At 64.1% G+C, this 54,586-nt stretch carries 57 protein-coding genes and 1 pseudogene; 30 read left to right on the forward strand and 28 right to left on the reverse strand.

The genetic code is table 11. The features are described from left to right. The coding region (locus I6F28_RS33830; protein ID WP_225143221.1) for a TRAP transporter large permease subunit at positions 1–425 on the forward strand (425 nt) is incomplete at its 5' end. Between the two features lie 969 nt (positions 426–1,394). On the opposite strand, the gene ku is transcribed toward I6F28_RS33830, so the two are convergent. After that, the gene (gene ku / locus I6F28_RS33835) at positions 1,395–2,321 is read right to left on the reverse strand and encodes a non-homologous end joining protein Ku (protein ID WP_225143224.1); all 927 of its coding nucleotides are present in this window, start codon (positions 2,319–2,321) and stop codon (positions 1,395–1,397) included. Between the two features lie 250 nt (positions 2,322–2,571). Between ku and I6F28_RS33840 the strand changes: the two are divergent. Beyond that, positions 2,572–3,437 (forward strand): annotated as a pseudogene (locus I6F28_RS33840) (3'-5' exonuclease). 362 nt (positions 3,438–3,799) lie between these two features. Continuing rightward, positions 3,800–4,012 (forward strand): hypothetical protein, encoded by a 213-nt coding sequence (locus tag I6F28_RS33845; protein WP_225143226.1) that lies wholly within the window; start codon positions 3,800–3,802, stop codon positions 4,010–4,012. A 40-nt stretch (positions 4,013–4,052) separates the two neighbouring features. Here the strand turns inward: I6F28_RS33845 and I6F28_RS33850 are convergent, their stop codons facing one another. The 4 genes from I6F28_RS33850 to ligD (I6F28_RS33865) all read right to left on the reverse strand — a co-directional run bounded on the left by I6F28_RS33850 (position 4,053) and on the right by ligD (I6F28_RS33865) (position 5,792). Continuing rightward, complete coding sequence (locus tag I6F28_RS33850) at positions 4,053–4,238, reverse strand: DUF3606 domain-containing protein (RefSeq protein WP_028133503.1); 186 nt, start codon at positions 4,236–4,238, stop codon at positions 4,053–4,055. Between the two features lie 69 nt (positions 4,239–4,307). Next, complete coding sequence (locus I6F28_RS33855) at positions 4,308–4,505, reverse strand: hypothetical protein (RefSeq protein ID WP_225143228.1); 198 nt, start codon at positions 4,503–4,505, stop codon at positions 4,308–4,310. A 58-nt stretch (positions 4,506–4,563) separates the two neighbouring features. After that, positions 4,564–4,866, reverse strand: a complete 303-nt coding sequence (locus tag I6F28_RS33860) for a hypothetical protein (protein ID WP_225143230.1) — start codon at positions 4,864–4,866, stop codon at positions 4,564–4,566. Between the two features lie 35 nt (positions 4,867–4,901). Then, a complete protein-coding gene (gene ligD / locus I6F28_RS33865) occupies positions 4,902–5,792 on the reverse strand; it encodes a non-homologous end-joining DNA ligase (RefSeq protein ID WP_225143231.1) in 891 nt (296 codons plus the stop codon). 254 nt (positions 5,793–6,046) lie between these two features. On the opposite strand from ligD (I6F28_RS33865), the gene I6F28_RS33870 reads away from it, so the two are divergent. Genes I6F28_RS33870 through ligD (I6F28_RS33885) form a run of 4 tightly spaced genes read left to right on the forward strand, consistent with a single transcriptional unit; the run spans position 6,047 to position 9,525 of the window. Further along, the gene (locus tag I6F28_RS33870) at positions 6,047–6,325 is read left to right on the forward strand and encodes a hypothetical protein (RefSeq protein ID WP_225143232.1); all 279 of its coding nucleotides are present in this window, start codon (positions 6,047–6,049) and stop codon (positions 6,323–6,325) included. Continuing rightward, a complete protein-coding gene (locus tag I6F28_RS33875) occupies positions 6,326–8,005 on the forward strand; it encodes a DNA polymerase/3'-5' exonuclease PolX (protein ID WP_225143233.1) in 1,680 nt (559 codons plus the stop codon). It begins immediately after the preceding gene. Next, positions 8,005–8,568 carry an MOSC domain-containing protein gene (locus I6F28_RS33880; RefSeq protein ID WP_225143234.1) on the forward strand — a complete coding sequence of 188 codons (564 nt, stop codon included), beginning with the start codon at positions 8,005–8,007 and terminating at the stop codon, positions 8,566–8,568. The genes I6F28_RS33875 and I6F28_RS33880 overlap by 1 nt, the downstream gene beginning before the upstream one ends. Positions 8,569–8,580: 12 nt before the next feature. Then, on the forward strand, positions 8,581–9,525 hold the full coding sequence (ligD, locus tag I6F28_RS33885; protein ID WP_225143235.1) for a non-homologous end-joining DNA ligase: 945 nt from the start codon (positions 8,581–8,583) through the stop codon (positions 9,523–9,525). 34 nt (positions 9,526–9,559) lie between these two features. Here the strand turns inward: ligD (I6F28_RS33885) and rnhB are convergent, their stop codons facing one another. Continuing rightward, positions 9,560–10,384, reverse strand: a complete 825-nt coding sequence (gene rnhB / locus I6F28_RS33890) for a ribonuclease HII (RefSeq protein ID WP_225143288.1) — start codon at positions 10,382–10,384, stop codon at positions 9,560–9,562. Positions 10,385–10,605: 221 nt separating this feature from the next. Between rnhB and I6F28_RS33895 the strand changes: the two genes are divergently transcribed. Then, positions 10,606–11,709: a DNA topoisomerase IB gene (locus tag I6F28_RS33895; protein ID WP_225143236.1), complete on the forward strand. Its 1,104-nt coding sequence runs from the start codon at positions 10,606–10,608 to the stop codon at positions 11,707–11,709. A 57-nt stretch (positions 11,710–11,766) separates the two neighbouring features. On the opposite strand, the gene I6F28_RS33900 is transcribed toward I6F28_RS33895, so the two are convergent. The 4 genes from I6F28_RS33900 to I6F28_RS33915 all read right to left on the reverse strand — a co-directional run bounded on the left by I6F28_RS33900 (position 11,767) and on the right by I6F28_RS33915 (position 14,083). After that, complete coding sequence (locus tag I6F28_RS33900) at positions 11,767–12,228, reverse strand: hypothetical protein (RefSeq protein ID WP_225143237.1); 462 nt, start codon at positions 12,226–12,228, stop codon at positions 11,767–11,769. An 18-nt stretch (positions 12,229–12,246) separates the two neighbouring features. After that, the gene (locus I6F28_RS33905; RefSeq protein ID WP_225143239.1) at positions 12,247–12,447 is read right to left on the reverse strand and encodes a hypothetical protein; all 201 of its coding nucleotides are present in this window, start codon (positions 12,445–12,447) and stop codon (positions 12,247–12,249) included. A 268-nt stretch (positions 12,448–12,715) separates the two neighbouring features. Continuing rightward, a complete protein-coding gene (locus I6F28_RS33910) occupies positions 12,716–13,057 on the reverse strand; it encodes a response regulator (protein ID WP_346656758.1) in 342 nt (113 codons plus the stop codon). Between the two features lie 138 nt (positions 13,058–13,195). Next, the gene (locus I6F28_RS33915) at positions 13,196–14,083 is read right to left on the reverse strand and encodes an HWE histidine kinase domain-containing protein (RefSeq protein WP_225143249.1); all 888 of its coding nucleotides are present in this window, start codon (positions 14,081–14,083) and stop codon (positions 13,196–13,198) included. Between the two features lie 314 nt (positions 14,084–14,397). Here I6F28_RS33915 and I6F28_RS33920 point away from each other — a divergent pair, with 314 nt between their 5' ends. Continuing rightward, positions 14,398–14,598 (forward strand): hypothetical protein, encoded by a 201-nt coding sequence (locus I6F28_RS33920; protein WP_225143250.1) that lies wholly within the window; start codon positions 14,398–14,400, stop codon positions 14,596–14,598. 46 nt (positions 14,599–14,644) lie between these two features. Further along, entirely contained in the window at positions 14,645–14,884 is a 240-nt protein-coding gene (locus I6F28_RS33925; RefSeq protein WP_225143289.1) for a hypothetical protein, read from the forward strand. A 764-nt stretch (positions 14,885–15,648) separates the two neighbouring features. Here I6F28_RS33925 and I6F28_RS33930 read toward each other — a convergent pair. Further along, on the reverse strand, positions 15,649–16,380 hold the full coding sequence (locus tag I6F28_RS33930) for a hypothetical protein (RefSeq protein WP_225143252.1): 732 nt from the start codon (positions 16,378–16,380) through the stop codon (positions 15,649–15,651). Positions 16,381–16,948: 568 nt separating this feature from the next. On the opposite strand from I6F28_RS33930, the gene I6F28_RS33935 reads away from it, so the two are divergent. The 5 genes from I6F28_RS33935 (at position 16,949) to murA (ending at position 21,028) form a co-directional block, all read left to right on the forward strand. Then, positions 16,949–17,614 carry a DNA-3-methyladenine glycosylase gene (locus I6F28_RS33935; protein WP_225143253.1) on the forward strand — a complete coding sequence of 222 codons (666 nt, stop codon included), beginning with the start codon at positions 16,949–16,951 and terminating at the stop codon, positions 17,612–17,614. After that, positions 17,578–18,348, forward strand: coding sequence for an agmatine deiminase family protein (locus tag I6F28_RS33940; protein WP_225143254.1), 771 nt, complete (start codon positions 17,578–17,580; stop codon positions 18,346–18,348). The genes I6F28_RS33935 and I6F28_RS33940 overlap by 37 nt, the downstream gene beginning before the upstream one ends. 128 nt (positions 18,349–18,476) lie before the next feature. After that, entirely contained in the window at positions 18,477–18,620 is a 144-nt protein-coding gene (locus I6F28_RS33945) for a hypothetical protein (RefSeq protein WP_225143255.1), read from the forward strand. Positions 18,621–19,138: 518 nt separating this feature from the next. Continuing rightward, positions 19,139–19,606: an inner membrane protein YidI gene (yidI, locus tag I6F28_RS33950; RefSeq protein ID WP_225130201.1), complete on the forward strand. Its 468-nt coding sequence runs from the start codon at positions 19,139–19,141 to the stop codon at positions 19,604–19,606. A gap of 129 nt (positions 19,607–19,735) precedes the next feature. Next, the gene (gene murA / locus I6F28_RS33955; protein ID WP_225130203.1) at positions 19,736–21,028 is read left to right on the forward strand and encodes a UDP-N-acetylglucosamine 1-carboxyvinyltransferase; all 1,293 of its coding nucleotides are present in this window, start codon (positions 19,736–19,738) and stop codon (positions 21,026–21,028) included. A 387-nt stretch (positions 21,029–21,415) separates the two neighbouring features. On the opposite strand, the gene I6F28_RS33960 is transcribed toward murA, so the two are convergent. The 4 genes from I6F28_RS33960 to I6F28_RS33975 are packed head-to-tail and all read right to left on the reverse strand — an operon-like array spanning position 21,416 to position 23,655. Further along, entirely contained in the window at positions 21,416–21,859 is a 444-nt protein-coding gene (locus I6F28_RS33960; protein ID WP_225130206.1) for a periplasmic heavy metal sensor, read from the reverse strand. Then, positions 21,856–22,284 (reverse strand): hypothetical protein, encoded by a 429-nt coding sequence (locus I6F28_RS33965; protein ID WP_225143256.1) that lies wholly within the window; start codon positions 22,282–22,284, stop codon positions 21,856–21,858. The genes I6F28_RS33960 and I6F28_RS33965 overlap by 4 nt, the downstream gene beginning before the upstream one ends. Then, complete coding sequence (locus I6F28_RS33970; RefSeq protein ID WP_346277103.1) at positions 22,281–22,883, reverse strand: RNA polymerase sigma factor; 603 nt, start codon at positions 22,881–22,883, stop codon at positions 22,281–22,283. The genes I6F28_RS33965 and I6F28_RS33970 overlap by 4 nt, the downstream gene beginning before the upstream one ends. A gap of 43 nt (positions 22,884–22,926) precedes the next feature. Beyond that, complete coding sequence (locus I6F28_RS33975) at positions 22,927–23,655, reverse strand: outer membrane protein (RefSeq protein WP_225143257.1); 729 nt, start codon at positions 23,653–23,655, stop codon at positions 22,927–22,929. Positions 23,656–23,814: 159 nt separating this feature from the next. On the opposite strand from I6F28_RS33975, the gene I6F28_RS33980 reads away from it, so the two are divergent. Together I6F28_RS33980 and I6F28_RS33985 are read left to right on the forward strand one after the other, a co-directional pair. Further along, positions 23,815–25,215 (forward strand): MATE family efflux transporter, encoded by a 1,401-nt coding sequence (locus I6F28_RS33980; RefSeq protein ID WP_225143258.1) that lies wholly within the window; start codon positions 23,815–23,817, stop codon positions 25,213–25,215. Continuing rightward, entirely contained in the window at positions 25,212–25,697 is a 486-nt protein-coding gene (locus I6F28_RS33985) for a DUF2867 domain-containing protein (protein WP_036024098.1), read from the forward strand. Before I6F28_RS33980 ends, I6F28_RS33985 begins: the two co-directional genes overlap by 4 nt. 38 nt (positions 25,698–25,735) lie before the next feature. Here the strand turns inward: I6F28_RS33985 and I6F28_RS33990 are convergent, their stop codons facing one another. Both I6F28_RS33990 and I6F28_RS33995 read right to left on the reverse strand, forming a co-directional pair. Further along, positions 25,736–26,230, reverse strand: coding sequence for a septal ring lytic transglycosylase RlpA family protein (locus I6F28_RS33990; protein ID WP_193375181.1), 495 nt, complete (start codon positions 26,228–26,230; stop codon positions 25,736–25,738). Between the two features lie 312 nt (positions 26,231–26,542). Then, positions 26,543–27,658 carry an FUSC family protein gene (locus I6F28_RS33995; RefSeq protein ID WP_225143261.1) on the reverse strand — a complete coding sequence of 372 codons (1,116 nt, stop codon included), beginning with the start codon at positions 27,656–27,658 and terminating at the stop codon, positions 26,543–26,545. 117 nt (positions 27,659–27,775) lie between these two features. Between I6F28_RS33995 and I6F28_RS34000 the strand changes: the two genes are divergently transcribed. Further along, complete coding sequence (locus tag I6F28_RS34000) at positions 27,776–29,143, forward strand: MmgE/PrpD family protein (protein ID WP_225143263.1); 1,368 nt, start codon at positions 27,776–27,778, stop codon at positions 29,141–29,143. A gap of 45 nt (positions 29,144–29,188) precedes the next feature. Here I6F28_RS34000 and I6F28_RS34005 read toward each other — a convergent pair whose 3' ends face one another. Both I6F28_RS34005 and I6F28_RS34010 read right to left on the reverse strand, forming a co-directional pair. After that, positions 29,189–30,616 carry a serine hydrolase domain-containing protein gene (locus I6F28_RS34005; protein WP_225143264.1) on the reverse strand — a complete coding sequence of 476 codons (1,428 nt, stop codon included), beginning with the start codon at positions 30,614–30,616 and terminating at the stop codon, positions 29,189–29,191. A gap of 333 nt (positions 30,617–30,949) precedes the next feature. Further along, positions 30,950–32,005 (reverse strand): helix-turn-helix domain-containing protein, encoded by a 1,056-nt coding sequence (locus I6F28_RS34010; RefSeq protein ID WP_225143265.1) that lies wholly within the window; start codon positions 32,003–32,005, stop codon positions 30,950–30,952. 294 nt (positions 32,006–32,299) lie between these two features. On the opposite strand from I6F28_RS34010, the gene I6F28_RS34015 reads away from it, so the two are divergent. Further along, positions 32,300–33,217, forward strand: a complete 918-nt coding sequence (locus I6F28_RS34015; RefSeq protein WP_225143267.1) for a pirin family protein — start codon at positions 32,300–32,302, stop codon at positions 33,215–33,217. Positions 33,218–33,280: 63 nt separating this feature from the next. After that, complete coding sequence (locus tag I6F28_RS34020) at positions 33,281–34,195, forward strand: phosphoribosylaminoimidazolesuccinocarboxamide synthase (protein ID WP_225143268.1); 915 nt, start codon at positions 33,281–33,283, stop codon at positions 34,193–34,195. A 170-nt stretch (positions 34,196–34,365) separates the two neighbouring features. On the opposite strand, the gene I6F28_RS34025 is transcribed toward I6F28_RS34020, so the two are convergent. Both I6F28_RS34025 and I6F28_RS34030 read right to left on the reverse strand, forming a co-directional pair. Beyond that, positions 34,366–35,859, reverse strand: coding sequence for an NAD-dependent succinate-semialdehyde dehydrogenase (locus I6F28_RS34025; RefSeq protein WP_225143270.1), 1,494 nt, complete (start codon positions 35,857–35,859; stop codon positions 34,366–34,368). A 106-nt stretch (positions 35,860–35,965) separates the two neighbouring features. Further along, positions 35,966–36,286: a hypothetical protein gene (locus I6F28_RS34030; RefSeq protein ID WP_036002694.1), complete on the reverse strand. Its 321-nt coding sequence runs from the start codon at positions 36,284–36,286 to the stop codon at positions 35,966–35,968. Between the two features lie 346 nt (positions 36,287–36,632). Between I6F28_RS34030 and I6F28_RS34035 the strand changes: the two genes are divergently transcribed. From I6F28_RS34035 to I6F28_RS34045, 3 genes are all read left to right on the forward strand, one after another. Continuing rightward, entirely contained in the window at positions 36,633–37,829 is a 1,197-nt protein-coding gene (locus tag I6F28_RS34035; RefSeq protein ID WP_225143272.1) for a serine hydrolase domain-containing protein, read from the forward strand. 148 nt (positions 37,830–37,977) lie between these two features. Then, entirely contained in the window at positions 37,978–39,672 is a 1,695-nt protein-coding gene (locus I6F28_RS34040; RefSeq protein WP_225143274.1) for an AMP-binding protein, read from the forward strand. Between the two features lie 292 nt (positions 39,673–39,964). Then, positions 39,965–40,798 (forward strand): outer membrane protein, encoded by an 834-nt coding sequence (locus I6F28_RS34045; protein ID WP_225143276.1) that lies wholly within the window; start codon positions 39,965–39,967, stop codon positions 40,796–40,798. A gap of 150 nt (positions 40,799–40,948) precedes the next feature. On the opposite strand, the gene I6F28_RS34050 is transcribed toward I6F28_RS34045, so the two are convergent. Continuing rightward, positions 40,949–41,950 (reverse strand): adenosine kinase, encoded by a 1,002-nt coding sequence (locus I6F28_RS34050; protein WP_036024127.1) that lies wholly within the window; start codon positions 41,948–41,950, stop codon positions 40,949–40,951. A 124-nt stretch (positions 41,951–42,074) separates the two neighbouring features. Here I6F28_RS34050 and murJ point away from each other — a divergent pair, with 124 nt between their 5' ends. From murJ to I6F28_RS34070, 4 genes are all read left to right on the forward strand, one after another. Next, the gene (gene murJ, locus I6F28_RS34055; RefSeq protein WP_225143277.1) at positions 42,075–43,607 is read left to right on the forward strand and encodes a murein biosynthesis integral membrane protein MurJ; all 1,533 of its coding nucleotides are present in this window, start codon (positions 42,075–42,077) and stop codon (positions 43,605–43,607) included. An 81-nt stretch (positions 43,608–43,688) separates the two neighbouring features. Beyond that, positions 43,689–44,741 (forward strand): tryptophan--tRNA ligase, encoded by a 1,053-nt coding sequence (gene trpS, locus I6F28_RS34060; RefSeq protein ID WP_036002766.1) that lies wholly within the window; start codon positions 43,689–43,691, stop codon positions 44,739–44,741. Positions 44,742–44,847: 106 nt separating this feature from the next. After that, the gene (locus tag I6F28_RS34065) at positions 44,848–45,342 is read left to right on the forward strand and encodes a universal stress protein (protein WP_036002710.1); all 495 of its coding nucleotides are present in this window, start codon (positions 44,848–44,850) and stop codon (positions 45,340–45,342) included. 318 nt (positions 45,343–45,660) lie between these two features. Then, the gene (locus I6F28_RS34070; RefSeq protein ID WP_036038709.1) at positions 45,661–46,230 is read left to right on the forward strand and encodes a NifU family protein; all 570 of its coding nucleotides are present in this window, start codon (positions 45,661–45,663) and stop codon (positions 46,228–46,230) included. 5 nt (positions 46,231–46,235) lie between these two features. Here I6F28_RS34070 and I6F28_RS34075 read toward each other — a convergent pair whose 3' ends face one another. After that, entirely contained in the window at positions 46,236–47,270 is a 1,035-nt protein-coding gene (locus I6F28_RS34075; protein ID WP_036002717.1) for an aspartate-semialdehyde dehydrogenase, read from the reverse strand. 117 nt (positions 47,271–47,387) lie between these two features. Here I6F28_RS34075 and I6F28_RS34080 point away from each other — a divergent pair, with 117 nt between their 5' ends. Both I6F28_RS34080 and I6F28_RS34085 read left to right on the forward strand, forming a co-directional pair. Beyond that, on the forward strand, positions 47,388–48,176 hold the full coding sequence (locus tag I6F28_RS34080) for a hypothetical protein (protein ID WP_225143279.1): 789 nt from the start codon (positions 47,388–47,390) through the stop codon (positions 48,174–48,176). Positions 48,177–48,346: 170 nt separating this feature from the next. After that, positions 48,347–48,733, forward strand: a complete 387-nt coding sequence (locus I6F28_RS34085; RefSeq protein ID WP_036024148.1) for a hypothetical protein — start codon at positions 48,347–48,349, stop codon at positions 48,731–48,733. A 76-nt stretch (positions 48,734–48,809) separates the two neighbouring features. Here I6F28_RS34085 and I6F28_RS34090 read toward each other — a convergent pair whose 3' ends face one another. Both I6F28_RS34090 and leuB read right to left on the reverse strand, forming a co-directional pair. Then, complete coding sequence (locus I6F28_RS34090) at positions 48,810–49,445, reverse strand: DapH/DapD/GlmU-related protein (protein ID WP_036002723.1); 636 nt, start codon at positions 49,443–49,445, stop codon at positions 48,810–48,812. 119 nt (positions 49,446–49,564) lie between these two features. After that, on the reverse strand, positions 49,565–50,677 hold the full coding sequence (leuB, locus tag I6F28_RS34095) for a 3-isopropylmalate dehydrogenase (RefSeq protein WP_036002726.1): 1,113 nt from the start codon (positions 50,675–50,677) through the stop codon (positions 49,565–49,567). Between the two features lie 232 nt (positions 50,678–50,909). On the opposite strand from leuB, the gene I6F28_RS34100 reads away from it, so the two are divergent. After that, positions 50,910–52,112 carry a YbfB/YjiJ family MFS transporter gene (locus tag I6F28_RS34100; protein WP_225143281.1) on the forward strand — a complete coding sequence of 401 codons (1,203 nt, stop codon included), beginning with the start codon at positions 50,910–50,912 and terminating at the stop codon, positions 52,110–52,112. Positions 52,113–52,231: 119 nt separating this feature from the next. Here the strand turns inward: I6F28_RS34100 and I6F28_RS34105 are convergent, their stop codons facing one another. From I6F28_RS34105 to I6F28_RS34115, 3 genes are all read right to left on the reverse strand, one after another. Further along, complete coding sequence (locus tag I6F28_RS34105) at positions 52,232–53,014, reverse strand: molybdopterin-binding protein (RefSeq protein WP_036024153.1); 783 nt, start codon at positions 53,012–53,014, stop codon at positions 52,232–52,234. Positions 53,015–53,024: 10 nt separating this feature from the next. Continuing rightward, a complete protein-coding gene (locus I6F28_RS34110) occupies positions 53,025–53,654 on the reverse strand; it encodes a cytochrome b/b6 domain-containing protein (RefSeq protein ID WP_036002769.1) in 630 nt (209 codons plus the stop codon). Positions 53,655–53,836: 182 nt separating this feature from the next. Continuing rightward, positions 53,837–54,391 carry a fasciclin domain-containing protein gene (locus I6F28_RS34115; protein WP_225143283.1) on the reverse strand — a complete coding sequence of 185 codons (555 nt, stop codon included), beginning with the start codon at positions 54,389–54,391 and terminating at the stop codon, positions 53,837–53,839. Positions 54,392–54,586 lie beyond the last annotated feature (195 nt).

Consider the following 54,586-nt stretch of genomic DNA (forward strand, 5'->3'; position numbering starts at 1 on the left):
TCATCTTCTTTGTCGCCTTCTTCCTCGACTTCTTCGAGATTGCCTTCATTATCGTCCCCATGATCGCGCCGACCGCCCTCAAGCTCCTCACGCCTGTCGTCGGCGCGGATGCCGCCTTGATCTGGTTCGGAATCATGCTGTGCGTGAACATGCAGACCTCCTTCCTGCATCCCCCCTTCGGCTTCGCGCTGTTCTATTTGCGCGGCGTGGCGCCAAAGGAAGTCAAGAGTTCAGACATCTATTGGGGCGCGGTGCCGTGGATCGGTCTGCAGGCGATCATGGTTGCGGTCGTGATCGCATTCCCGATCACTGTCACCGGGCTGCTGGACGCTCCGACCAAGGTGGACCTGGACAAGATCAAGATCGAAATTCCGGAGATTGAGCTGCCGCCGCCGGTGCTCGACTTCGGTCAGCCCAAGAACTGAGGGGCGTCAAAGAGGCACTTCCGGTTTTGGCCCTTCAGTGACCTCGGGAGGTGTCCGCTTTTTCGCCGCTGTTGGAGGTAGAGCGGACATCGGGCGGCCAACTCCTTAATGAGTACACGGCCTAGTCGTCCCACACCCGTTCGCCGCATTCGCAGCGAAACAGCCGAAGGATACGACCGGTGCGTGGGTCGAAAATCGCATGCGATGCGGCCAAGCGGCGACCGCAGCGGGTGCATTGTTTTTCTTTGTCGGGCGGCGGTGGCTGGGTCATCGTCACCCGGTAAGCGAAAGCTGCTTTGTACGACCGACCCCTTTTTTGCTGCTTGAGAGGCAGCCGAGGATTTCAGTCATCTCCGAGCAAACTGCCTGCGCTTTGGGCCGTATCGCACTGGTTGCCGTTCGCAGTTGCCGGTGGGTTGTTTCGGTGTCGCTGTGACCCCGCAAACGTGCTCGGGTCACTCTTGCTGAGGAGCGCCTTTGATTGAGCTACCAAATCCCGAGACCGTGCAACGGCCTCCGCTTGGTAAGCCGCCAATCGTCTGCGAATTCCGATGTGGTTCGTGATTTCCGACGAGTCTGACATTAGACGCACCCTTGCCATGCAGGCGGGAGCGCAATCGGTCTCTCAGCCACCGACGCCTACGGGCAGAGCCGAAGCCGGTGATGCGGGTAAACTAACTCAAGTCGCTTTGGTTCAGAAGTGAACTTATGTCGCGTGCGGCGAATCGTGATCTCCGATGCCGGTGCCTCGGCGCCCGCATCTCGAAACACCTTTCTCCGGTCCGGTATGCGATGGCTCATTGCACCCTCCTCCGGGCGCAAACGGTCCTTGCGCCATAACTGCGCATTCGGACCGCCAACCTGGTGGTAGGTTTTCCCCCGGCGGGGTTTTGGGGGAAGTGCCGGGGGCGGAGACTCGACGCCTCGCGAATCCCTTAGCTCCAATCCGTTCACGTGGTCGCACGCGTCTCAGGCCGACTTCCGCTGCGGCTTGGCGGCCGGCTTCTTGGCTGCCGCCTCCTTCGCCGGCTTCTTGCCCTCGATCGGCATCAGCATCTCCTTCTGGCCCGCAGATGCCTTCTTCGCCTTCTTGGCGGGCTTTGCCGCCTTCTCCGGCGCAGCCTCCCTGCCGACGGATCGGCGCAGCGCCTCCATCAGATCGACGACGTTGGTCGCCGCCGGCTGGGACTTCGGCGTGATCGGCTTGCCGGCGCGCTTCTTGTTGATCAGGTCGATCAGCGCGGTCTCAAAATGGTCCTCGAACTTCTCAGGCTCGAACCGCCCCACCTTCTGGTTCACGATGTGCTTGGCGAGGTCGAGCATGTCCTTCGTGACCTTCACGTCCTGGATCTCGTCGAAATACTCCTGCTCGCCGCGTACTTCGTAAGGGTAGCGCAACAGGGTGCCGACAAGGCCCTTGTCCATCGGCTCCAGCGCGATGATGTGCTCGCGGTTGGTCAGCACCACCCGCCCGATCGCGACCTTGTCCATCTCGCGGATGGTCTCGCGGATCACTGCGAAGGCGTCGTGGCCGACCTTGCCGTCGGGGCGGATGTAATAGGGGCGGATCAGATAGCGCGGGTCGATGTCCGACCTGTCGACGAACTCGTCGATCTCGATGGTGCGCGTGGACTCCAGCGCGATCTCCTCGAGCTCCTCCTTGGTGACCTCGATGAACTGGTCCTTCTCGAGCTGGTAGCCCTTGACGATGTCCTCGTTGGGCACCTCGTCGCCGGTGTCGGCGTCGACCTTAAGGTATTTGATGCGGTGGCCCGTCTGCCGGTTGAGCTGATTGAAGCTGATCTTCTCGCTCTCCGACGTCGCCGGGTATAGCGCCACTGGACACGTGACGAGCGAGAGTCTCAGAAACCCTTTCCAGTTGGCTCGGGGCGCCATGTACGCAGAACTCCGGTTCGGGGCGGCCTGGATTCAAGACGAACGGAGCCTGCCGGTTCCGACATGCTCCGGGCCGCCAACAGGAAAATTGGCCACCTGCCCGCAGCGCCCTCGGGCACGTCCGAAAACGTCGTGAATCGCTTGTTTTTCGGGTACCTCGTGGAGCTTTTGGCCGGTACTGTGGCCCATGGACGCGCTGACCCAGCCCTTCAGAGACGAGCATACTCCGGACCCGGCGGACTTGGCCACAATGGCCGAGGCACTGAGCCGGTCACCCGACTACCGGATCCTGCGGCGCTTGGTTGCCCGACCGAGCTACGTTCCGACTGTGGGGCAAGAGGTCAGGACCGGCATTCTGCTCGATTGCGAGACCACCGGCCTCGATTGCGCCAAGGACGAGACATCGAGCTCGGGATGCTCAAGTTTGATTACGCGGCCGACGGGCGGATCCTCGGCGTCAGAGACACGTTCTGCGCTTTCAACGAACCGAGTGCGCCGATCTCCGCGGAAGTGACGGCACTAACCGGCATAACCAACGAAATGGTGGCCGGACGCAAATTCGACGATGCCGCCGTCACAGCCTTCGTCGAAAGCGGAGTTATAACGATCGCGCACAACAGCGGCTTCGACAGAAAATTCGCCGAACGCTACTGGCCCGTGTTCGAGCACAAGGCCTGGGGCTGCAGCATGAGCGAGATCGACTGGCGCAAACATGGCTTCGCGGGCTCGCAGCTCGGCTATCTCCTGAACGGAGCTGGCTACTTCCACCAGGCGCACCGGGCAGTCGACGATTGCCACGCCTTGCTGGAGGTTCTCGCTCTCGAATTGCCGTCGACTGGTTCGTCCGCACTGGCGCTCCTGCTGGAGACCGCCCGCAAGCCGACGATGCGGATCTGGGCGGAGCAGACCGCGTTCGAGCTCAAGGACTCGCTGAAGCGAAGGGGCTATCGTTGGAACGACGGAAGCGACGGGAGACCCAAGTCGTGGTTCACAGACGTCGACGAGAGCAGCCTGGACGAAGAGATCACGTTTCTACGCACCCAGATCTATATGCAGGACGTCGAGCCTACCGTGCAGAGGCTGACCGCGTTCACACGGTTCTCAAGCCGCATCTAACTGCCGTTCCGGCTGAGCGAGCTCAATCCTTAGGTGGCTTCAACGGACTGTCCACCCACTTGAGGGCGGTAGGGTCATACAGCGGGTCGTCGTCGCAGACCGGACACGCATAGCGCTCCCTGCCGGGGCCCGCGTCGTTCTCGACGAGCTTCATAGGCCCTCCGCAGACCGGACACGGCTTCCGGATCGGGTGCAGTACCGTCATGTCGAATTTCCCTGCCGCGGACAGCTTAGGCCCGCCGTAGGTGTCGGTACAAGCGCATGTTAAAAAGGTTTGGCTGCCGTCACAGCGCTCGCGCCGCTTGACTCGCCGAGTGCAGACTAAGCAAATTTGAGGAGTGACGTCGGGGGTGGGGTGCGCCATGGAGCAGGAATTCTACCGGGGTCTCGCGCATCGGGTCCGGACTATCGCCGAAAGGGCCGACCCGTTCACCAGGCGACGCCTGCTGGACCTGGCGAAGCGGTATAATGCCAAAGGCGGTCAGGCGTTGCGATCTTCCCCGCCCGAGCGCCCGCTCCCCCTACCGCGCACGACTCCTCCCACCTCGATCTTCTCCGGGTCCGGCGAGGCCTGACACGCGAACAGCGGAGCGGCCGGTTAGGATGTGAGGCGGCCTACCGCCCGAGACGCTTCTCGACCCGCTTGCGGCTGTTGCCGACCTTTTTGACGGCCTTCTTCACCGCCGATGCCGAACGGCCGGTCTTCTTCGCTTCGTAGCGGACTTCGTAGTCCTGTCCCTTGGCGACGCGTGCCCGGTCCTGTTTGCGTCCACGTGCGGTCTTCTTCTTCGCTGCCGCCATCGGCTCCTCCTCTTGCGAACTGATAGCAATGCAACGCCGCAAGGATTCGCGGGTTCCGCGTGAGTCCGCTCAGTGGCCGCGAGAACGGAGGATGGGAAACCATCCGTCGAGCAACAGGCCATCCCAGGCAATGACGCCTTCGTCCCATTTCGACGCGTACTGGCGGTACATCGACGCCCACTGGGGACTCCATTCGATGATCTGGCCGTTGAGACCATCGTGAACGCGGCACAGCATATCTGGATCGAACCTGTCCATCGCGTTCATGCCGGATGTCCCAAATCGACCTCCCTTCACCGACCGAGATCTTCGCTCTGGAGTAGTCTCATTCCATCCGAGCCTTGTCTTTGAGATCGCGGATTCGGATTTCGGCTTCTTCCTTCGAAGTCACGATCTCCGATTCGTCCGGGACGCGCGCGATCGCACTGAGCCTCTTGAGCTCGTCGAGTTGTTCGGTGGTGGGCTTTTCCATCTTCGAATCCTTGAGCGCCTGCACGACGGCTTCGTCGTCGAGCACATCCAGCAGCTTGTTTATGGTTTGCTCGCAATTTCTGGGGCCGGGCTCGACATGCCGGGCCAAGATGCCTTGTGCGTCTTCCAAGGCCTTCGCAACTCGTTCCGGATCCATGACCGGTACTCCACATACTCCGCAGGAAAACGCGGCTATGATCGGCGCGTTCCTTTGCTCAGCCCCTTGAACGAGCTGGCCCGCAGCAGACCTTCGGAGGTGATGTCGCGGTACTCGATGTCGGCATAGAACTTGGGTTCGACCCACGTAGCTTTCGGCTTCCTGATGGTCTTGGTCAGCTTCTGCTTCGGGCTTACCACGGTGTCGAGCGCCTTGCGGATCTGCGCCGACGTGGTTCGGCTCCATCCGGTCCCGACCTTTCCCATGTAGACCAGATCCTTGCCTTCCTTCTTGCCCAGATAAAGCGCGGCTACGCCGGATGGGTCCTTGATGAAGCCGACCACAGGAAACTTGCCCTTCTGAACGACCTTGATCTTCTGCCAGGCCTCCACCCGATCCGAGCGGTATGGTGCATCCACCCGCTTGGAGACGATGCCTTCGTAATTCAGCTTGCTGGCTGCCGCGAACAGTGCCCGGCCGTCCCCTTCGTGGTGCTCGCTAAAGAGGACGGGCTCCTGGACGTCGTGCTCCTCGATTAGCTCCTTGAGCAGCCTCTTCCGCTCGATCTGCGGCTCCTTGCGCAGATCTCTGCCGTCCCGCCAGAGCAGATCGAAAGCGAAGTAGACCAGTCGATCCTGATCGCCCCTGCCGAGGTCTGCTTGCAGCTCGGAGAAGTTCGTGCGCCCATCATGGATGACGACGACCTCGCCGTCGACGATGGCCTGTCCTTCGATATCGAAGGCACCCGCAATTCTTGAGAACTTGCTGATCCAATTGTAACCGTTGCGGGTGTAGGCCCGCCGGTCATCACCATCGATACGAAGCTGGATGCGGTAGCCATCGTATTTGACTTCGTGAATCCATAGAGATCCCGAAGGAGCCTTCATCTTCAGGGTCGCCAACTGGGGGGCGATGAACCCCGGCATTGTAGGGACCTCGGTCTTTTCGGCCCGAGGCGCCTTTTTACTCTTTGCCACGCTACTCAACTCACAAAAAACCCGCCGCCGGGTTGGGGCCGACGGCGGGCAGTCTACCTACCTCAATCAACGAGTCTCGCAACTTCGAAGGCGGCGAGGAGTTCCAGGGACCCACTTCGCGCATTTGCGCCAGACCGCGCCGGGCGATCCAGTCTTGGGAGAGCCCATCGAACTCCCGGCGAGAGCCGGCGTTTACTGACATCATGTCAGACGCATTCGACTACTTCCGTGCCTACGCCGTCCGGGCCCTCTGCAAAGCGAGATCGATGCCGCGCGGCAAGATGAAGCATCTTCAGCTGGTCGCCGGTCGTATCTACAATCTCCTCAAGAAAGAGGCTGCCTACGGCCCCAATGTCCAGCACCTTGAGGACTTTCGCGTAGCCCAGAAGCTCGAGGCGTCTCTCGATCGCCGGTCAAGCGACCGCCCCGGTGGTCGCCTTGCTCCGGCGGCGCCGCAAAGCTCGGACCGGGAGGCCGGTTGAATGCCTTCGCTCGACGCGCGCGGTGTGGCAAGTCTCCTGCGAGAGTACGCGCAGCGCACCGCCTTGCGAGGCGGCAATCCCTACCGGGCGAAAGCCTACTCTCGGGCCGCCGACAGCTTGGCGGCCCTAGCCGTTCCTCTGGACGTGCTCGTCGCCGAAGACCGGCTGACGGAGATCCCGGGTGTCGGCGATGCTATCGCCGACATTATCACCAAGGTTCACAAGACGGGCAGTCACCCCAGCCTCGAAAAGCTGCGGAAGGAGATTCCCGCCGGCGTGCTCGAGATGCTCGCTGTGCCCGGCCTTCGTCCGGAGAAAGTGCTGCGCCTGTACAAGGATCTCGGCATCGGATCGCTGTCGGAGTTGGAGGCCGCCGCCAAGGATGACCGCATCAAGAAGGCGAAAGGGCTCGGCGCCGCGCTGCAGACCAAGATCCTGCAGAACCTCGCGATGGCAAAAAGCGGAGAAGGCCGCCTCCACCTGCACCGCGCCGCCGCGCTGCTCGCGCATGCGAAGGACTCGATCCGCAAATCCCGGCCCGAACTCAAGCGGGTGACGATCGCCGGCGATTTCCGTCGCGGCTGCGAACTCGTCGGCGATCTCGCGATCGTTGCGGAGGCCGCCAAGCCGGACAAGATAACGACGCCATCGACGGACGGGCTGCAAATCCGCGTATCCGACCGCAAGCACTTCGGCGCCGCCCTTCTCTTCGCCACCGGCTCCGCGGGCCACATCGAGCAGCTCCAAGCCTTGGCCGCCGAGAAGGGCATGCGGTTAGGCGCCGACGGCTTGCACAAGGGCCGCACGCTGATCGCCGGCGATGAGGCTGAGATCTACCGCGCCCTCGGTCTGCTCTTCATCGACCCTGAGCTCCGGGAGGGGCGCGGCGAGATCGAGGCGGTTCTGAAAGGCAAGCTCCCGAAGCTCGTCACCGACCAGGATTTGCGCGGCATCCTTCACTGCCACACGGATGCCTCCGACGGCACCGAGACGCTGGAGACCATGGCCAAGGCCACGCGCCAGCGGGGCTTCGAGTATTTCGGCGTGGCGGACCATTCCAAGTCTGCCCACTATGCCGGCGGTCTCTCCGTTGAGGAGATCGCGCAGCAGCACCGGGAAGCCGATCGACTGAACAAGCGCTTCGGCAAGGATTTCCGGATCCTGAAAGGCATCGAGTCCGACATCCAGGCGGACGGGTCGCTTGACTATGACGATGACGTTCTGGAGCGCTTTGATTTCGTGGTCGCCAGCATCCATGGCCGGTTCAAACTGGACCGCAAGGCCCAGACGCAGCGGCTGCTGCGCGCCATTTCCGATCCTCACACGACCATCATCGGCCACATGACCGGGCGGCAACTCCAGCGGCGGCCGGGCTACGAAATCGACGTCGAAAAGGTGCTGCGGGCCTGCGCCAAGCACGACGTTGTCGTCGAGATTAACGCCCACCCCTGGCGGCTCGATCTGGACTGGCGCTGGCACCAGGCGGCGCTGGAGTTCGGCTGCATGCTGAGCATCAATCCGGACGCGCACTCGATCCCCGAGCTCGATCACATGCACTGGGGTGTCCTGATGGCCCGCAAGGGCGGTGTCCCTGCCGACCGGGTCCTGAACGCGATGACGCTTGCGGAAATCACGCGCTACCTTCGCCAGAAGCGGCGCTCGCTCGCCCGCGCCGCCTGATGCAGCAGAGGCACGATCTGGCGCTCAAGGGCAGGGTCGTGGCGGTCGCTGCCGATCGCGGCCATCACTTCAGCAAACCGGTCCTGGATGGCATCGTTCTGGTGGAGGGGCACGGCGTCGAAGGCGACGCCCACGCCGGCCCGTTCGTCCGGCACCGCTATTTGGCACGCCGCCGGCCCCGCCTGCCCAATCTCCGGCAGGTCCACCTGATCCCATCCGAACTCTTCCCGTCTCTTCTCGAAGCTGGCTTCGAAGTTGGCGCCGGCGACCTCGGCGAGAACGTCACCACCGCCGGATTGGACCTCGAACGGATGCCGCTGGGGACCCTGATCGGGCTCGGGCCGTCCGCGGTCGTCGAGCTGACGGGCCTCCGGACGCCCTGTGTCCTTATCGACCGCTTCCGAGCCGGCCTCAAGCGGCAGGTGCTCTCGTCGGCGGAAACGGGCCCTGCGTTCAAATCCGGGGTGCTGGGCGTAGTCCGGGCCGGGGGACCGGTTGTGGCCGGCGACAGCGCGCGGGTTCGCCTTCCATCCTCCTCGTTTCGGCCTTTGCCGGCCCTATAGTGAGCCCCTGCCATGGCCCGACAATCGACCTTGCCTCTTAGCCTGCAGCCCATGCTGGCCACGCTGACGGATGCGCCTTTCGACGATCCCGATTGGGTTTTTGAGGACAAATTCGATGGTTTCCGCATGGTTGCGGAAATCCGGCGTGGTCGGGTCGCGCTCTACAGCCGTAACGGAAAGATCATCAGCCACTCCTATATCGAGGTCGCGAAAGCGCTAGAGGGCGTGAAGGCGGACGCCGTGATCGATGGCGAGCTCGTCGCGATCGGCAAAGACGGCGTCTCCCATTTCCAACTGCTCCAGAACGCCCTGCGCCATGAAGCCAAGCTCTTGTACTGCGCGTTCGACCTCATGTTCGCGGACGGTGAGGATCTGCGCGCGCTGCCGCTTCTCGAGCGCAAGAAGCGGCTAAAGAGCATCCTGCCGCGCCACAAGCTGATTGCGTTCAGCAAGCACCGCAAAGGCAAGGGATCCGAGTTCTTCGCAGAAGCCGAGCGGAGACATCTCGAAGGCATCATGGCCAAGCGCGCCGACAGCCCCTACGCGTCCGGACGCCGGACCGCCGATTGGCTGAAGGTCAAGACCGCGCAGCGGCAGGAGGTCGTGATCGCCGGGTTCACGGCACCGAGGCGGACCCGGCCCTTCTTCGGCGCCCTCGTGCTGGCGGTACGCGAGGACGAGGCATGGCGGTACATCGGCCACGTCGGCACCGGCTTCAGCCACCAGGTTCTGGAAGAGCTTCACAGCAAGCTAGTGAGGCTGAAGACGGCCAAGTCGCCCTTTCCCGCCAAGGTGAAGGATGAACAGGTCACGACCTGGGTCCGGCCTTCGCTCGTCGCAGAGGTGAAGTTCGCGGAGTGGACCAGCAAGGGCGAGCTGCGCCAGCCTGTCTATCTTGGCCTTCGGTCCGACAAAAAGGCCAAGGATGTCGTTCGCGAAAAGAGTTGGTCGCGATAAGATAATAAGGGAAGGCGGAGCAAAAGACCCGGGTTCAGGAGGCTTCGCGCTCGGCTGCTGAAGGCCACGGCGGGAGGGGCGGCAACCCGAGAGCCTTGCGAACGGGTCCGAACGACCGACGGTGAGCTGCGCAGGCACCGAGCCTGGCGAGAGCTTCGTAGTGAGCAGGAACGGGGTAGCCCTTGTGATCCGCGAATCCATAGCCCGGATGACGAGAGTCGAGGGCTCGCATGACCGTGTCGCGCTCGACTTTCGCAAGGATGGAGGCAGCGGCGACGCTGGCGGACTTGGCATCGCCCCTGATGATGGCCTGCTGAGGGATGTCGACTTCCTTCAAGCGCTTCGCATCGATCAGCAAGTGCTGCGGCGTCAACGCGAGCCCCCGGACTGCTCGCTGCATGGCCTGGATGCCGGCCCAATAGATGTTGATCGCGTCGATCTCCTCGACCTCGACGAACGCCACACACCAACTCTCTGCGTTCGCCTTGATCTCCATCGCGAGTTCCTCGCGAGCCGCAGCGTCCAGTTTCTTCGAGTCGTCGATCCCGACTATCCGCGTGCCGGGCTTCAGGATCACGGCGCCGGCGGAGACTGGCCCGGCGAGAGGGCTCATTCCAGCCTCGTCCACGCCCGCCACGGCATGAAGGCCGCTCTCCCAGAGAGCGGTCTCGAAGCTCAGCATCTTGCGGAGGCGCTGCCCTTCGGACCTGTTTTCGAAACGCCGCTTGTCGATCGAAGCCAGGATGGCACGGGCTCCAGCGCGGGGGTCGGCCCGCAGAATCTGCTCGACGCTGGCCTCGAGCGGTCTTTTCTCGACGACATAGCGCTGACGCAGCACATCGAGTGAATATCGGGACATGGAAGCCTTCGCGGAGACTGATTGTGGGGGAGCGTGTCGGTGAACTTTGTGGCGATTGTCTGAAGATAATCTGCGCCGCTGAACGACGCGCTGCGCTTGTCGAAGGAACCGGTCCGGTCTCCACCTCGCATCCACCGATCTCAGAGCGGAACCAACCGGTGTCTTCATCCCTTTACGAGGAGTGGAGCCTCGATCTCAGGGTGCTTCCGAGGGACAGGCCCATGCTCCGAGAGACCGGCAACGAAGAACAGGTTCTGGACCGCACCGCCGAAGTGGCGGCCACCATCGCGGAAGAAGGGCTTCGGTATGTCAGCGACTCCGCGCCGGGCTACACGCGCAAGCGGACCGGTACGACCTTCAGCTACTACGATAAGGACGGGAAGCGCATCACCGATGCCGCCGTCATCCGACGCATCAAGTCCATCGGTATTCCGCCGGCCTACGAATCCGTCTGGATCTGCCCCTCGGCGAACGGCCACATCCAGGCGACGGGGCTCGATGCGCGGGGCCGCAAGCAGTACCGCTACCACGCGAAATGGCGCGAGCTGCGCGACCAGAACAAGTACGAACACATCGTCCAGTTCGCTGCCGCGCTGCCCGCGTTGCGCGACCGTGTTGCGGCCGACATGAAGCTGGAAGGACTGCCTCGCGAGAAGGTTCTGGCCACGATCGTCAGCCTTCTGGAGAAGACTTTGATCCGGGTCGGCAACGCCGAGTATGCCGAGAAGAACAAATCATACGGGCTCACCACGATGCGACGAAAGCACGTTGCGGTGGGCCGCGGTGTCCTTCGGTTCGACTTCACGGGCAAGTCGGGCAAACAATGGAAACTTCGCGTCGAGGACAAGCGGATTGCCGCCATCGTGAAGCGCTGCGCGGAGATCCCAGGACATGAGCTCTTCAAGTACCTGGACGACGACGGGCAGCCGCGTACGGTCGATTCCGGCGACGTCAATGCCTACATCAAGGACATCACAGGCGAGGACTTCAGCGCAAAGGATTTCCGGACTTGGGCGGGGACGGTTCTAGCGGCGTTGGCGCTGACCGAGTTCAAGAAGTACGACAGCCAGGCCGAGGCGAAGCGCAACGTCGTTGCCGCGATCGAGAACGTCTCGAAGCAGCTCGGCAACACGCCCGCAATCTGCCGCAAGTGCTACGTGCACCCGGAAGTCCTGAACGCCTACATGTCCGGTGATCTCGTCAAGATGATCGAAGCCAAGATCGCGCAGAAGTTCAAGCGCCAGCACGCCAAGCTCACTTCCGACGAGATCATGGTTCTGGCGTTTCTGCGCAAGCGTCTCGATTCTCTAGAGGGCCGCGCTTAGCCTCGCGGCGGACCAGCATCGGGATGCCTGGGTCCTCTTCGGCGCTTCCGAGTGCACTTAAATGGCGGTGCTCTCGTCGCTGGCAGCTTTTTCTTTGACTAGGAGGCGTTTCGCCCTTGCTCGCTCACGGGCCTCGCGACGACGTTCGCGCCGCTCGCGCCGCCGCTTGGCGCGGTCGGCGGGCTGCCGCAGCGGAGAAACCGGCGCTTGTTCGGCCATCGGCTGGGTGGTCTCGCTGACCGGAGTCACCTGGATTGCCTCCTGCGACGGTCGTGCTTCCATGAACTCGAGCACCTCCCGTCCCTTGGAAGTCAGCCTCCACCCGCCGCTTATGCGCTCCACCAGCCCTTGTGACCAAATGTCGAGATCCGGGACCCGCGCGGCGAGGCGTCTCGTCCGGTCCGCCCAGTCGCGTCCGCTGGTCGCCAGGATGGCCATGTCCCTCTTGAGGTCCGCCATGACGGCGAAACCGTCGCGGTAGGCCACCAGGATCTTCAGGACCGTAACCTGGAAGTTCACGTCCCGCTCCGGATCAGATCAGCGCCACATCGTTGGAGCGCGCGACAAGGCTTCCCGGCCAATTTGCCTAAGCCCCTCGCGAGAAACTTCGCCACTAGATGCTGCTTCCAAGATCTTGGATGCGACGTGAGTGCGTGCACCGATCTCGCGCTGCGAGACGCTTTCGCATACTTCATCGAGAACCGCGCGCAAAAGCGCGGTGGTTGCCGTGTCGAACATGAGATGCCCCCAATCAGGGAAAATCGCATTGTAGCCGAGTTTTCCCAGTCTGAGGATTCAGGCATGTTAACCTTCAGGAAGAATCCGTCGGATCTAGACGGGGCTCCCGGTGCCGGATGCCAGTTCTCGCCGCGTTGCAGCGAACAACAGGTGGGGCCGACTCCGATGTGCGCTTCGAGCCAGTGATAAGCGGCAGGTGCCCCATAGTGAGGGTCGTCGATTAGGGTGAAGATCCCGTAGTAACGCAGCCAGCCTCCCAGCAACATCTCTACTTCCGGTCCAAGGTGCTCCGGAGGGTCTTGAGCAGATCTTCGGACCTCCACGACTTCCCGACATTGGCTGCCTCGCGCAGGACCGGTTCGGCTTGGAGATCGGCGGCGACATAGCCGCTGGCGAGAATGAACGGCACGGCCATCGCCTTGAGTGCTTCGGCGACGGGGGTGACCCATTCCCCGGCTAGGTTCACGTCGAGGACGGCCCCGTCGGGCCGGTCATCCTTCAGCAACTCGAGAGCGGCATCTACGTCTGCGATTGGACCGATCACGCGGTATCCTGCGGCCCTCAGCTCGGTGTCGAGCTCCAATGCGATGAGGTACTCGTCTTCGACCACCAAGATTCGGGGAGCGTCATCCACAATGTGTCCCCGGGGGTCAAGACTCCACAGGCGCAGAGATGTGAGCCGTTAAACCCGTTGGCTCGTACTTCAGTTCCACAGCTCCACGTAGGCCCTGCACGGCGCTGAGATCGATCAGCCTGGAGCCGAACCCGGAGCGACTTGGCGCAGTGACGGGTGGGCCGTTTTCCTCTCGCCAGTCGATGTGCAGGAAGGATTTGCCCTGCTCGACGTGCGCCAACTCAGGTGCACGAGCCCTCCGGATTTGGAGAATGCTCCATACTTCCAAGCGTTGGTGACGAGTTCATGCAGAATGAGGCTCATCGGTACGACCTGCCGTGGGGAGAGTCGAATTGCTGGTCCGGCGACCACCCGGTATTGCTCCGGGCCGGCAACCTTCAATGACTGCTCCACCAGAACAGCAAGATCGGGTTCAGCGCGGCCAGCCAGTGCGAGGGTCTCGGCTTCAGTCACAGTTTGGAGCCGCCCCAAGAAGGCATCGCGGAACTCCTGGGCTGATCGACCTTCCACTTCGGTCTGATTGGCAAGAGAGCGAATGATCCCGAGAAGGTTCTTCATCCGATGGCGGGTTTCGGCGAGGAGAATGTCTTTCTGGGCCTCGCTGTGCCGCCTTTCGGTCACGTCCTCGAACAGGATCAAGATGCTGGTGCTGTTATTGTCGGGATGGACGAGGCGACGCGCACTGACCAGCATCGTACGGGGACCGATGGTCGGGAAATCCGCCTTCACTTCGTATCCGACAACGGCGGTAGAACGGGGGATGATCTCGCCAACCAGGCGCTTGAGCTCGGGTATGTCCCATTGACCGCTGCCCAGGCTGAATAGGCTGCGTCCCACCGTGTCGTCGCGACTGACCCTGAAGGTTTCGTAAAACCCGCGATTGGCCGTCAGAACACATCCGGCTTGGTCAAGGACCAGCAGGGGTTCCTGCAGGGTGTCGACGATCCCTTGCGCCTGGACATGTTCGCTGCGTAGTAGGCGGTAAAGGTCTTCCAGATTCATTGGTCGATCACTCGGGATGTTCCGTTTAGGCTATTACGGAGTGTCGTCGTTCACAACGAAATTGGGCCTTTGGCCGCCTGGCATCCCGTGGACGGACACCCGAGGGCGAATAATGAGCAACAGCGATTCTGGTGCAATCGTCTGCGGTTGAGCAGCTTACGCCCCTTGAGCCATTCCCAAAGTGTTCCCGGACGATAGCGAAACATATGCCTTGCGCGGGGACAAGGAGCGGCGCAGCTTCGGAGTATCACAGCCCGGACTTTGGCCGAGAACGCCCCTGGCGCTCCCGCCCGCTCGAACAAGGGAGCAACGCCATGCTGAAGCGGCGTCGTTTCAAACAGACTCGATCATTGGAAGAGCGTCTTGCCGAGGAGGCAAGGCGTTTGCGTGACGAAGCCGCACAGCTTCCGCACGGACCTGCACGCGAGCAGGTCATCCGAAAGGCCCGCCAATGTGAGACCGGCTCCCACATGAGCGAGTGGCTGAAGTCACCCGGCTTGCAGCCGCCCGAGTGAGCCCGCTCCGGCCAGCAAATCTGGTCTTGAGGCTGCGTTGATCTCCATGGGAGAGTCGTTCGGTGACGAGTTTACTGTCGTCGAGGTGACCTCGGACCCCGGGGCGGCCACGGAAATTTGGCTTGCGCGGGCCAAGCCAAGCCAAGCCGTGACGCTGGTGCTCGCGGCCGTACCCGAGGGCTGGACGGCCCAAGTTCTGCCGGCGGTCCTTTCGGAGAAACAGCAGGAGACGTTCGAGGAAGTGAACCTCGAGCCGGGCGAGGTCTGCAAGCTGTCCTCCGAATAAGTGCGCTATACCGCGATATCAGTTGCTCCGGTACGATCTATTCTGACGGGCTCAGCCGCCGGTTGGGATACCCAGTATTACTCAGGAGGACGTCAACGCGTTCGGCGCAGGAGGGGACGGCCGCAAAGCCGCTTTCCCGCGAAAATCTAATCCTTGGATCCGGCCCTAATTACCTCGAAATCGACCGAAATTGACGGCCCGACCGACCGAATGAGTGGTACACAGCGGTGGTCACAAAATTCGACCGGGTTTTTCGGGAATCCTTGTTTTTCGCCGTTTTTCGGACGATTGCCGATTAGGGGAGGAGAGTCCCACTTTCTCCGCCAGGTCCTCTCCCCTAATGGCAACTATTCGCTTTGAACGCATGACCCGGGACGGCAGTGCGCGGATGTTATTCGGCTCCGGCTCCAGCCGACGAGTGCGCTCGGTCATGGGTTTGAGTCTCGGTCAATGATGATCCACAGATCAGACCCGCTCGGTTACGCGGCGATCAGCCTCGGCAATGGCTGCATCGACATCTTTGATCCGAAACCGGATGCCTGGTGTCATATGGATCCTGATCGGGTGGCCGGTGCGCGTGTAACCTCCTCCCGGGAAGACCTCGTAGGTGTTCCCTTAGACTCCGAGCCCGTGACCAGCCTCTTGAATCTTTACCGACGTGTCCCAGCACGAATACGTGCGCGGCTTACCCATCCATTACCTCTCTTCGCGCATCGAAAATCAAAAGCCCCGTCTCGCGAGTGCATCGAGCCCGGCCGAGCGGCCTACTCCACCGGTGACCGTTCCGCCTGCGCCTTACGATCCGCGTAGCTGGTCCAGCAATTTCCGCCAGGCCCCCGAAACGCAACGCTGTTCCGCAGGTTCTCTACGGATGTCACAGCGTCGGCTAGATAGCCGGTCTCTGAATCGTGACCGACTAGCACGCATCGCGAGGCGAACGTCAGATCGTCCTTTCGCCAGGACCAAGGCGTTTCCGGGCCGGTCGCGGGCGACACAACGTGGTCGTTCCCCGGAACGCGCACGCACGAATCGACTTGGCCACCCAATACGCCCACCAGCGCGAGCCTGTTTGCTGCGATCACCACTTCATCGATGAGACCCTGCTCCGGATCGATCACGATCGCTCGCACGGTGGCCGGCCGCTTGGGAGGCAGATCTACGGTTGTCCAACGGACCATCGTGACCACCTCGGCAAGGCGAACGTGTACCGGACCGCGCTCCCCGGGTCCACTGCGCCGGCCCACGATCAGAGCAGGTCCCGGGATCGGCCGAGATCCTCCAACCGTAAACGCCTCCTCTCGCTCTTCGATTCCTGCAAACAAGACGTCGCCCTTCGGAAATTTCATGGCCGCCCGCGGCTCCGCGCCGAAATAGTGGGTCAGCCGCGCATTCTTGTTGATGTCGATTCTGGCGACCGACTTCATCTGGGGATCGATCAAGATCGCTTTGATGCTGTTGAAGACTGATCGCTCCCGCAATTCCTCACGCTCGACCATAGCTTGCTCCTTCCTTTGCCGAGCACTTTCCCCGCGAGCGGATCCGGCTTCGGGACCGCCGGGTTTGTCTGGTCGGCGGCCAACATCAGCATGGCCGGATCAAAAGTGGCGGGCAAATCGCAGTGGGAAGCTAAGCTCTCAAGATGCGTCATTCAGGAATTTGTCCCCAGGGAAAATTGCGGATGCTTCTCAAGGACGCGGCCTGCTTCCGAGCTCGCGTCACCACATCAGGGCCGATGAAGGTCCCCGTCTTCATGCAGGCATTCGCGGCGGCGGTGCACTTGGAATCCGCATCCGGATGTCTGGAACCGTCCCGTTTGCAGGCGCGGGCTTCGGAACACGCCCCGTTCCACAGCCGCCGTGGAAGCGGAAGCTTCGGCCCTAGGCGCGGGCCTCGCGGCTTGCGCCGTCGCTTCGCTTTCTTGGTCGATTCTGGCTCGGAGGTTAAAAATACATACAAATAATTGATTTATAAGAGTTATTTGACGCTGCAGCGGACCCGCCATAATGTCCTGGCCGTCGGCGACGCGAATCCGGCGCAGCACCTTTTTCAAGGAAAGGAAGTTCGGTGACCGAATATGTTGGAAGGAAGTACGTCGAGGTCGACGCGGACTTTTTCGCGCCGCCCGCCGCCGAGGTGGCGCCCCGGCTGGTCGGCTGCGTGCTGCACCACGACAACCGAGGCGCCGAGACCGCGATCCTGCTGATCGACGTCGAGGCCTACGGTGGGGGCAGCGACCGCGCCTCCCACCTTCACCCGGAGAACCGCTCCCGTCGAAACAAGGGGGCCAAGAACCTGACGCCGCACGGGACTGCCCGCATCCATGGCAGCCGCGACATGTGGGCTCTCGACATCGTATGCGGGGAGGAAGGTCAGGGCAGCACCGTGCTCGTCCGCGCAGGCCTTCCCGTCCTCGGAATCGACATCATGGCCGAGCGCCGCAGCAAGGCCGACGCCGCCGACCGCGTCGTCAAGAACCGCGCCAGCGGATACGAAAGAAAACTCTGCAATGGACCGTTCAACCTGGGCGAGGCGATGGGATTCGACCCGGTGCTCGACGGGGCGTCGCTCCTGAAGCGCCCTCTTCGCCTGCTCCGTCCCGTGGAGCCCGTGACCTGGCTGCTCAACGGACCGCGTGTGGGGGTCACCCAGGACGCCGAGCTCCCGTGGCGCTGGGGCCACCCCGATCACCAGGCATGGCTCGCCAAGAAGTTTCCGACGGATCCGAAGTGAGCGCGAGTATCGGAATCCCGGCGGACTTCGAGACGCATGCACGCACGATCATGGCGTGGGCGGTCCACCGCGAGTGGGGCGGCGACCGCGAGCGGGTCGAGCGTGAGCTCGAGACGGTGATCCGGGCCATCGCGGAGGATGAACCGGTGACGCTGCTGACGCCGCCAGACCTCGTCGGCGCCGCCAAGCAGCGTGGCTTCGGCGTCGAAGTCGAGATCGTGCCGGCCCCCGTCGACGATGTCTGGATGCGCGACATCGCACCGGTTTTCGCCAAGCGCGGCGGCGATACCGTCGCCATCGACCTCAACTTCAACGGTTGGGACGGCTCGCGCAGCGGGCGGCCAGGCGACCGACTGGCACGTACGCACGATTTCGGCGTGCCAGTGATCGGAGTACCGTTCGTCGGCGAGGGCGGCGCGTTCATCACGGACGGCGCGGGTCTTGCGGTCGCGACCCGGAGCTGTCTGCTCTCGCGCAATCCCCACCTCGACGAGGCTGCCATCGAACGATCCTTCGGTCACATCGGAATCCACACGGTCAACCGAGTTGGCTGTAACCTCGACCGCGGATCTGGTTGCCAAACTCAACGAGCTCTGGAAATCACGCGGCGAACAACCATTGCCGCAAGGCAGCTATTCCACGTATCCACGCGCGATATTGAGGGATACGAACCCGTTCGAGAACTTATGCTTGAATCCATAGGCTCGCCAAAGGCCGGACTTTTGCTGCGATAAAGCGGCAGTTGCCGGGCTAGTTCGAGGGGTACCGACATCGTATGCCGGGCTCCTGGAACGATCCAGCCTCTTGATGCGAGCTAGGACTTGGGCTGATCGAGTATTATCCAGCCCTCTTGAATACTGTCTTGAAAAACAATCTCGACAAGACCATCGCCGATGCGCAGACAATCCTGGATCGATTTCCGAGAGGTAGTTCAGGAATTCGTTTTGTCGACGAAGCACTCAGGAAATTCACTGCCGTGATGGCACTGAAGTTCGGCGAAGCCTAACGACCGAACCATTCCTTCCTAGAAGCCATCCTTTACTTTCTCGAAGAGCGCATCGCGTCCTAGTCGTCAAGATTAACTCTTCCTGACGTCGCTGGCGCGATCGCTTTCGATTGCCCATCGACCGACCTAGACTGGGGCTCAATACAACCTGAATTGTGGCAGTTTGGCTATTGAGTCAGGTTTGTGCGTTGGAGGACCTTCCTAGAGTCAAACAATCGCGTTATCTGAGTCAGAGAATTGTGTTATCAAGCTGAAATCGACCATTGATTCTGCTGCGGGATTTTCGACAACTGAGTCAAGGTTTTCCGTTAGAGGACATGCTTCCGCGGCGTCATGGCCGGGCTTGTCCCGGCCATCCACGTCTTGCCCCGCGGAACAAAGAACGTGGATGCCCGGGACAAGCCTGGACAAGCCCTGGCATGACGGCAGCACCAATCCGGCCCTGAACCTCCCCACCCGCCATCGCGACGAAACGGCATGACCCCGCAAGGCCAATTCCGGCCGGGAAATGTCGCGCCATGACCGCCTCTGCAACGACCGGCTCCGCCGCGCCCTCACGCCGTCTCGGCATCATCGGCAGCATTGTCGGCGTGCTGGCGCTGATGGTGGCCGTGCTGCCGCATTGGGTCGTGCCGATCGTGTTTCCGCCGCCGCCGGCGGACAAGGTGATCGTCGACACCGGACATCGCATCAAGGACCGCATCGTCGCCAAGGTGAAGGGCGTGGAGTTCAAGGCTCCGGACCTCGAGAAGTCGGCTGGAAGAAGCTGGCGTGATATCGCATCGGTCACGGCGATCTCGCTCGGCCTGCTCGCCATCCTGCTGTCGGTGCTCTCGCTGATCTTTCGGGAGGAACGGCTCCTTGCCGCTGTCGCCGCCGCACTCGGCACCGGCGCCATCGCCATCGAAATCTCCTTCTTCCTGATGGGCGTCCTGATCCTGATCGCGTTCCTCTATGTGGTCGGGAGTATCATCGGGTTGTTCTGAGGGCGGGTCCTGCCACAAGCGACGGACGGACGTGTGCGGGTCCCAGCCGGCACAATTGCTCCCGCGCTCAAATCTCTGTAGTTTCCGCCCGAAACAGGCCCTCCCACTCAACAGGACAGCGAGAACCCCGTGGCGCCCATCCAATACATCGTCGAGGGCGGTCACCGGCTCTCGGGCTCGATCGAGCCGTCCGGCAATAAGAATTCGGCGTTGCCGATCATCGCCGCCGCGCTGCTGACCGAGCATCCGGTCGTGCTGGAGAACGTGCCGCGGATCCGCGACACCGAGACGCTGGTCGAGCTGGTCCGCTCGGTCGGCGCGTCGGCCGAATGGTCCGCGCGCAACACGCTTCACATCCACGCCAAGAGCATCCGCGCCGCCGACCTCGACCCCGAACTGTGCGTGCGCATTCGCGCCTCGATCCTGCTCGCCGGGCCGCTGCTCGCCCGCTGCGGCGAGGTGATGCTGCCGCCGCCGGGCGGCGACGTCATCGGCCGACGGCGACTGGACACGCATGTGCTCGCGCTGGAGCAGCTCGGCGCCAAGGTCACCGCGACCGATCGGCTCGAATTCCGCGCGCCAAAGCTCGCGGGCGCGGACGTGTTCCTGGACGAGCCGAGCGTCACCGCCACCGAGAACGCGCTGGTCGCGGCGGTCGCCGCCGACGGCATCACCTATTTGCGCAACGCGGCCTCCGAGCCGCATGTGCAGGACCTCGCCAATTTCCTGGTCGCGCTCGGCGCCAGGATCGAAGGCATCGGCACCAACACCATGATCATCCATGGTCAAGCGACGCTCGGCGGGACGACGTACCGGATCCAGCCCGACCACATCGAGGTCGGCTCGCTGATCGGGCTTGCCGCCGTGACGCGCTCGCCCTTGCGCATCGCGCGCGCGGGCGTCGAGCATCTGCGCTCGATCCGCATGGGCTTCGAGCGGCTCGGCATCGTCTGCCGCATCGAGGGCGATGATCTTATCGTGCCCTCCAACCAGACATTGAAGATCCAGGACGATTTCGGCGGCCATGTGCCGAAGCTGGAGGACCAGCCTTGGCCGGCCTTCCCGGCCGACCTGATGTCGATCGCCATTGTCACCGCCACGCAATGCGAGGGCGTGATCCTGATGTTCGAGAAGATGTTCGAATCCAGGATGTTCTTCGTCGACAAGCTGATCGCGATGGGCGCGCGCATCGTGCTGTGCGATCCGCACCGCGCCATCATCGCCGGCCCCAGCCGCCTGCACGGCGCCACAATGACCTCGCCCGACATCCGCGCCGGCATGGCGATGCTGCTCGCGGCCGTCTGCGCCGAGGGCACCTCGACCATCAACAACGCCGACCAGATCGAGCGCGGCTATGAGCGCATCGAGGAGCGGCTGAACGCGCTTGGTGCGAAGATCAAGCGCGTGCCGGAGCGGGGCTAACCTGTTCTATTTTGGCGGATTCGCGTCGAAGGCCTGTTTGCAGGCCGCGGACAAGCTCGCGTAATTGTCGCCGAGGCATTTGCGGATGCGGCCGCTCCCGGGCATGGTGCCGGCGCAGAACCGTGAATAGTCTGCCTTGCAGGCCTGCTTTGCCTCACTCCGCGCATCACCTGCGGAGGCTTGCGAAAGAAACAACACGAGAAGTGCGATCAGACTCGCGGCCGCAAGACCCGCACGCACGTAGACGGCCGTCCGATGCGAGAACCTCACCACTGGTCCGCTTGCCGTCCTGTCAAATCGTTGCACCATATCATCTCCACCAATTCGCAGACATCGATGTAGGTGATACGTCTGGACGGGCCGAATCCCTCGTTCACTTTGCGCGACTCAGCGAAAATAGCCGCCGACGAGCTGTCGGCGTCCTTTCGCTGAAATTCGTTCCAGCATCTCGACGAAGGTCGAGACGACGAGGTCGCCAATCTTCACGCGCTTGTCGCGGGCATCCTTCACGGCTGCTTCCAGCTCGGCCTTGTCGAGATTCGTCTGCGCCGCCGTTTTCATCGCCTTCATCAGCGCGAGCCGGTACTCGGCCTGGAGCGGGGCCAGCTCCGCCTCCTTGCCGCGATAGATGCTCCACAGGATCTCCGCGTCTTCCGCCGGAAGTCTTTCGGCGACACGCTCGATCATGCGTAGCGGCACGGCTGCGCCCGGTCGAAAGCCGCCGGGTAGCAGCCATTGCGCCGAGACATAGGTAAACAGGGCGACGTTGACGCACAGCGACAGCAGCATGAGCGCCCGCCAGGGAGTGGACCATTCTCGCCGGAACTTCATTGCACCGATCCATAGCCGATTGCGTAGATGTCGAAGACGCCGCTCATGACGGACAGGGGGTCCGACGGCGCGTGGGCATAGGGCAGCGCCCCCGCCAGCCACACACCCACCATCACAGAGCAGGCGAGACTTGCGGCGGGAACGAGCGCCGGCCAGCGCAACAGGCGACGATGCCATGCCGGCCTATGCTGCTGCGGGATGGCGGCGAGCCTTTGCAGGACCAGAAAGCTCGAACGATCCATCCTCGCCGTCTCGATCTCCGGGGCGACGGCAAGGAGCCGGTCGAGGCGCGACTGCTGGTCCAGGACCGCAGCGCCTTCCGCGGTCGCCGCAATCCGCCGCGCGGCCTCGCGCGTCGGTGCGGGCCAGCGCTCGACGTCACCTCCCCATGTCTCGGCCAATTGTCTGAACTGTTCGGGCGTCATACGTGGCTCCCCGTCTGCTGTATTTTCTGAACATTTGCCTTGAGCGCCGTGCGGGCGCGGCCCAGCAGCGATTCGAACGCCTTGGCGCTGACGTCCATCGCCTTGGCGGCCTCCTCGCCGCTCAATCCCTCCATGTGGAAGAGCGCGATCGCGCCGCGCTGCCGGTCCGACAGGCCGGCCATCGCGCGATTGAGAAGACTGAGCTCCTCATCCGCGATCAGCCGCTCGACGGCGTGCGGTCCCATGTCGGGTACGTCGCCGGCGTCTTCGAGCGGCAGGAACGTTCGCCGCCGCGTGCGATCGAAGGTCAGGTTGAGGACGATGCGGTAGAGCCAGGTCGTAAACTTCGCAACCTGCGGATCGAACGAGGCTGCGTGCGTCCAGACCCGCATGAACGCCTCCTGGCCGATGTCGTCGGCCTCGGCCGGGTCGCGCACGATCCGCTCCGCGACCCGCAGCGCCCGAGGCATATGGCGCCGCATGAGGACGCGAAACGCATGCTGCCGCTGCGCCGAAACCTCCGCCATCAAGGCCTCGTCCGATGGCTCTTCCATCACATCGATCTGTTGCTCTGGCCTGCGGACATCGTAGCCGAGAATTGCGAACCGATCCTACCAGACGATAGCCGCCTCCAACCGAGCATCAAAAGCGCCAATAGACTCCGGCTCGCACCGTGTGCGTGTCGAGCCGGGACTCGCGCGCGCCGAAGGTCGTCGCGCCGACCGTCTGGGCGGCCAGCGTCTTCGAGCCGTAATTGTCATAGAGATATTCGAGCCGGACCGAGGCCTGCGGTGCGAAGCGGAATTCCCCGCCCGCTCCGATCGACCAGCCGATCCGTGTATCGCTCCAGCTCGCAACGGCCCCGATCCCATTGTCGAACGCCTTGCTCTCGACGCCCGCGACGGCAAGGCCACCGGCGGCGAACAGCAGCGTGCGGTCGAAAGCATAGCCGATCCGTCCACGGAGATGGCTGTTCCAATTGACCGCGGATTGAAGCTGCGTGACCGCGGGGGTAGGCGCAAAGCCGGTATCGATCGTCGTGCGCGCATCGACGAAGTTCACGTCGCCCTCGAGCCCGGCGACGATCCGGCCCCATTGCGCCGAGAAGCCCGCCGTTGCACCGACGATCGCGCCCTTCGGATCGACAAAGTGGAATTCACCCGTCGCGGGCAGCGAGATCTCGGAGCGGCCCGAGACATAGCCGGCCTGAACGCCGAGATAGGGCCCCGCCCAGCTCAGCAGGGCTGCCGACGCCGCCTGCGGGGGCGGCGCTGCGGGCAGCCTCAGGTCGGCCGCTGCAGCGGCGCCGGCACCCAGGATGGCAGAACCGATGAACAGTGCGGCGAACGTCAGTCTAAATCTCGTTATCATACTCAATTCCCAATGTGAGACCGGCCCAGATTCGCCGCACATGACGAATACGGTGCAACCCGACCTTTCCTTCGCCTGAGCCCCCGCCTTTTTTCAGCGGCACCCGCCCTCACATTTCTTTGCCGTTACTTCGCCGATCGAGGCTGCTATGTCCCCGGCATGACCGAGCTTTTGGATACCAAACGGCGGTACCGGGCACGCCTGGACGCACGGCAGAACCATCTTGCCGAAGAATTCATCGAGACGCTGCGCCTCGCCGTGCCGCTGATGCTGACCCAGCTTGGGCAGATCGCAATGATCACGACCGATCTTGCGATGATCGGGCGGCTCGGCGAGGAGGCGGTGGCCGCGGCGGCGCTGGCACATACGGTCTATTTCGTCAGCTTCACCTTCGGGCTCGGATTGACCTCCGCAGTGTCGCCGCTGGCGGCGCAGGCGTACGGCGCCGGCGACGTCAGGCGCATTCGGCGCTCCTTGCGCGTCGGTCTGTGGGCCGCGCTGCTGATCTCACTGCCGATGATGGCCTCGCCGCTCTATGGCGAGCAGATTTTGCTCACGCTCGGTCAAATGCCGCACTCGGCCGCGCTGGCACAGCACTATCTGAATGGCCTGGCCTGGGGCATCGCACCGGCGCTCGGATTCATCGCGCTGCGCAGCATGATGAGCGCAGTGAACCGGCCGCAGGCGCCGCTATGGATCACGCTGGCGGCGATCCCGGTCAATGCCGCGCTGGTCTATGCCCTGATCCACGGGCTGTTCGGCCTGCCCGAGCTCGGCCTGTTCGGCGCGGGGCTTGCGACCACGCTGGTCAATCTCGGCACCTTCCTCGCCGCGCTCGCGATCGCCGGGCTACGCAAGCCGTTCGCGGACTATCATCCGCTCGCCCGCCTCTGGCGGATCGACTGGCCCTTGATGCGCCAGCTGATCTCGATCGGCGCGCCGATCTCGTTCTCCCTGCTGCTGGAATATGGCCTGTTCTCCTCGGCCGCCCTGCTGATGGGCTTGATCTCGACCACCGCGATTGCCGCGCACCAGATCGCGCTCCAGGTCACCGCCGTGCTGTTCATGGTGCCGCTCGGCATCGGCATGGCGGCGACCGTGCGGGTCGGTCATGCCTTCGGCCGCAATGATCCGGCGGCGGTGAAGCGCGCAGGGCTCGTCGCAGCCGTGCTCGGCCTCGCGCTGGTCTCCGCGCTGACGATCGCCATCGTGATCGGTCGCTATCAGCTCGGCCGGCTGTTCTTCGGCGCCGGCAGCGAAAGTGCGGTCACCGTCGAGCTGACGGCAACGCTGCTGCTGGTCGGGGCCAGCTTCTTCATCGCCGACGGCCTGCAGACCATCATGGGCGGCGCGCTGCGCGGCATCAACGACACCAAGATGACCCTGCTGTTCGCCGCGATCGGCTATTGGGGCGTCTCTTTTCCCATCGGCTGGTTGCTGGCGTTCCACACAGGGCTGGGCGCGATCGGCGTCTGGATCGGATTCTCGATCGGCACGTTCGTCTATGCCGGGCTCCTGATCTTGCGCTTCCGGATGCTGACGCGCAAAATGGCGGGATGATCGGGACGGTCCGCGAAGTCGCGCCTGAAGTCGATGCCGATGCGCTGCTCGCCGGCGCGCAGTTCATCGACGCGTTTTGCGTGGACATCGGCGCCGCGGCGGTGAATGCCCGCGAAGCCTGCACCAGGATGGTGCTGCACGGGCCGCGCTGGATCGACGCACTGCTGCGCCTGCGCAACATTCTGGTGAGGCCGTTCGGGCTGAAGACATCGGGCGAAGGCGCGCCGGCGCCGTACGGCCTGATCGGCCTGTTTCCGGTGCTGAGCGAGACGCCGGAGCAGCTGGTCGCGGGCTTCGATGATTCGCACCTCGATTTCCGCATCGTAGTCGACGTTTCAGGCAATGCCGCGCGCCGCCATGTGACCTCGACCACGCTGGTGCGCACGCACAACCTGCTCGGCCGGACCTATCTTGCGCTGATCATGCCCTTCCACAAGCTCGTGGTCCGCAACATGATGGGACGCATCGTGGAGACGGCCTGATGAACTGTGCGGGCCGACATTGAACGAACACGCCCTGTTCAGCCCACCGGCCCTGCAGTCCAATTGTCGCCAGCGAGCGGACTGACTTTCACGTCAGGAATGACACCGAGGTCCATGCTCGGATCGAAATGGCGCATCGTTCGCTCATTGAGGTCGATGATGCGGCCAGGTCTTAGTGGTCCCACGTCGTTTATCTTGACGATGACCTTCTTGCCCACGGCCTCGACGAGAGCATATTTCGGCCTCGCGCCGAATCCGACCCCACCGAATTTCCGGCGCAGGCTCGTCTTGATGGCAGCCGTCCAGGCGGAGGGATCATAACGTTCGCCGGAAGCCGTCTGCGGACCGCCCTCCTCCTTGCCGGGCTTGAACGGATTATAGGTGGACGCCGCGCCAATAATCGCATCGCCCGAGGCGGCATCGACGACGGCACTTGAGTGATCCCCACGCGTTTCACTTCGAGCAACGGCAACAGAGAAGGCAAGCATAACCAGGGCGCCGCAAACTGCGGCGCTCGAGCGGAAGAGCATCATGAGTCCTGTGATTTTTTAGATTGTCCGGTTCCAGAACCGCACACGTGGTCAAGCGAACGCAGCAGCGCTCATGAACTTGCCGATCGTTTTGCGGATTCGAGCCAACCCCTGGCTACGGAACCGTTGTGAGAACCGGAGTGGTCTCACGTCGTGTTTAGCTTCTCGCCGATTAAAACAGAAAATGCGTCAGCAACATGACCCGATGGAACCTCGTGCGTGGAGCGACTCAGAGCCGCAGACCGCCGATCACCGCCGCGCTTCGCACACGCGCATTACTGTCGAAAGCCGACGTTGACGACGACGCGCCCGAACTCACTCCGCAACGCGTGCGGTTTTATCTGTCGAGGCCTCCGACCATTCGCCGACGACGCGGTCGAGGTCGCCGAGATTCTGGTGCATCTGCTCCAGGGAGAAGCCGAGCGCGAAGAAGCGCTCGGCTGTGTCGCTCGCGTGGCCGCGGATCATGCCATCCTGACGGACGGACGCGACCGCCTCGGCATAGTGCTGGAGCGCGACATGGACGGGATGGATCGGCGGCGCGCCGGCGCCCTCGCGCAAGGCGCCAGCGGCCGAGCGGAGGAAGCGGGCGATCGCGGTCGACACTTCCGACAGGGGCGCTGCCAGCCGCAATTGCACTTCCACCGGCAGCGGCACCACCGTGGCGCGGCCGATCATCACGACGTCATGGCGCAGCCGCAGGATCGTTCGCAGCAATGGGCCGGTGTCCGGACCGCTCGACAAGCGCGCCGCGCGCTCACGCTCGGCTTCGGAGCCGATCGCATTCAGATTGACCATCGCGGTGCCGATTCCGTCCTGGATCCGGTGCAGCGCGTCGTTGTCGCGGCCGCGCGTGAGGCCTGCCAGCAGCTCGGCGAGGGCATCGGCGATCAATTCGAGCAGAACCGCCGCGCTGGCGCGGATCTGCCGCACCGCGCGCGAGGGCAGCACCAGGAAGGAGACCAGCAATCCCGTGACGGCACCGACGCCGACCTCGCTGACCCGATCGATCGCCGAGGTCAGGGGATCGGCATGATGCAGGGTCGGAACCAGGAGCACGATCACGGCGGTGACCGTGGCGGCGCTGAGGCTCGGATTGATCGCGGCGATGAAGGCGAGCGGAGCGACGGAGAGGACCAGCAGGCCGAGCAGGCCCGCCTCGCTGGAATAGGGAATCAGGATGGCGATGGCGCCGCCATAGAGGGCTCCGCCGATGGTGCCGAGCATGTAGTCGCGCGTCGCCTTCAGCGAGCGGCCGACGCTCATCTGGGTCACGATCAGCGAGGTCAGCACCGCCCAGAGCGGCAGCAGCAGATGCAGCGCGGTCGCGATCGCATAGGCCGCTGTCGCGGCGACCGTGACCCGGATCGCCAGCCCCAATTGCGTCCGCCGCGCTCGAATCCGGTCGAACAGCTGCCTTGCGCGCGTCATGCGGAATATCCCGATCCTTTTCGCCTAAGCAAAAGCATGGCTGATCCCCGCCGACGCAAGGCCGCTTGAAAGGCCAAATCAGCCCGCCTAACTTGCGCGCCAAATCGAGGAAACACGATGGCTCACGAAACCGCAACGCTCGCCGCCTATGTCTTCAATCTCAAGTACCAGGATATTCCGGCGGAGGTGCTGGAGCGCGCCAAGGTACTGACGCTGGACTTCCTCGGCAGCGCCATCAGGGCGCGACGCGAGGCGGAATCGACCCCGTCGATGCTGAAGATGCTGGAGGCGCTGGCGCTCGACACCAAGGGCGAGTCCACCGTGTTCGGTGATGCCAAGACCTGGACGCCGGCGGTCGCGGCGCTGCTCAACGGCGCGCTCGGCCACTCCCTCGATTTCGACGACACCCATGCCGATTCCTCGCTGCATCCGAGCGCACCGGTGGTGCCGGCCGCCTTCGCTGTCGGCGAGATGGTCGGCGCCTCCGGGCGCGACGTGCTCACGGCGATCGTTGCTGGCTACGAGGTCTGCTGCCGCCTCGGCAATGCGCTCGATCCGACCTCGCATTACGCGCGCGGCTTCCACCCGACGGCGACGGCCGGCACCTATGGCGCGGCCGCGGCGGCGGGCAAGCTGTTCGGCCTGAGCGAGAAGCAGCTGATTGCCGCGTTTGGCGTCTCCGGCAGCCAGGCCGCGGGCTCGCTGCAATTTCTGGTCAACGGCGCCTGGAACAAGCGCTACCAGGTCGGCGCCGCCGCGATGAACGGCGTGATCGCCGCGACGCTGGCGCGCAACGATTTCATCGGCGCGACCGAGTCGGTCGAAGGCAAGCACGGCCTGCTCGCCGGCTACACCGACGATGCGCATCCGGGCAAGGCGGTGGCCGAGCTCGGCAAGACCTATGAAACGATGAAGATCGGCGTGAAGCCCTATCCGAGCTGCCGCTACACCCATGCCGCGATCGACGCGCTGATCGCGATGCGGCGCGAGCACAATCTGACGCCGGAGCAGGTCAAGCGCGTCGAGATCGGTCTGCACCGCAACGGCATCACGCTGACCGGCGACGCCGCGACCAAGCGGCACCCGCGCTCGATCGTCGGCGGCCAGTTCTCGATGTTCTTCACCGGCGCGCTCGCACTCGACCAGGGTTCATTCGGCTGGGACGATTACAGCCGGCTCGGCGACGCCACCATCGACGCGCTCGCCGACAAGTTCGACGTGGTGCAGGACGACCGGCTCGAGATCGGCCGCACTCATCCCTTCGGCGCGCGCGTGAGCATCACCACGGACGACGGCGTGCACGAGCGGCTCTACGCCGATCCGTCCGGAGAGCCGACCTCGTTCCCGGATACACAGGCGATGCAGCAGAAATTTTTGACATTGGCCCGCCCCGTGCTGAACGCGCGCGCGGAAAAGTTCGCGGATGCGATCATGACGCTGGAGCGGTTCGACCGCGTGGCGCAGGCGACGGAATTGGGGAGGTAAGTTCACCGCGGCGCTCCGCTTCCCCCCCTGGAGGGTAAGAAGACCTCAATCCCCTCCCGCCAGCCTCCCCTTCTCGCGCGTTGCCGCCACCACATCGCACACGAGGTCGAACACACCATCGACGTGCGGCGGTGCGTTCGGCGAGCGCCCCATGCGCACGATCACCAGCTGCTCCGACGGGATCACGATGGTGTACTGCCCGATCGTGCCCTTGGCGAAGAAGGCATCGCGCGGCCAGCCGTGCTCCATGCGAAGATTTGCGCCGAAGCTGTCGCCCTGGTTGGTCCAGAAGCCGGCGCCGATGCCGACCCACGCATTTGGCGTGGCCGTCGCCGAATAGGTGACCCACCCTTCCGGCAGGATGCGTTTGCCACCGGCGACGCCGTCATTGAGATAGAGCTGGCCGAAGCGCGCCCAGTCGCGGGCGGAGGCGAGCATCTCGCTCGACCCCTCGATCGTGCCGGCCCCGTCGAGCTGAAGCACCACATTGCGCATGCCGAGCGGGGCGAACAATTCGCGGTGCGCAAAGCGCAGCGCGTCTTGCGGTGTGCCGCCGGCCGCATCGCGGATCAGATGCGAGAGAATGAGCGTGTTGCCGTCGTGATAATTCCATGCGGTGCCGGGCGCGGTTGCGAGCGGCATGCTCTCGGCATAGGCGGCCATATCCTTTTCGGCGAATTTCATCCGGTTGACCGGCTCGAAGGCGGAGCCGAGCGAGGCCTGCAACGAGCTGCCGAGCGCAAGGCCCGCGGTGTGGCGCAGCAGCTGATCGACATTGATGGCATGGCGCGGATCGTCGGGATCTTTCCAGGCGGCGACCGGTGCGGGGCCGTCGAGCTTCAGCTTGCCCTGGCGCACCAGCACGCCGATCAGCGCCGAGACCACCGACTTGCTCATGGAGAAGCCGAGCAGCGGCGTCTCGGGGCCGATGCCGTCGGCGTAGCGTTCGGCGACGACGCGGCCGGCCTTCATCACGATGATGGCGCGGGTGCGGCGGTAAGGCGGCTGAGCGGGCTCGGCGAAGGCGCGGTCGAGCGCGGCGCCGAGCTCGGGGCTCTGCGGCGGCACGATCGCGGGGCCGGCGATCGCGGGAAGGAACGCGGGCCGCTTGTCGTCAGGCAGCGGCTCGACGGAGGCAATGCCGGCGCCGTGCTCAAGCGTGCAGCCGAGGCCCTCGCGATAGATGGCGTGGCTGCGGCCGAGGCCGAACAGCGTCACCGTGACATCCTTGCGGACGCGGTCGATTCTGTACTCCATCGCCCAGCTGATCAGGCCCGCTCCGGGCATGGCGTCGGTGGTCTCGGCGAAGTTGCGCCCGGGATCGAGGCCGGACACGAACGTCTCGGCGCACAGGATGTCGGCGACGAAGCCGGTCGCGACCTTCGGCACGTCGTGGGCTCGAGCCGCGCCGAGCGCGAGGCCGGCTGCGGCGATGGCGGAGGCGAAAAGGACGATCTTGCGGCGGCGGGTCACGGGCGTTCTCCGGCTGAGGCGTATGCCGGGGAGGAAGCGGGATGCGGGCGGGGGATGCTCGCCGGATTTGGAAAAGGGGTTGGTTGAAATCGGGGCGGGCTGGCCGATTTTGGAATTGTGAAGCCATTCCAAATTCTTAGAGGTACCGTGCCGTCACAGCGGTGGTGCGCTCCCTCTCCCCGTTCTTACGGGGCCGCGACGAGCTTCGCTCGCGCTGAGAGGGTTGGGGTGAGGGGCCTCTCCGCACGCGAGACTGCCGACGGACCTACCCCCTCACCCGGATCGCAAGAGCGATCCGACCTCTCCCCGCAAGCGGGGAGAGGTAAAGAAAGATCAAGCCGCACTCGTCTTCAACCGCCGGTACTCGGTCGGCGTTACGCCTGTCACCGCCTTGAAGGCGCGGTTGAATGGTCCCAGGGACTGGAAGCCGGCGTCCATGGCAATGGTGATGACGGGGACCTCGGCCTGGGAGGGATCGGCGAGCGCGGCCTTGGCTTCCTCGATGCGGTGGTTGTTCAGGAACACATTGAAATTGCGATAGCCGAGCCGCTGGTTGATCAGGCGGCGCAGCCTGTATTCGGGAATCCTGAGCCGGCCCGCCAGCACACCGATGGTAATGTTCTCCTGGCGATAGATCCGCTCGTCCGCCATCAGGCGCATCAGGGCATCGATGAGTTTCTGGTCGGAGTCCTCGGCCAAAGGCTGGATCGGCGCGATCGCGGGTGCGGGCTCTGGCGCAATCGGAAACAGATCGGCGCCATCGACTCGCAACATTGCGTAGGCGATCGCGGCAACGATGCAGGCGAGCACGCCTGTATTGATGGTATCGGCGACATCGCTCGCGCTGAAGGCAACGAGGATCTGGAGCAGCGCATTCAACCCGCCATAGAGTGCGGCGGCGCAGACGATGACGACGCGCAGGCGGCGGCGACGCTCGACCAGATCGGCGGACCACGATCCGATCGTCTGCACCACCGCGAGCGCGATGAAGCCGAGCACGATCAGGTTCACTGCCGTCACGGAGAACCGCGCGTTGCCGCCCGGCGCGATCCAGAGACATCCGACGAAGCTGAAGGCGGTCACCGCGGCCCAGATCAAACCATGCCACCAGCGGAGCCGAAACTCGTCGTCGAACAGCGCGCGCGTGAACAGCCAGAACACGACGATGTTGCCGGTCGACAGTGCAATCAGCGGCGCGTGCCAGATTGGAACGAGCGACGACACGCCGATGGAATAGCTCGCGGCATGCGCCGCCGAGCCTAGCGCGAAGGCCGCGCCGAGGCGGGCCGCGAGCACATTGCGGAAATCGGAGAGCAATGACGCCGCCAGCACCAATAGCAGCGCGACGCTGGCAGCGCGGAAGGCAAGTTCGGTTGCGGCAAGGGTCATCGGCTGGGGCGAACGGTCGCGGTTGAAGGCAGCCGAACATCGTTCGTCAGGCTCGCTTTTTCAAGGTCCATCCGCATGCAAGGGCTAGGGGCGGCATCCACAGCTGTCATCGCCCGGCTTGACCGGGCGATCCAGTACTCCGAGACGGCAGCGGTTGAATCGATGGGCTGCGGCGTACTGGATGCTCCGGTCAAGCCGGGGCATGACAGCGGAGTTTGATGAGCGGGCTTTGTCGCGACGCTGATGTGAAAGTCTGCTAGCGTCGCGCCCAACAAAGCCAAAAGGAGTTCCCCCATGAGCTGGCAGCCCTCGAACGATCCCGTGCTCGGCGATCCCATGTCCTGCGATGCGCTCGATCTCGTCATCGTGCCGCGCACGCGCGATCTCGGTGACGGGTTCGCGGTGCGCCGGGCGTTGCCGCATGGCAAGCGGCAGATGGTCGGACCTTTCATCTTCTTCGATCATTTCGGCCCGGTGCAGTTCGTCTCCGGCAAGGGCATGGACGTGCGGCCGCATCCGCATATCGGGCTCGCCACCGTCACCTATCTGTTCGACGGCGCCATCATGCATCGCGACAGCGAGGGCAACGTCCAGGAGATCGCTCCCGGCGCAATGAACCTGATGACGGCCGGCCGCGGCATCGCGCATTCCGAGCGCACGCCGGATGCGCAGCGCGCCGCGGGCCAGAAGATGCTCGGCCTGCAAAGCTGGATCGCGCTGCCGGCGGGCTCCGAAGAGATCGCGCCGTCGTTCCAGCATTATGCGGCAGGCGATTTGCCGATGATTTCCGAGCGCGACTTCACCGCGCGGGTGATCGCGGGCTCCGCCTTCGGCATCGCCTCGCCGGTGTCGATGGTCTCGCCCTGGTTCTACACCGAGGTCACGGCGCTCGCGGGCGCGAGCGTGCCGCTCGACCCCGATCATGAGGAGCGTGCGATCTATGTCGTCGACGGCGAAATCGAGATCGCCAACGAGCGCTACGAGGGGCCGCGCCTGCTGATCTTCCGGCCCGGCGACCGCATCACCGTGAAGGCGCTGAAGGCGACGCGAATGATGTTTCTCGGCGGCGATGCGCTGGAAGGCCCGCGCCACATCTGGTGGAATTTCGTCTCCTCCAGCAAGGAGCGGATCGAGCAGGCCAAGCAGGACTGGAAAACCGGGCGCTTCGCCGCAGTTCCGCAGGAACACGAGTTCATTCCGCTGCCGGAATAGGCTAATCCGGTGTCCGGCCGCGCGATCAGACGCGGCCGGATGTCCTGTGCGAAGGCTTTGCCGATGACCACCATGCTCTCCAGCGACCTGCCTCTATCCAAGATCGGACGCGGCAAGGTGCGCGATATCTACGCCGTCGACGACGACCGCCTGCTGCTCGTCACCACCGACCGCATCAGCGCCTTCGATGTGGTGATGGGCGAGACCATCCCGATGAAGGGCGCGGTGCTGACCCAGATCAGCGCGTGGTGGTTCAATGAGCTCGAAGGCGTGGTGCCGCATCACATGATCAGCGCCGACACCGACGAGATCATTGCGGCCGTGCCGGCGTTGCAGCCGCACCGCGCCGAGATCCTCGGCCGCGCCATGCTGTGCAAGCGCACCGCCGTGTTTCCGATTGAATGCGTGATCCGCGGCTATCTTTCGGGCTCCGCCTGGAAGGAATATGCCGCGAGCGGCACACTGGCCGGCGAGAAGCTGAAGCCGGGCCTCATCGAGAGCGAGAAGCTGGAGCCCGCGATCTTCAGCCCGGCGACCAAGGCCGAGAGCGGCCATGACGAGAACATCACCATCGCGAAGATGCGCGCGGTGGTCGGCGACGAGGTGGCCTACACGCTGGAGAGCATGACGCGCGCGATCTACACGCTCGGCGAGGAGCTCGCCCGCGAGCAGGGTATCATCATCGCCGACACCAAGTTCGAGTTCGGCCGCGACAAGGACGGCCGCATCATCCTGATCGACGAGGTGATGACGCCGGATTCGTCGCGGTTCTGGGCGGTCGACGCCTACAGACCGGGCCAGCCGCAGGCGAGCTTCGACAAGCAGCCGCTGCGCGACTATCTCGACGTCGAGCGCCGCGCCGGCCGCTGGAACGGCGATGCCCCGCCGCCGCCGCTGCCGGCCAGCGTGGTGGACGCGACCAGCAAGCGGTACCTGGAAGCGTATCGGCGTGTGACGGGGACAGAGCTGAAGATTTAGGCGCGACTGTCGCGTCTCGCTCCGTCATTGCGAGCGCAGCGAAGCAATCCAGAGTGTTTCCGCGGAGGGATTCTGGATTGCTTCGCTGCGCTCGCAATGACGTGGAGAGGCCGGTCGGCCTCTCCAACATCTCCGCCTGGCTCGCATTCGCGCTGACACGAGCGAGCCGCTCACACCCCCGCCATCATCACGTATTTGATCTCGACATATTCTTCCATGCCGTGACGGGAGCCTTCGCGACCCAGGCCGCTTTCCTTGACGCCGCCGAAGGGCGCGACCTCGGTGGTGATGAGGCCGGTGTTGACGCCAACCATGCCCGACTCCAGCGCTTCGGCGACGCGCCAGACGCGGCCGAGATCGCGGGAGTAGAAGTACGACGCAAGGCCGAACGGCGAGGCATTGCACATCGCGATGACGTCGGCCTCGTCCTTGAAGCGGATCACGGGCGCGAGCGGGCCGAAGGTCTCCTCCTGCGACACCAGCGAGTCCGGCTTGACGTCGGCCAGCACCGTCGGCTCGAAGAAGGAGCGACCGAGCTCGCTGCGCTTGCCGCCGGTGACAACCTTGGCGCCGCGCTTGACGGCATCGGCGATGTGGCGCTCGACCTTGTCGACCGCCTTCATGTTGATCAGCGGGCCTTGCGTGACGCCGCCTTCGGTGCCGTCGCCGATCTTCATCGCGGCGACCTTTTTCGACAGCTTCTGCACGAACTCGTCGTAGATCTTGTCCTGGGCGTAGATGCGGTTGGCGCAGACGCAGGTCTGGCCCATGTTGCGATATTTCGAGACGATCGCGCCTTCGACCGCGGCGTCGATGTCGGCGTCGTCGAATATGATGAAGGGGGCGTTGCCGCCGAGCTCGAGGCCGAGCCGCTTCACGCCGACCGAGGCCTGCTGGTAGAGGATCTTGCCGACGGCGGTCGAGCCGGTGAAGCCGACGAAGCGCACCGCCGGATGCTCGCACAGCACCTTGCCGATCGGCGGTGCATCGCCGGTGATGATGTTGAGCACGCCCTTGGGGATGCCGGCGCGCTCGGCGAGCACGGCCAGCGCCAGCGCCGACAGCGGCGTCTCGTTGGCGGGCTTGAGCACCACCGTGCAGCCGGCCGCCAGCGCCGGCGACACTTTGCGCGTGATCATCGAGTTCGGGAAATTCCACGGCGTGATCGCACCGCAGACGCCGATCGGCTGCTTGATGGCGAGCAGGCGCGCATCGGCGCGCTGGGTCGGGATGGTCTCGCCATAGACGCGCCTCGCTTCCTCGGCGAAGAACTCGATATAGGCCGCGCCGATATCGACCTCGCCGAGCGCCTCGGTGAGCGGCTTGCCCTGCTCTGAGGTGAGGATCAGCGCGAGATCCTCGCGGTTGGCGGTGATCAGCTCGAACCATTTGCGTAAGGTGTTGGAGCGTTGCTTGGCCGTGTGCTTGGCCCAGGCCGGAAAGGCGCGCTCGGCGGCTTCAACCGCCCGGGTGGTGTCGTCGGCACCAAGCTGCGGCACCTTTGCGAGCTCGACGCCGGTGGCGGGATTGTTGACGGCGAAGACCGGCGTGCCGACCCAGGCGCCGTCGATGTAGCAGGCCTCCTTCAGCAGCGAGGGGTCCTTCAACCGGTCGCGCAGAGTGGCGGTGGCTTGCGGGGCGCGTGCGGCGGCGGTCGGTGTCATGGCGTTTCTCCCTGGGCGATCGGATCGGCCGCAATATAGGGACAGACGGTGCGCAATGCACCGCCCTGCAAACGCACGTCAGATGGCAGCTAAACTGGCAGCGGCCTTAGGCCGCGCCGCTCATATAGGTCTCGCGGCGGCCGATCATGCGCTCCGCGGCGGCCTTGGCATCCGCTTTCGTGGACGTCGCGCAGGTCCGGTACTCTAAATCGGGGACTGACGAGGTGTCGCGGCGGCCGAACCATGACTTCGAGCCGACCGGCAGCAGCGCCAGCGCCTGAGCCAGATTGTCCACCGCCCCGAAGGAATAAAGGGCGCCGGTACCGGCGACGCGGACCTCGTAGATCCCCGGCGAAATCGGCGCCTCCAGGTTCTCGCCACGTCCCGGACGGGGATAGCGCTTCCATTCGCTCCAGGTCGAAATCATCTGAGGTCCCCCTCGCCGCCCATCCACGGCCGGCACATTTGCATCAAGTCTTAACGGCTCGTCGATCGGGCCGGGTGCTGAACGCGGCAGCTCACGAAATGTTTCAGGGGTTCGGGAACCACGAAGCATATCGCGAGCAACCCATCCAAGGTGAGGCGAGACACGCCGATCCACCGCAGATTGCAAAAGAGCGTACGCGCTCAGCCTCGTTGTCGTCCTGCGTTGGATCAAGACCGTCAAGTCACGACATCGCGACCGGTGCAGGTACATAGATGGCGCTTGCCGCGCCGCAGATCCGGGAAGACAATCGATCACTTCCAACAATAATCAAACCCGAGGAAACGCCATGCAAAGCCAAGCCCAGATCGATGAGATTCTGCGTCAGAAGAGCGAGACCAAGGAGATTCCGGGCGTCGTCGCCATCGCGGCCAGCGGTCAAGACGTGCTGTATCAGGGCGCGTTCGGCAAGCGCGATCTGTCCAAGCCCGATGCGATGAGTGTCGACAGCGTGTTCTGGATCGCCTCCATGACGAAGGCGGTGACCACAGCGGGCGCCATGCAGCTGGTTGAGCAGGGCAAGCTGTCGCTGGATGCGCCGATCGGCGATGTCTTGCCGGAGCTCGCCAATCCGCAGGTGCTCGAAGGCTTTGACGCCAATGGCGAGGCGAAGCTGCGGCCGGCCAAAGGACCGATCACGCTGCGCCAGCTCATGACCCACACCGCCGGCTTCTGCTACAACATGTGGAACGGCGATCTCGCGGTCTATCTGGACAAGAACGGCATTCCCGCCATCACCACCTGCCAGAACGCGGCATTGAAGACGCCGATCATGTCCGACCCCGGCACGCGCTGGGAATACGGCACCAACATCGATTTCGTCGGCAAGGCGGTGGAGGCCGCCAGCGGCAAGCGGCTCGACGCGTACCTGCGCGACAATCTGTTCGCGCCGCTCGGCATGCGGGACACCGCTTTCAAGATCAGCGACGACATGCGCAAGCGCCTGGTCGGCATGCATGCGCGCGGCGAGGACGGCCAGCTGGCAGCGATCCCGTTCGAGCTGGAGCAGGAGCCGGAATTCCACATGGGCGGCGGCGGCCTGTACTCGACGGCGGGCGACTACATCAAGTTCACCCAGATGATCCTTAACAAGGGGCGCGGCAACGGCAACCAGGTGCTGAAAGCCGAGACGGTCGCGACGATGGGGCAGAACCACATCGGCGATCTCGCTATGGGCAAGATGACGACGGCGGCGCCGATGTACACTAACGACGTCGATCTCTATCCTGAGCAGGTGAAGAAGTGGGGCCTCAGCTTCATGATCAACACCGCCAAGACCGCCGAGGGCCGCAGCGCCGGCAGCCTCGCCTGGGCAGGCCTTGCCAACAGCTATTACTGGATCGATCCGGCGCGCGACGTCACCGGCGTCATCCTGATGCAGCTGCTGCCGTTCGCGGATGCGAAATGCCTGGAGGCGTTCGCGGGCTTTGAGCGCGGCGTTTATGCCGGGCTCGATGCTGCCGGAAGCGGGCAGAAGGCGGCGTGACTCGCAACCTCTCACCTGACGTCATGGCCGGGCTTGTCCCGGCCATCCACGACTTGCCACGCGGCACAAAGAACGTGGATGCCCGGGACAAGCCCGGGCATGACGACGGGTAGAGTGTGCCGATCATCACTCACGAAAGGATTTCGACTTGGCGGACAAAGCGGACAGCTACGTTTGCGGCATCTCGGACGCGCCGCTGCTCGGCCACACGATCGGCCGGAGTCTCGACCAGGCCGCGCAGCGCTGGTGCAATCGCGAAGCGCTGGTCTCGCCCAGCCACGGGGTGCGATGGACCTGGTCGGAATTCGCCGAACGGGTCGATGCGCTCGCCGCCGGCTTTCTCGCGCTCGGACTCGAGCGGGGCCAGCGGATCGGCATCTGGTCGCTGAACCGACCGGAATGGACGCTGACCCAGTTCGCCGCCGCCAAGGCCGGCCTGATCCTGGTGACGATCAATCCTGCCTATCGCCTGAGCGAGCTGGAATTTGCCCTTCGCAAGGTCGGCTGCGCGGCGATCGTCACCGCGACGGCGTTCAAGACCAGCAACTACATGGAGATGCTCAACACGCTGTTGCCGGAGCTGTCATCCGCCAGGCCCGGACAGCTGCAAGCGGCACGGCTGCCGGCCCTCCGCAATGTCATCCAGATCGGCGGCCCGGCCGCACCGGGCACAATTGCCTTCGACGAGGTCGCGCAGATGGGTGGCGACCGGCACCGTCAGCAATTGGCCGCGCTCGGCGCCGAGCTGCAGTTCGACGATCCCGTCAACATCCAGTTCACCAGCGGCACGACCGGATCACCGAAGGGCGTGACGCTGACCCACCACAACATCCTCAACAACGGCTATTTCGTCGGCCGCGCGATGTGCCTCACCGAGCAGGACCGCATCTGCATTCCGGTGCCGCTCTATCATTGCTTCGGCATGGTGATGGGCAACCTTGCCTCCGTGACGCTCGGCGCCGCAATGGTCTATCCCGGCGAGGGTTTTGACCCGCTCACGACGCTGCGCACCATCGAGCAGGAGAGATGCACGGCGCTCTACGGCGTGCCGACGATGTTCATCGCCGAACTTGATCACCCCGAATTCGCCGGCTTCGACCTGACATCGCTGCGGACCGGCATCATGGCCGGCGCGCCCTGCCCTATCGAGGTGATGAAGCGCGTCAACACCGAGATGAACATGCGGGAGGTCACCATCGCCTATGGCATGACCGAAACCAGCCCCGTCAGCTTCCAGAGCGCGGTGGACGATCCGCTGGAGCGACGTGTCTCCACGGTCGGACGTATCCATCCGCATGTCGAGGTCAAGATCGTCGATCTCGATGGCAGGATCGTCAAGCGCGGCGAACGCGGCGAGCTGTGCACCCGCGGCTACAGCATCATGCTGGGTTATTGGGAGGAGAAGGAAAAGACAGCCGACGTGCTCGACGCCAACGGCTGGATGCATACCGGCGATCTCGCCACCGTCGACGACGAGGGCTATTGCAACATCGTCGGCCGCATCAAGGACATGGTGATCCGCGGCGGCGAAAATCTCTATCCGCGCGAGATCGAGGAGTTTCTATATCGCCATCCCAAGATCCAGGACGTACAGATCTTCGGCGTCGCAGACACCCGCTACGGCGAGGAGCTCTGCGCCTGGATCCGCGTCAGAACGGGCGAGCAACTGACGGCTGAGGAAGTACGTGCCTTCTGCGAGGGCCAGATCGCCCACAACAAGATCCCGCGCTACGTCGAGTTCGTCGACGAATTTCCGATGACCGTGACCGGAAAGATCCAGAAATTCCTGATGCGCGAGGCAGTCGAGCAGCGGCTCGGATTGAAGGCGGCTAAGACAGCGTGAAGTGCACGTCATTGCGAGTGTAACGAAAGCGATCCAGAGTCTTTCCGACGAAACAAGCTGGATTGCTCGCTACGCTCGCAATGACGGAAGAGTAGAGGGCCTTACGCGGTCAGACCCTGCGCTTGCACGCATAGCTCCAGCCCTTGGACAGACGCGCCATTGACTCTGCCTGTCGCGTCCCGCACGCGCGGTCAATGTCGATCACCTGTGGCAGGCCCGGCACAGACATCGCGGCAGTACAATGTTACGGTCGTGTCCTGACTTGATCGATTGTTGATCTAGGGGGAATGCCATGAACTTCGCTTGGAGAGCCATCCTGGTTGCAGGAGTTGGATTTGCAACCGTCAATTCGGCAAGCGCCGCAGATCTCGCGGCCCGGCCCTTCAAGGCACCAGCGACCGCCGTAGCCGTCTATAACTGGACCGGTTTTTACGTGGGCGTGAATGCGGGTTACGCTTGGGGGCAGTCGGATCTCGGCACCGTGCTCGATCCCACCAGCAGCTGGGCCGTCGAACCCGTAGCGTTCAGGAACGAGTTCGTGGCGCTGAGCAATCGCCGCCTCGATCCGGCCGGCGCACTCGGCGGTCTTCAGATCGGTGCGAACTGGCAGACCGGTGCTTGGGTTCTGGGTGTAGAAGCCGACGCCAACGCAACAGATATCGGTGCGCGCACCGTTTTCACCGGAGCTAATCCGCCGGTGATCCGCACCTTCGACGAAAGCATCCGCAACGATTGGCTCGTGACCGTTCGCGGCCGCGCCGGCTATGCGGTCGACAAGACCCTGCTGTACGTCACCGGCGGTCTGGCCGTCGGCAGCGTCAAGGGAAGCTGGGATCTCACCTCGTCCAATGGTTATACCAAGACGGGTTCGGTGTCCGAGACGAAGGTCGGCTGGACGGTCGGCGCCGGCGTTGAGCACGCTTTCGTGCCGAATTGGACGGTTAAGCTCGAATATCTCTACACCGATCTCGGCGGCGTGGATTACACATCGACCTACGTGCCCGGCAGCACTTTTGCTCCGCCCGGCTCCAACTACGTCGAACGCATCTCGCAGGACCTCACCTTCCATACCGTGCGGGCCGGCCTGAACTACAAGTTCGGCGGGCCGATGATGGCCAAGTACTGAGAAACGAAGAAGCCCAAGATCCCGGCTCCGGCCATTCGGCTCGGAGCCGTTTTTTTTGATCAGGAGCCAGAGAGAGCGCCTCGTTCTACGCGGCACGCCGGCAAAGTGCGGTCGCTATGCCGACCGCATCGTGGAGGCAGAGATAATTTCTTACGCCGTCAGCCCGCGCTGCTCGGCCAGCTCCTTCAACGATACCTGAGGCCGCGCGCCGATATGCTGGATGACTTCGGCGGCGGCGAGCGCGCCGAGCTCGCCGCACTGCTTGTAGCCGAAATTGCGCGCGAGGCCGTAGAGGAAGCCGGCGGCGAAGAGGTCGCCGGCGCCGGTGGTGTCGACCACCTTGTCGACCGGGAACGCCGGCGCTGCGACGGCATCCTCGGACGAGACCACCATGCAGCCCTTCTCGCTGCGTGTGACCACACCGAGATTGACGTCGTTGCGCAGCTGCTTCAGCGCGGTGTCGAAGTCCGAGGTCATGTAGAGCGAGTGCAGTTCGGACTCGTTGGCGAACACGATGTCGACGGTGCCGCCTCGCATCAGCGAGAGAAACTCGTCGCGATAACGATCGACGCAGAAGGAATCGGACAGCGTCAGCGCCACCTTGCGCTTGGCGTCATGGGCGATCTTGGCCGCCTTGACGAAGGCCTCCTTGGCGTTCTTGGGGTCCCAGAGATAGCCTTCGAGGTAGACGATGCCTGCGCCAGCAATCTCGGCCGGATCGATGTCGGCGGGCGACAGGTCCTGCGCCGCGCCGAGATAGGTGTTCATGGTGCGCTCGCCGTCGCCGGTGACCAGGATGTAGGAGCAACCGGTGGCGGGGCCGTCCTTGGCGGCCGGCGTGTTGAAGGCGACGCCGGCGGCGCGAATGTCGTGCACGTAGAGCTTGCCGATCTGGTCGTCCTTGACCTTGCCGACATAGGCGGCGCGCGCCCCCAGGCTGCCGATACCGACGATGGTGTTGGCGGCCGAACCGCCCGAGACCTCGGTCGCCGGACCCATGTCCTTGTAGATGGCGGCCGCGCGCGCCTCGTCGATCAGCGACATGCTGCCCTTCGCCATGCCATGCTTGGCCAGAAAGGCCTCGTCGGTCCTAACCAGCACGTCGAACAGCGCGTTGCCGATGCCGAGAACGTCATATTTCACGTCAGCCATTCACCTTGATCCTGTTTGCCGGATTGCGATCTAACCGGAAATCCGCTTCCTGTCGGCCTGAAATCCAAGCTCGCGGCCTATCACGACCGGGCCTTGGCGGGCAAGCAACGGTATTTTCGAGAGCATGATCCGCTCCTTCCTGACCGTCTCGACGGGAACGCTGGCCTCGCGCCTGCTGGGTTTCGCCCGCGATTCCCTGATTGCGGCGCTGCTCGGCACCGGCGCCGTGGCGGATGCGTTTCTGGCGGCGTTCCAGCTCGTCAACGTGGTGCGGCGGCTGCTCAGCGAGGGCGCGCTGAACGCGGCGCTGATCCCAGCCTGGCTGCGGGTGCGGGACCGCGACGGGGTGGCGGAAGCCGCGGCGTTCGCCGGGCGCGTGATCGGCACGGTCAGCACGGCCCTGATCGGGATCTCACTCCTGCTCGCATTGTTGATGCCGCTGATCATGACGGTGATCGCGCCGGGATTCCTCGGCAGTGGCACGCTCGATCTCGCGGTTCAGAACGCGCGGCTGATGCTGCCTTACCTCGCCTTCGCCGGTCCCGTCACCGTGCTGATGGGGCTGCTCAATGCGCAGGGACGCTTCGCGCTGACGGCGTTCTCGCCACTGCTGTTCAACATTGCGCTGATCGCCGCGATCGCGATGCTGCTGGTCTGGCATGCAGACGCCGGCTTCGCCGCCTGGATCCTGGCAGCGACCGTCGGCCTCGCCGGCTTGCTGCAACTCTTGATGCTGCTGTCGCAGCGAAGCGCGCGCCTTGCGACACCGCTGCGCGCGAGTTTCGACAAGGAGATGCGCGGCTTCTTCGCCAAGGCGATCCCCGGCATGATCGCAAGCTCGGGGCCGCAATGGCTGATGGTGGCGGGTGCGATCATCGCGTCCGCAACGCCGTCCGCGGTGTCCTGGCTCTATTTCGCCAACCGCTTGATCGAGCTGCCGCTCGGCATCGTCGGCGTCGCCATGGGCACCGTGCTGGTGCCGGAGCTGACGCGCGCCGTCGCGAGCTCCGATCGCGACGCGGTGGCGCATGCCGAATCCCGCGCGCTGGAGCTTGCCGCCGGGATGGCACTGCCGGCCACCCTCGGCCTGATCGTGCTCGCCGAGCCGATCGTGGGGCTGCTGTTCGAGCATGGCGCGTTCGGTGCGGCGGATAGCGCGGCCACCGCGCGTGCCCTGATGTGGCTGGCGCTGGGCCTGCCGGCGCATGTGCTCATCAAGACGCTGTCGCCGGCGTTCTATGCCCGCAGCGACACGATGACGCCGCTGCTCGCGACCGCCAAGGGCTTCGTGGTGACGGTCGTGCTCGCGGTTCTGCTCGGTCATGTCTTTGGCGCAAGCGGAATCGCGGCAAGCATCGCGGCTGGCGCCTGGAGCAGCGCGCTCGCGCTGCTCCGCAAGGGCGCGGGCGAGTTCGGCTTCTCGATCGACGCGGCGGCCCGCACGCGATTGCCGCGGATCGTGCTGGCCGCGATCGCCATGGGCGCCCTGCTCTGGCTGACCGCGGGTCTGGTGCCGGCCGGCGCCCATGGGCTCATCCACTTCATTGTGCTGGGCGTGCAGATCGCAGCCGGGATCGCCGTCTACGGCCTGTTGCTGCAGATCCTCGGTGCCGCCTCCTGGCGCGAGGCGGTTAACGCATTGAAACGGCCCAGCTAGACCACGGCCTCCGCGAAAGACCCTTGACGGGGCAGCGCCGCTGTTGGAAACGACGGCCGAATACCTATGGGAAGGCTGACCATGCCATTCGTTGAACGGGTCTTTTCGGGCGTCCAGCCGACGGGCAATCTGCACCTCGGCAATTACCTCGGCGCCATCGTCAACTTCGTGAAGATGCAGGAAACCCACAATTGCATCTATTGCGTCGTCGACATGCACGCGATCACGCAAGGGGTGGACGTCTGGGGCGGGCCGGTCGAGCTCGCGCGCAACACCCGCGAGGTGACCGCCGCGTTCATCGCGGCCGGCATCGATCCGAAGAAGCACATCGTGTTCAACCAGAGCCAGGTCTCGGGCCATGCCGAGCTCGCCTGGATCTTCAACTGCGTCGCGCGCATGGGCTGGCTGGGACGCATGACCCAGTTCAAGGAGAAGGCCGGCAAGGACCGGGAGAACGCCTCGGTCGGGCTGTTCGACTATCCCGTGCTGATGGCGGCCGACATCCTGCTCTACCGCGCCACCCACGTTCCCGTGGGTGAGGACCAGAAGCAGCATCTCGAACTCTCGCGCGACATCGCGCAGAAGTTCAACAACGACTTCGGCGACTCGATCCGCGCGCAGGGCGTCAATGACGGGCTGTTCTTCCCGCTGCCGGAACCGTTGATTACGGGTCCGGCGACGCGCGTGATGAGCCTGCGCGACGGCACCAAGAAGATGTCGAAGTCGGACGCCTCCGACAATTCGCGCATCAACCTCACCGACGATGCCGACACCATCGCGCAGAAGATCCGCAAGGCGAAGACCGATCCGGAGCCGCTGCCGACGGAAGAGAAGGGCCTGGAAGCGCGGCCCGAGGCCGACAATCTCGTCGGCATCTTCGCCGCGCTGTCCGGCCGCTCCAAGGCGGACGTGCTGCGCGAGTTCGGCGGCGGCCAGTTCTCCAGCTTCAAGAACGCGCTGGCAGAGCTGTGCGTGACCAAGCTCGCGCCGATCGCCGGCGAGATGAAGCGCCTCGTCGCCGACCCTGGCCACATCGAGGCGATCCTGAACGACGGATCCGACCGGGCGCGCGCGATCGCCGACGAGACCATGAAGCTCTCCAAGGACATCGTCGGCTTCATTCGCCGGCGCTAGGGCGCGCTTCGCGATACCGGCTGGCGCCACGGCGCCGGCCGCTTCGCCCCTCCCAAACATCGCGGGAGTGTGGCAGCATGCTCCCCGTGCACAATCCGGGACATGCATGACCAGCAAGCGACTTTGCTACGAGCCGGGTCACAAGCCCAAATGCCTCGTCATCGTCGACGACAGCGCCGAATGGGATCGCGCCGTCTATTACGCCAGCCGCTGGGCGATTCGCGCCGGCGGCGGCGTGGTGATGCTGCGCATCATCGAGCCTGAGCAGCAGAGCCAGGAATGGCTGGGGGTCGCCGACATCATGCGCGCCGAGGCACAGGAAGCCGCCGAAGCCGCGCTCGACCGCGCCGCCGGGCGCGCCAACGGCATCGCCGCCATCACGCCGGAGCGCGTCATTCGCGAAGGCAGCGCGATGGAACAGCTGCTCGCAGTGATCGACGAGGATCCTGATATCGCCATGCTGGTGCTCGCCGCCAATCCTGGCGCGGAAGGGCCCGGGCCTCTGGTCTCGCTGCTCGCGCATGCGCTCGGCACATTCCCGGTGCCGGTGACGATCATCTCGGGTGCCCTGAGCGATGAGAGCGTGGATTCGCTGTCCTAGCGACGATGCATCTTATCCTCCCCTGGAGGGGAGGGTCGGCTCATGTTGAGCGAAGCGAGGCATGAGACGGGGTGGGGTGACGGTCTCTCCACATCCGACACTGCCCGAGTGGAGAGATCACCCCACCCCGCTCGCGCTGCGCGCGATCGACCACGGGCGAGCTACGCTCGTCCCGGACCCCTCCAGGGGAGGGTAAGGCCAACCCACTGATTTTTATGAGCTAATATCCCGCCTCCCCTTGACCGTGCGTTAGCCGTCGCCATCTGCTAGGGGATAGAGCACGCGCCGGCCTTGAACCGGCGACGTCTGGAGAAAACCATGTTCATTCAAACCGAAGCCACCCCCAATCCCGCCACGCTGAAGTTCATTCCCGGCCGCGTCGTGGTCGACGGCAGCCCGATGGAATTTTCGAGCCGCGAATCGGCGGCGCGCTCCCCGCTCGCTGAGAAGCTGTTCGAGGTGCCCGGCGTCACCGGCGTGTTCTACGGATCGGACTTCATCACCGTGACGAAGGCGAGCGGTGAATGGCAGCAGCTCAAGCCGGCGATCCTAGGTGCCATCATGGAGCACTACATGTCGGGCGCGCCGCTGCTGGCCGACGGCACGGCCACAAGCGAGGCCGATCTCGACGACGAGGACGAGTTCTTCGACGAGGCCGACGCCGAGACCGTTGACATGATCAAGGACTTGATCGAGACCCGGGTGCGGCCGGCCGTCGCCAATGACGGCGGCGACATCACCTTCCGCGGCTTCAAGGACGGTATCGTCTATCTCAACATGAAGGGCGCCTGCTCCGGCTGCCCGTCATCGACGGCGACGCTCCAGCACGGCATCCAGAACCTGCTCAAGCACTTCGTGCCTGATGTGGTCGAAGTCCGGCCGATGTAAGCCCCTTACGCCGCCTTCTGCTTGGCGGTTATCAGCTTGCGGTTGATCAGCACTTCCGCGATCTGAATCGCGTTGAGGGCGGCGCCTTTACGCAGATTGTCCGACACGCACCAGAGCACGAGACCGTTCTCCACGGTCGCGTCCTCGCGGATGCGGCTGATGTAAGTCGCGTCCTCGCCGGCCGCTTCATAGGGCGTGGCGTAGCCGCCGGGCTCCTGCTTGTCGATGACGAGACAGCCGGGCGCCACGCGCAGGATGTTGCGCGCTTCATCGGCGGTGATCGGATTCTCGAACTCGATGTTGACGGCCTCGGAATGGCCGACGAACACAGGCACGCGCACGCAGGTGGCGGACAGCTTGATCTTGGGATCCAGGATCTTCTTGGTCTCCGCCATCATCTTCCACTCTTCCTTGGTGTAGCCGTCCTCCATGAAGACGTCGATGTGGGGGATGACGTTGAAGGCGATGCGCTTGGGGAATTTCTTCGCGACCAGCTCGTCGTTGGTGTAGACGGCCTTGGTCTGCGAGAACAATTCGTCCATTGCGTCCTTGCCGGCGCCCGACACCGACTGATAGGTCGAGACCACGACGCGCTTGATCGTCGCCTTCTCGTGCAGCGGCTTGAGCGCCACCACGAGCTGTGCGGTCGAGCAGTTCGGGTTGGCGATGATGTTCTTCTTCTTGAAGCCTTCGGTCGCGGCCGCATTCACCTCGGGCACGATCAGCGGCACGTCCGGATCCATGCGCCAAGCGGAGGAATTGTCGATCACCACAGCGCCGGCGGCGCCGATCTTCGGCGACCATTCCTTCGACACCGACCCACCCGCCGACATCAGGCAGATGTCGACGTCGGAGAAGTCGTAATGCTCGAGCGCTTTGACCTTCAGGGTGCGGTCGCCATAGGAGACTTCGACACCGACGCTGCGGCGCGACGCCAGGGCCACGACCTCGTCCGCGGGGAATTTGCGCTCATCCAGGATGTTGAGCATTTCCCGACCGACATTGCCGGTCGCGCCGACGACTGCGACTTTGTAACCCATCGTTCACTCTCCGATGAAAAAGCCCGTTCCCGAAGCTGATGCTTAAACAGGAAGAGCAGCGCTTCTATGCGAGAACCGGACTCAAGACAACGTTAAGACCATGCCTTAGGGACGTGGATGCAGTCGCCTGAGGCCAGCACGGCCGTTAGCCCTACCCAGATCCAGCTGACGCTCTTGGCCTTGGCCGACGAGGTCGTCGGCACGCTCGCGCATCTGGTCGCCTATGTGGGGGCGCTCGCCCTGTTTGCCATCCTCGCCCTCGCAGGCCTGGGACAGCTGCCTAACCTGCGTGGCGATGGTCCGGCGGACAGACCGGGCTGGAGCATCGCCGACCGCTCGCATCCGGCCTTCGCCGTCAGCCGGATCGATTCATCAGAAAAAACAGCCTCTTACGTCATCTTTAGGCATCCCGAGGGCGGCCGCAGGGACGTGCTGCGCTGGACCAATATGGCGGACAAGCCGGTGGCCGAACTCGAAATCTACCGCCAAGGCGCCGAATTCGACGTGACACGGCCGGCGGCCGCGGGCTTGGCCGCCCGGATGGGTTTGGGTGCAGATGCCCCGCTCGAGCAGGCCGGCCTGATCGACAGCAAATTCGGCCCCGTCGCCCTGTTCCGGCCGGTCGGCGCGACAGAGGGGACGCGGGCCTGCCTCGGCTATCTCAAGCGCTACGAGGAGCCCGCCTTGCAGATCTCCGGCTTCTCCTGCCAGGGCGACAGCTTGCCCGCCCGCCGCGCGGCGATCGCCTGCACGCTGAAGCGGCTGACGCTGCTGGCCTCGGGCAACGAGCCGAGGCTGGCGGAATTGTTCGCCCTTGCCGAGCTCAGGCGCCGCGGCTGTGACCCTCAGGGCTCGCCGGACTGGCTGCTGGGCGCAGCGAACGCGCAATTGCGCGGAGCGCTTTGACTTGCATCAAGGATTCTGCATCAAGCTCAAGTAGCTGGTTTGCATGCAACTTTTGCCGGCGCGCACGATTATTCCGAGCTGGTGTGACCCAATTGACCTAGTTGCGTCCGCCCCGGCCGGGCTAGTATGGGGTGAAATCGACTGGCGGCCTGCCGCCTGAAGGGGACGTGATGAGCTTGAAATTTTCTGCCGCGAACAAATTGGCGACATTGCTTGCGGCGGGCGCCGCAATGGCCGTTGCGTTCGCGACCCCGGCTTCCGCCGACACCAGGACCAAGCAGCGCTATGACGACCGCGGCCGGCCCTATTACGGCCCGAGCGGCCCCAACACGGTCTATCAACAGGGCCGCACCCGCCTCTATGTGAGCAAGCGCTCCTGGCTCGATGGCGGCACCGAGGTCAATCCGGGCGACCGCAAGTTCACCGACTACGCCTTCCCCCCGGCCGTGGGCTATCCGTCCTTCGCCCGCGAGAACCTCAACCGGCCGATCGACCGCCAGCCGCTCTCCCCGCCGCAGGATGTCGGCGGCTATCCGCAGAACTTCCCGCTGTACTGAGGCGGGCGTCACGACCGAATCAAAATGGCCGGTGCTCACGCCCGGCCATTTTTGTTTTTCGCGAGATGCGTCCGTCTTACGCATTGGCTGCCGGATCGTAGCGCCGGCAAAATTCTTCGATGGCCTCGGAGCGGAAATCACTGAGGCGTTCGAAGATCAGCGCATCCGGCCAATCCCACCAGGCGATGCGGCGCAGGCTTGCGGAAACGGTATCGTCAAAGCGCTTGCGGATGGGACGGGCGGGAACGCCACCGACGATGGTGTACGGCTCGACATCGCGGCTAACGACGGCGCCTGCGGCGATCACTGCGCCATCGCCGACGCTCACGCCCGGCAGCAGGATGGCGGCGTGGCCGATCCAGACGTCGTTGCCGACGATCACCCGGTCGCCGCGCCTACCTGCGAAGAAGTCGCGGTCGCGCGTCGCGCCCGCCTCGTAATATTCGGGGACGTAGGTGAAGCGGTGCTGCGAGGGACGGCCCATCGGGTGGTTTGGCGCACCGATCCGCACCGAGTTGGCGATCGCCGTGAACTTGCCGATCACTGCGTCGGCGACGTCGCAATTCTCGCCGAGATAGGAGTAGTCGCCGAGCGAAGCATATTCGATGCGCGTGCCCGCGAGCACTTCGCAGCGCCGCCCGACCTGCGCCTCGCGCAGGCGCACCGTCTCATGGATGACGGTTTCCGCGATCTTGGGGCGGGGTGTATCCATGAGGCGGTTTCCAATGAGGCCGTAGCCCGGATGGAGCGAAGCGCAATCCGGGAAGGTCTGTCCACGGGGTGAGAACCCGGATTTCGCTTCGCTCCATCCAGGCTACGATTCTTCCCGCCTTACGCGTGCAGCTTCTGCAATTCCTTCAGGATCGCTTCGCCCATCTGCGTGGTGGAAGCGGCCGTGGTGCCTTCCGACTTGATGTCGGCGGTGCGCAGGCCGCTGGCCAGCACGGCAGCGATGGCCTGGTCGACCTTGTCGGCGAGATCGCCCATGTCGAAAGAATAGCGCAACGCCATGCCGAAGGACGAGATCATCGCGATGGGATTGGCGAGGCCCTTGCCGGCGATATCGGGGGCCGAGCCGTGCACGGGCTCGTACAGCGCCTTGCGCTTCTTGGTCTTGACGTCGACCTCGCCGAGCGAGGCCGAGGGCAGCATGCCGAGCGAGCCGGTGAGCATCGCCGCGATGTCGGAGAGCATGTCGCCGAACAGATTGTCCGTCACGATGACGTCGAACTGCTTCGGCCATTTCACCAGCATCATGCCGCCGGAATCGGCGAGCTGATGCTCGAGCGTGACATCGGGGTATTCGCGCTTGTGGACCTGAGTCATGACCTCGTTCCAGAGCACGCCCGATTTCATGACGTTGCGCTTCTCCATCGACGTCACCTTGTTCTTGCGCTTCCGGGCAAGCTCGAAGGCGACGCGGCCGATGCGCTCGATCTCATAGGTATCGTAGACCTGGGTATCGATGGCGCGCTTCTGGCCGTTGCCGAGATCGGTGATGGTCTTGGGCTCGCCGAAATAGACGCCGCCGGTGAGCTCACGCACGATGACGATGTCGAGGCCCTCGACCGCCTCGCGCTTCAGGCTGGAAGCATCCGCCAGCGCCGGATAGCACACGGCGGGACGGAGGTTGGCGAACAGCGCGAGATCCTTGCGCAGGCGCAAGAGGCCGGCTTCCGGGCGCACCTCGTAAGGCACGGCATCCCACTTCGGACCGCCGACCGCGCCGAAGATCACGGCGTCGGCGTCCTTGGCCTTGGCCATGTCGCCTTCGGAGATCGACACCTTGTGCGCGTCATAGGCGGAGCCGCCGACGAGGCCGGTGTCGGTCTCGAACTTGGCGATCCCGGCCGAATTGAGCCAGTCGATCAGCCGCTTCACCTCGCCCATCACCTCGGGGCCGATACCGTCGCCGGGAAGCAGCAGCAGTTTGTGGGTCGCCATGGTCGTGTCCTTTTCGATCCTCTCTCGTCATTCCGGGACGCGCCTCTTAGCGCGGGCCCGGAATCCATAGCCACCAGCCGGGGTTATGGATTCCGGGCTCGCGCTTCGCGCGCCCCGGAATGACGGCGCCGGAGTGCTAGAGCGGCGTTGCGCGCTTGGCAAGACACCATTGCCACGCTGCGGCTGTGCAAGGCCGGCGGGGCCTGCCACACTGGACGGGCCGGAGTACCCCTTGCACGCACCTGATCGCCCCCTGCCCGACGCACACCCCGCGCGGCTGATCCTGACCCTGTCGCTGGCAGCCACCGTCGGGCTCGGCATCGGCCGCTTTGCCTATGCGCTGGTGCTGCCGGACATGCGGGAGGACCTCGGCTGGTCCTACTCGGCGGCCGGTTTCATGAACACGATCAACGCCGTCGGCTATCTCGTGGGCGCGCTGGTGGCGTCCCGCCTGATCCGGCGCGTCGGCTGGGCCGCCGCGATCCGCGGCGGAACAATTGCCTGCGTCGCAGCGCTCGCCACCTGCGCTCTGACGGGGGATTTCGTCGCGCTGAGCCTGGCGCGCCTGGTGCTGGGCCTGGGCGCGGCGGCCGGCTTCGTCGCCGGCGGCGCGCTCGCCGCCACCATCGCCCAGTCGCGGCCCGAACGGGCCAACTTTCTGCTCAGCCTGTTCTATGCCGGACCCGGCATCGGCATTCTGTCCTCGGGGCTGATCGCCCCGTTCACGCTGCAATATTTCGGGCCGGGCTCGTGGTGGATCGTGTGGTGGGCGCTGACGCTGCTGTCGGTCGCGATGACGATCCCGCTGTTCCTGATCCGCATCGAGAGCGGCGCGCGCTTCTCCGAAGGCGGTAATGCCTCGTTCGCGATCCTGCCGGTGCTGATTTATCTGGCCGGCTATTTCCTGTTCGGCGCCGGCTACATCGCCTACATGACCTTCATGATCGCCTATGTGCGCGACGGCGGCGGCGAGGCCGCGGCGCAGGCGGCGTTCTGGGGGTTGATCGGTCTGAGCGCGTTCGTGACGCCCTGGGCCTGGCGCGGCGTGCTGGCGCTCGACCGCGGCGGGCTCGCCACCGCCATCATCCTCGGCACCAACGCAGCTGGCGCAGCGCTGCCGATGCTCGGGCATTCGCCGGCCTGGCTCGCAGTCTCCGCGATCGTGTTCGGCGTCGCCTTTTTCGCCGTGGTCGGCTCGACCACCGCCTTCGTGCGCTTCAACTATCCGCCAGAGGTGTGGCCGACCGCGATCGCGGCGATGACGATCTCGTTCGGCGTCGGCCAGACGCTCGGGCCGATCGTGGTCGGCGCGATCACCGATGCGCTGGGGAGCCTGAGTTACGCGCTGAATGTGTCGGCGGCGCTATTGGCGCTGGGCGCGGTGGCGGCGTTGTGCCAGCGGAAGGTGGGGCCGGCCAAGCAATCGGTGCCGTAGGGTGGATTAGCGAAGCGTAATCCACCAACTTCGCTCGGCAACTGCGGAAGTATGGTGGATTACGCCCACCGACTGCGCTTCGCGCAGCCGCTCGGCTAATCCACCCTACGACAGCGGAGCTAGCTCCCGCTGAACGAATTATACCCCTGGTCTTCCCAATAGCCGCCCTTGTAATCGTTGGTGACTTCCATCGACACCACGTATTTCGGGTTCTTGAAGCCGAGCTTGGTCGGCACGCGGATCTTCATCGGGAAGCCGTAAGCGCGCGGCAGGATCTCGTTTGCGTATTTGAACGTCATCTGGGTCTGCGGATGCAGCGCGCTGCGCATGTCGAGCGGTGAATTGTAGCCGTCCTTGTCGGCGCACTGGAACCAGACATAATTCGCGCGCGTGTCGGCGCCGATCAGCTTGAGGAAATCGCGCAAGGGCGTGCCGGTCCAGCTGCCGATCGCGCTCCAGCCCTCGACGCAGATATGGCGCGTGATCTGCGTGACCTGGGGCAGCTTGTAGAGCTCGTCCAGCGTCCAGGACTTTTTGTTGTCGACGAGGCCGCGCACCTCGAGCTTCCAATCCGCGGCCGAGATATCGGGCGCGTCGTCGAGATCGTAATAGGCGTTGAACGGGAAGGGCTTGGTGATCGCGCTTTCGGGGAAGGTCGGCGCCAGCGCGTCGGGATTGAACATCCAGGCCTGCACCGCGTCGTTGAACTTCGAGACCTTCGCCAGCATGGTCTCGGCCGAGGACGAGTCGATCACGTCGCAGCCGGTGAGCAGCGTCAGTGCGCCCAGGCTGGCGCCGCCCGCAATGAAGCGGCGGCGGGTGACGTCTGGCATCGTCTTGAGGGAATCCTTGATCAGGAGCCGCTTGTCGACGCCGGGAATCAGGAACGGGCGCTTCGCCATATTCTCCTCCTCAGCGACCGATGATCATCGCGCGCAGACTCTTCGGCACGAGCAGCGCAAGCAAGACGTGGACGACCAGAAACGCGCAGATCGCGGCCATGCAGAAGAAGTGGACATAGCGCGCGGCCGGATAATCGCCGAACAGCATCACGAGATAATAAAGCTGAACGGGCTTCCAAATCGCAAGGCCCGACAGCACGATCAGCACGCCGACCACGATGATGCCGGCATAGAGCAGCCGCTGCACGTAATTGTAGACGGTGAGATCGTCATGGCCGAGCTTGAAGGTCAGCGCCGCCCTGACGTCGTGGAGCACGCCTGATGCCGTGATCGGCAGCAGCTTCTTGCGGAAGCGGCCGGTAGCGATGCCGGTGACGAGATAGGCGAGGCCGTTGATCATCAGCAGCCACATCGCCGCAAAATGCCAGAGCAGGCCGCCGCCGAGCCAGCCGCCCAGCGTGTACTCGCGCGGAAAGCGGAAGTCGAACAGCGGCGAGGCGTTGTAGATCTGCCAGCCCGACAGGATCATCAGGATCATGGCGAGCGCGTTGATCCAATGCATGACCCGCACCCAGGCCGGCTGGATCACTTTGGACTTGGTGGCCGTGACCTGCTCGTCGGTGACTGTGAGGCTCGCCATGGCGGGTTCCATCCTGAGGTCGTGTGACAGCGATTATACGCCGGTGTTTCGGCTTTCGTTACATCCCGTTCGCCATCGAATCGATGTCGTGAGGCTATTGTGGTCACAAAAGAGCGAGCCGGGTATCCCCGGCTCGCGGTCTGAGGACGTCCTGTTCGGGGATGAAACAGGATCGCGCGGTGTTACGTCGCCGGCATCAGCACGGTATCGACCACATGGATCACGCCGTTCGACTGGTTGACGTTGGTGATCGTCACCATCGAGGTGCCGCCCTTGGCGTCGACGATCCAGACCTTGCCGTCCATTTTCTTCACCGTCAGCTCCTCGCCTTCGGCGGTCTTCAGCTTCTTGCCGTCGGTGAGGTCGGAAGCCGCGAGCTTACCGGGCACGACATGGTAGGTGAGGATCTTGGTCAGCGTTGCCTTGTTCTCGGGCTTGACCAGGTTGTCGACGGTGCCGGCCGGCAGCTTGCCGAAGGCGGCGTTGGTCGGCGCGAACACCGTGAACGGGCCCTTGCCTTCGAGCGTCGGGACCAGGCCGGCCGCCTTCACCGCCGCCACCAGTGTGGTGTGATCCTTGGAGTTGACCGCGTTCTGGACGATGTTCTTGGACGGGTACATCGCGGCGCCGCCGACCATGACGGTCTTTTCCTCGGCACTGGCGGGCGCGACGATGGTCGCGGTGAGGGCCAGGGCGCTGAAGGCGGCGGCAGCGAGATAGGCAATGCGCTTCGACATGAGAGAGTCTCCCGATTGAATTGAGACCGGCGTTGGCCGGCGTTGAGTTGAGCAACAACGGCGCCTGCGACAGTTAAGGGTGATGCAGCAGTGCCGTCGTTGGACCGAACTACGGGAGGGTTTCAGGTGCGGTTTCGGGGAAAAATTCTTTGTGATGGGTGAAACTATCGGCGGGGATGTTCGTGTGCGAACGAG

The sequence above is a fragment of the Bradyrhizobium sp. NBAIM14 genome (assembly GCF_020193895.1).
GTDB lineage: Bacteria > Pseudomonadota > Alphaproteobacteria > Rhizobiales > Xanthobacteraceae > Bradyrhizobium > Bradyrhizobium yuanmingense.

What these genes read in the sequence shown, in the direction of transcription:
- ku (WP_225143224.1), bottom strand. Translation starts at nt 2,321, where the DNA reads ATGGCGCCCCGAGCCAACTGGAAAGGGTTTCTGAGACTCTCGCTCGTC.
- I6F28_RS33845 (WP_225143226.1), top strand. Translation starts at nt 3,800, where the DNA reads ATGGAGCAGGAATTCTACCGGGGTCTCGCGCATCGGGTCCGGACTATC.
- I6F28_RS33850 (WP_028133503.1), bottom strand. Translation starts at nt 4,238, where the DNA reads ATGGCGGCAGCGAAGAAGAAGACCGCACGTGGACGCAAACAGGACCGG.
- I6F28_RS33855 (WP_225143228.1), bottom strand. Translation starts at nt 4,505, where the DNA reads ATGAACGCGATGGACAGGTTCGATCCAGATATGCTGTGCCGCGTTCAC.
- I6F28_RS33860 (WP_225143230.1), bottom strand. Translation starts at nt 4,866, where the DNA reads ATGGATCCGGAACGAGTTGCGAAGGCCTTGGAAGACGCACAAGGCATC.
- ligD (WP_225143231.1), bottom strand. Translation starts at nt 5,792, where the DNA reads ATGCCGGGGTTCATCGCCCCCCAGTTGGCGACCCTGAAGATGAAGGCT.
- I6F28_RS33870 (WP_225143232.1), top strand. Translation starts at nt 6,047, where the DNA reads ATGTCAGACGCATTCGACTACTTCCGTGCCTACGCCGTCCGGGCCCTC.
- I6F28_RS33875 (WP_225143233.1), top strand. Translation starts at nt 6,326, where the DNA reads ATGCCTTCGCTCGACGCGCGCGGTGTGGCAAGTCTCCTGCGAGAGTAC.
- I6F28_RS33880 (WP_225143234.1), top strand. Translation starts at nt 8,005, where the DNA reads ATGCAGCAGAGGCACGATCTGGCGCTCAAGGGCAGGGTCGTGGCGGTC.
- ligD (WP_225143235.1), top strand. Translation starts at nt 8,581, where the DNA reads ATGGCCCGACAATCGACCTTGCCTCTTAGCCTGCAGCCCATGCTGGCC.
- rnhB (WP_225143288.1), bottom strand. Translation starts at nt 10,384, where the DNA reads ATGTCCCGATATTCACTCGATGTGCTGCGTCAGCGCTATGTCGTCGAG.
- I6F28_RS33895 (WP_225143236.1), top strand. Translation starts at nt 10,606, where the DNA reads ATGCTCCGAGAGACCGGCAACGAAGAACAGGTTCTGGACCGCACCGCC.
- I6F28_RS33905 (WP_225143239.1), bottom strand. Translation starts at nt 12,447, where the DNA reads ATGTTCGACACGGCAACCACCGCGCTTTTGCGCGCGGTTCTCGATGAA.
- I6F28_RS33915 (WP_225143249.1), bottom strand. Translation starts at nt 14,083, where the DNA reads ATGAATCTGGAAGACCTTTACCGCCTACTACGCAGCGAACATGTCCAG.
- I6F28_RS33920 (WP_225143250.1), top strand. Translation starts at nt 14,398, where the DNA reads ATGCTGAAGCGGCGTCGTTTCAAACAGACTCGATCATTGGAAGAGCGT.
- I6F28_RS33925 (WP_225143289.1), top strand. Translation starts at nt 14,645, where the DNA reads ATGGGAGAGTCGTTCGGTGACGAGTTTACTGTCGTCGAGGTGACCTCG.
- I6F28_RS33930 (WP_225143252.1), bottom strand. Translation starts at nt 16,380, where the DNA reads ATGGTCGAGCGTGAGGAATTGCGGGAGCGATCAGTCTTCAACAGCATC.
- I6F28_RS33940 (WP_225143254.1), top strand. Translation starts at nt 17,578, where the DNA reads ATGGCTCGCCAAGAAGTTTCCGACGGATCCGAAGTGAGCGCGAGTATC.
- yidI (WP_225130201.1), top strand. Translation starts at nt 19,139, where the DNA reads ATGACCGCCTCTGCAACGACCGGCTCCGCCGCGCCCTCACGCCGTCTC.
- I6F28_RS33960 (WP_225130206.1), bottom strand. Translation starts at nt 21,859, where the DNA reads ATGAAGTTCCGGCGAGAATGGTCCACTCCCTGGCGGGCGCTCATGCTG.
- I6F28_RS33965 (WP_225143256.1), bottom strand. Translation starts at nt 22,284, where the DNA reads ATGACGCCCGAACAGTTCAGACAATTGGCCGAGACATGGGGAGGTGAC.
- I6F28_RS33975 (WP_225143257.1), bottom strand. Translation starts at nt 23,655, where the DNA reads ATGATAACGAGATTTAGACTGACGTTCGCCGCACTGTTCATCGGTTCT.
- I6F28_RS33980 (WP_225143258.1), top strand. Translation starts at nt 23,815, where the DNA reads ATGACCGAGCTTTTGGATACCAAACGGCGGTACCGGGCACGCCTGGAC.
- I6F28_RS33985 (WP_036024098.1), top strand. Translation starts at nt 25,212, where the DNA reads ATGATCGGGACGGTCCGCGAAGTCGCGCCTGAAGTCGATGCCGATGCG.
- I6F28_RS33990 (WP_193375181.1), bottom strand. Translation starts at nt 26,230, where the DNA reads ATGATGCTCTTCCGCTCGAGCGCCGCAGTTTGCGGCGCCCTGGTTATG.
- I6F28_RS33995 (WP_225143261.1), bottom strand. Translation starts at nt 27,658, where the DNA reads ATGACGCGCGCAAGGCAGCTGTTCGACCGGATTCGAGCGCGGCGGACG.
- I6F28_RS34000 (WP_225143263.1), top strand. Translation starts at nt 27,776, where the DNA reads ATGGCTCACGAAACCGCAACGCTCGCCGCCTATGTCTTCAATCTCAAG.
- I6F28_RS34010 (WP_225143265.1), bottom strand. Translation starts at nt 32,005, where the DNA reads ATGACCCTTGCCGCAACCGAACTTGCCTTCCGCGCTGCCAGCGTCGCG.
- I6F28_RS34015 (WP_225143267.1), top strand. Translation starts at nt 32,300, where the DNA reads ATGAGCTGGCAGCCCTCGAACGATCCCGTGCTCGGCGATCCCATGTCC.
- I6F28_RS34020 (WP_225143268.1), top strand. Translation starts at nt 33,281, where the DNA reads ATGACCACCATGCTCTCCAGCGACCTGCCTCTATCCAAGATCGGACGC.
- I6F28_RS34025 (WP_225143270.1), bottom strand. Translation starts at nt 35,859, where the DNA reads ATGACACCGACCGCCGCCGCACGCGCCCCGCAAGCCACCGCCACTCTG.
- I6F28_RS34030 (WP_036002694.1), bottom strand. Translation starts at nt 36,286, where the DNA reads ATGATTTCGACCTGGAGCGAATGGAAGCGCTATCCCCGTCCGGGACGT.
- I6F28_RS34035 (WP_225143272.1), top strand. Translation starts at nt 36,633, where the DNA reads ATGCAAAGCCAAGCCCAGATCGATGAGATTCTGCGTCAGAAGAGCGAG.
- I6F28_RS34045 (WP_225143276.1), top strand. Translation starts at nt 39,965, where the DNA reads ATGAACTTCGCTTGGAGAGCCATCCTGGTTGCAGGAGTTGGATTTGCA.
- I6F28_RS34050 (WP_036024127.1), bottom strand. Translation starts at nt 41,950, where the DNA reads ATGGCTGACGTGAAATATGACGTTCTCGGCATCGGCAACGCGCTGTTC.
- murJ (WP_225143277.1), top strand. Translation starts at nt 42,075, where the DNA reads ATGATCCGCTCCTTCCTGACCGTCTCGACGGGAACGCTGGCCTCGCGC.
- trpS (WP_036002766.1), top strand. Translation starts at nt 43,689, where the DNA reads ATGCCATTCGTTGAACGGGTCTTTTCGGGCGTCCAGCCGACGGGCAAT.
- I6F28_RS34065 (WP_036002710.1), top strand. Translation starts at nt 44,848, where the DNA reads ATGACCAGCAAGCGACTTTGCTACGAGCCGGGTCACAAGCCCAAATGC.
- I6F28_RS34070 (WP_036038709.1), top strand. Translation starts at nt 45,661, where the DNA reads ATGTTCATTCAAACCGAAGCCACCCCCAATCCCGCCACGCTGAAGTTC.
- I6F28_RS34075 (WP_036002717.1), bottom strand. Translation starts at nt 47,270, where the DNA reads ATGGGTTACAAAGTCGCAGTCGTCGGCGCGACCGGCAATGTCGGTCGG.
- I6F28_RS34080 (WP_225143279.1), top strand. Translation starts at nt 47,388, where the DNA reads ATGCAGTCGCCTGAGGCCAGCACGGCCGTTAGCCCTACCCAGATCCAG.
- I6F28_RS34085 (WP_036024148.1), top strand. Translation starts at nt 48,347, where the DNA reads ATGAGCTTGAAATTTTCTGCCGCGAACAAATTGGCGACATTGCTTGCG.
- I6F28_RS34090 (WP_036002723.1), bottom strand. Translation starts at nt 49,445, where the DNA reads ATGGATACACCCCGCCCCAAGATCGCGGAAACCGTCATCCATGAGACG.
- leuB (WP_036002726.1), bottom strand. Translation starts at nt 50,677, where the DNA reads ATGGCGACCCACAAACTGCTGCTGCTTCCCGGCGACGGTATCGGCCCC.
- I6F28_RS34105 (WP_036024153.1), bottom strand. Translation starts at nt 53,014, where the DNA reads ATGGCGAAGCGCCCGTTCCTGATTCCCGGCGTCGACAAGCGGCTCCTG.
- I6F28_RS34110 (WP_036002769.1), bottom strand. Translation starts at nt 53,654, where the DNA reads ATGGCGAGCCTCACAGTCACCGACGAGCAGGTCACGGCCACCAAGTCC.
- I6F28_RS34115 (WP_225143283.1), bottom strand. Translation starts at nt 54,391, where the DNA reads ATGTCGAAGCGCATTGCCTATCTCGCTGCCGCCGCCTTCAGCGCCCTG.